At 36.6% G+C, this 43748-nt stretch carries 42 protein-coding genes; 28 read left to right on the top strand and 14 right to left on the bottom strand.

Features of this window, described 5'->3' with window-relative positions:
* Positions 1-91: 91 nt before the first annotated feature.
* Positions 92-790 (bottom strand): YjjG family noncanonical pyrimidine nucleotidase, encoded by a 699-nt coding sequence (locus ABID46_RS11900; protein WP_354510383.1) that lies wholly within the window; start codon positions 788-790, stop codon positions 92-94.
* Positions 791-920: 130 nt separating this feature from the next.
* On the opposite strand from ABID46_RS11900, the gene ABID46_RS11895 reads away from it, so the two are divergent.
* On the top strand, positions 921-1844 hold the full coding sequence (locus ABID46_RS11895; protein ID WP_354510381.1) for a PfkB family carbohydrate kinase: 924 nt from the start codon (positions 921-923) through the stop codon (positions 1842-1844).
* 50 nt (positions 1845-1894) lie between these two features.
* Here the strand turns inward: ABID46_RS11895 and ABID46_RS11890 are convergent, their stop codons facing one another.
* From ABID46_RS11890 to ABID46_RS11880, 3 genes are all read right to left on the bottom strand, one after another.
* Positions 1895-2776, bottom strand: coding sequence for a DMT family transporter (locus ABID46_RS11890; RefSeq protein WP_354510379.1), 882 nt, complete (start codon positions 2774-2776; stop codon positions 1895-1897).
* Between the two features lie 184 nt (positions 2777-2960).
* Positions 2961-3812: a lysylphosphatidylglycerol synthase transmembrane domain-containing protein gene (locus ABID46_RS11885; RefSeq protein WP_354510377.1), complete on the bottom strand. Its 852-nt coding sequence runs from the start codon at positions 3810-3812 to the stop codon at positions 2961-2963.
* Entirely contained in the window at positions 3784-4770 is a 987-nt protein-coding gene (locus tag ABID46_RS11880) for a glycosyltransferase family 2 protein (protein WP_354510375.1), read from the bottom strand. The genes ABID46_RS11885 and ABID46_RS11880 overlap by 29 nt, the downstream gene beginning before the upstream one ends.
* A 56-nt stretch (positions 4771-4826) precedes the next feature.
* Here ABID46_RS11880 and ABID46_RS11875 point away from each other — a divergent pair, with 56 nt between their 5' ends.
* The 5 genes from ABID46_RS11875 to ABID46_RS11855 all read left to right on the top strand — a co-directional run bounded on the left by ABID46_RS11875 (position 4827) and on the right by ABID46_RS11855 (position 8712).
* A complete protein-coding gene (locus ABID46_RS11875; RefSeq protein WP_354510373.1) occupies positions 4827-6413 on the top strand; it encodes an ArnT family glycosyltransferase in 1587 nt (528 codons plus the stop codon).
* On the top strand, positions 6410-7207 hold the full coding sequence (locus ABID46_RS11870) for an SDR family NAD(P)-dependent oxidoreductase (RefSeq protein ID WP_354510370.1): 798 nt from the start codon (positions 6410-6412) through the stop codon (positions 7205-7207). The genes ABID46_RS11875 and ABID46_RS11870 overlap by 4 nt, the downstream gene beginning before the upstream one ends.
* A gap of 1 nt (position 7208) precedes the next feature.
* Complete coding sequence (locus ABID46_RS11865; RefSeq protein ID WP_354510368.1) at positions 7209-7655, top strand: GNAT family N-acetyltransferase; 447 nt, start codon at positions 7209-7211, stop codon at positions 7653-7655.
* A gap of 111 nt (positions 7656-7766) precedes the next feature.
* Entirely contained in the window at positions 7767-8294 is a 528-nt protein-coding gene (locus tag ABID46_RS11860; protein ID WP_354510366.1) for an inorganic diphosphatase, read from the top strand.
* Between the two features lie 16 nt (positions 8295-8310).
* Positions 8311-8712, top strand: a complete 402-nt coding sequence (locus ABID46_RS11855) for a hypothetical protein (RefSeq protein ID WP_354510365.1) — start codon at positions 8311-8313, stop codon at positions 8710-8712.
* Between the two features lie 57 nt (positions 8713-8769).
* On the opposite strand, the gene ABID46_RS11850 is transcribed toward ABID46_RS11855, so the two are convergent.
* The gene (locus ABID46_RS11850) at positions 8770-9153 is read right to left on the bottom strand and encodes a DUF423 domain-containing protein (protein WP_354510364.1); all 384 of its coding nucleotides are present in this window, start codon (positions 9151-9153) and stop codon (positions 8770-8772) included.
* 118 nt (positions 9154-9271) lie between these two features.
* Here ABID46_RS11850 and ABID46_RS11845 point away from each other — a divergent pair, with 118 nt between their 5' ends.
* The 3 genes from ABID46_RS11845 to ABID46_RS11835 are packed head-to-tail and all read left to right on the top strand — an operon-like array spanning position 9272 to position 11761.
* Positions 9272-9517, top strand: coding sequence for a FeoA family protein (locus ABID46_RS11845; protein ID WP_354510362.1), 246 nt, complete (start codon positions 9272-9274; stop codon positions 9515-9517).
* Positions 9514-11592 carry a ferrous iron transport protein B gene (feoB, locus tag ABID46_RS11840; RefSeq protein ID WP_354510360.1) on the top strand — a complete coding sequence of 693 codons (2079 nt, stop codon included), beginning with the start codon at positions 9514-9516 and terminating at the stop codon, positions 11590-11592. Before ABID46_RS11845 ends, feoB begins: the two co-directional genes overlap by 4 nt.
* 7 nt (positions 11593-11599) lie before the next feature.
* Entirely contained in the window at positions 11600-11761 is a 162-nt protein-coding gene (locus ABID46_RS11835) for a FeoB-associated Cys-rich membrane protein (protein ID WP_354510358.1), read from the top strand.
* A 76-nt stretch (positions 11762-11837) separates the two neighbouring features.
* On the opposite strand, the gene ABID46_RS11830 is transcribed toward ABID46_RS11835, so the two are convergent.
* The 3 genes from ABID46_RS11830 to ABID46_RS11820 all read right to left on the bottom strand — a co-directional run bounded on the left by ABID46_RS11830 (position 11838) and on the right by ABID46_RS11820 (position 14548).
* Positions 11838-12752 carry a hypothetical protein gene (locus ABID46_RS11830; protein WP_354510356.1) on the bottom strand — a complete coding sequence of 305 codons (915 nt, stop codon included), beginning with the start codon at positions 12750-12752 and terminating at the stop codon, positions 11838-11840.
* A 71-nt stretch (positions 12753-12823) separates the two neighbouring features.
* The gene (gene deoC, locus ABID46_RS11825) at positions 12824-13567 is read right to left on the bottom strand and encodes a deoxyribose-phosphate aldolase (protein ID WP_354510354.1); all 744 of its coding nucleotides are present in this window, start codon (positions 13565-13567) and stop codon (positions 12824-12826) included.
* A 24-nt stretch (positions 13568-13591) separates the two neighbouring features.
* Positions 13592-14548 carry an endonuclease/exonuclease/phosphatase family protein gene (locus ABID46_RS11820; RefSeq protein ID WP_354510351.1) on the bottom strand — a complete coding sequence of 319 codons (957 nt, stop codon included), beginning with the start codon at positions 14546-14548 and terminating at the stop codon, positions 13592-13594.
* A 96-nt stretch (positions 14549-14644) separates the two neighbouring features.
* Here ABID46_RS11820 and ABID46_RS11815 point away from each other — a divergent pair, with 96 nt between their 5' ends.
* From ABID46_RS11815 to ABID46_RS11800, 4 genes are all read left to right on the top strand, one after another.
* A complete protein-coding gene (locus tag ABID46_RS11815) occupies positions 14645-15253 on the top strand; it encodes a trimeric intracellular cation channel family protein (RefSeq protein WP_354510349.1) in 609 nt (202 codons plus the stop codon).
* 2 nt (positions 15254-15255) lie between these two features.
* Positions 15256-16197 (top strand): formimidoylglutamase, encoded by a 942-nt coding sequence (hutG, locus tag ABID46_RS11810; RefSeq protein ID WP_354510347.1) that lies wholly within the window; start codon positions 15256-15258, stop codon positions 16195-16197.
* A 62-nt stretch (positions 16198-16259) separates the two neighbouring features.
* Positions 16260-16730 carry a hypothetical protein gene (locus ABID46_RS11805; protein ID WP_354510345.1) on the top strand — a complete coding sequence of 157 codons (471 nt, stop codon included), beginning with the start codon at positions 16260-16262 and terminating at the stop codon, positions 16728-16730.
* Positions 16727-17695, top strand: coding sequence for a type I phosphomannose isomerase catalytic subunit (locus ABID46_RS11800; protein WP_354510343.1), 969 nt, complete (start codon positions 16727-16729; stop codon positions 17693-17695). The genes ABID46_RS11805 and ABID46_RS11800 overlap by 4 nt, the downstream gene beginning before the upstream one ends.
* 1 nt (position 17696) lies before the next feature.
* On the opposite strand, the gene ABID46_RS11795 is transcribed toward ABID46_RS11800, so the two are convergent.
* The gene (locus tag ABID46_RS11795) at positions 17697-18932 is read right to left on the bottom strand and encodes a DUF6011 domain-containing protein (protein ID WP_354510341.1); all 1236 of its coding nucleotides are present in this window, start codon (positions 18930-18932) and stop codon (positions 17697-17699) included.
* Positions 18933-19128: 196 nt separating this feature from the next.
* On the opposite strand from ABID46_RS11795, the gene ABID46_RS11790 reads away from it, so the two are divergent.
* From ABID46_RS11790 to ABID46_RS11775, 4 genes are all read left to right on the top strand, one after another.
* Positions 19129-20043, top strand: coding sequence for a mevalonate kinase family protein (locus tag ABID46_RS11790; RefSeq protein ID WP_354510340.1), 915 nt, complete (start codon positions 19129-19131; stop codon positions 20041-20043).
* 4 nt (positions 20044-20047) lie between these two features.
* On the top strand, positions 20048-20314 hold the full coding sequence (locus ABID46_RS11785; RefSeq protein WP_354510338.1) for a GNAT family N-acetyltransferase: 267 nt from the start codon (positions 20048-20050) through the stop codon (positions 20312-20314).
* 11 nt (positions 20315-20325) lie between these two features.
* Positions 20326-21219, top strand: coding sequence for a geranylgeranylglycerol-phosphate geranylgeranyltransferase (locus tag ABID46_RS11780; protein WP_354510336.1), 894 nt, complete (start codon positions 20326-20328; stop codon positions 21217-21219).
* Between the two features lie 178 nt (positions 21220-21397).
* A complete protein-coding gene (locus ABID46_RS11775) occupies positions 21398-22231 on the top strand; it encodes a pseudouridine synthase (protein ID WP_354510334.1) in 834 nt (277 codons plus the stop codon).
* 45 nt (positions 22232-22276) lie between these two features.
* Here ABID46_RS11775 and ABID46_RS11770 read toward each other — a convergent pair whose 3' ends face one another.
* Both ABID46_RS11770 and argB read right to left on the bottom strand, forming a co-directional pair.
* Complete coding sequence (locus tag ABID46_RS11770) at positions 22277-23335, bottom strand: M20 family metallo-hydrolase (protein WP_354510332.1); 1059 nt, start codon at positions 23333-23335, stop codon at positions 22277-22279.
* Positions 23336-23339: 4 nt separating this feature from the next.
* Positions 23340-24107: an acetylglutamate kinase gene (argB, locus tag ABID46_RS11765; RefSeq protein ID WP_354510330.1), complete on the bottom strand. Its 768-nt coding sequence runs from the start codon at positions 24105-24107 to the stop codon at positions 23340-23342.
* 244 nt (positions 24108-24351) lie between these two features.
* Between argB and ABID46_RS11760 the strand changes: the two genes are divergently transcribed.
* From ABID46_RS11760 to ABID46_RS11715, 10 genes are all read left to right on the top strand, one after another.
* Positions 24352-25005 carry a GNAT family N-acetyltransferase gene (locus ABID46_RS11760; RefSeq protein ID WP_354510329.1) on the top strand — a complete coding sequence of 218 codons (654 nt, stop codon included), beginning with the start codon at positions 24352-24354 and terminating at the stop codon, positions 25003-25005.
* Between the two features lie 19 nt (positions 25006-25024).
* Positions 25025-25474 carry an arginine repressor gene (locus tag ABID46_RS11755; RefSeq protein ID WP_354510327.1) on the top strand — a complete coding sequence of 150 codons (450 nt, stop codon included), beginning with the start codon at positions 25025-25027 and terminating at the stop codon, positions 25472-25474.
* Complete coding sequence (argG, locus tag ABID46_RS11750; RefSeq protein WP_354510325.1) at positions 25471-26655, top strand: argininosuccinate synthase; 1185 nt, start codon at positions 25471-25473, stop codon at positions 26653-26655. The genes ABID46_RS11755 and argG overlap by 4 nt, the downstream gene beginning before the upstream one ends.
* Position 26656: 1 nt before the next feature.
* Complete coding sequence (gene argC / locus ABID46_RS11745; protein WP_354510324.1) at positions 26657-27628, top strand: N-acetyl-gamma-glutamyl-phosphate reductase; 972 nt, start codon at positions 26657-26659, stop codon at positions 27626-27628.
* A gap of 110 nt (positions 27629-27738) precedes the next feature.
* The gene (locus tag ABID46_RS11740) at positions 27739-28869 is read left to right on the top strand and encodes an aspartate aminotransferase family protein (protein ID WP_354510322.1); all 1131 of its coding nucleotides are present in this window, start codon (positions 27739-27741) and stop codon (positions 28867-28869) included.
* Between the two features lie 49 nt (positions 28870-28918).
* A complete protein-coding gene (carA, locus tag ABID46_RS11735) occupies positions 28919-30007 on the top strand; it encodes a glutamine-hydrolyzing carbamoyl-phosphate synthase small subunit (protein ID WP_354510321.1) in 1089 nt (362 codons plus the stop codon).
* Between the two features lie 65 nt (positions 30008-30072).
* Positions 30073-30333, top strand: coding sequence for a GxxExxY protein (locus ABID46_RS11730; protein ID WP_354510320.1), 261 nt, complete (start codon positions 30073-30075; stop codon positions 30331-30333).
* 73 nt (positions 30334-30406) lie between these two features.
* Positions 30407-33637 carry a carbamoyl-phosphate synthase (glutamine-hydrolyzing) large subunit gene (gene carB, locus ABID46_RS11725; protein WP_354510318.1) on the top strand — a complete coding sequence of 1077 codons (3231 nt, stop codon included), beginning with the start codon at positions 30407-30409 and terminating at the stop codon, positions 33635-33637.
* Positions 33638-33709: 72 nt separating this feature from the next.
* The gene (locus ABID46_RS11720) at positions 33710-34681 is read left to right on the top strand and encodes an N-acetylornithine carbamoyltransferase (protein WP_354510316.1); all 972 of its coding nucleotides are present in this window, start codon (positions 33710-33712) and stop codon (positions 34679-34681) included.
* 116 nt (positions 34682-34797) lie between these two features.
* Entirely contained in the window at positions 34798-35934 is a 1137-nt protein-coding gene (locus ABID46_RS11715; protein ID WP_354510314.1) for a WG repeat-containing protein, read from the top strand.
* A 63-nt stretch (positions 35935-35997) separates the two neighbouring features.
* Here ABID46_RS11715 and htpG read toward each other — a convergent pair whose 3' ends face one another.
* Positions 35998-37881, bottom strand: a complete 1884-nt coding sequence (gene htpG / locus ABID46_RS11710; protein ID WP_354510312.1) for a molecular chaperone HtpG — start codon at positions 37879-37881, stop codon at positions 35998-36000.
* Positions 37882-38375: 494 nt separating this feature from the next.
* Here htpG and ABID46_RS11705 point away from each other — a divergent pair, with 494 nt between their 5' ends.
* Entirely contained in the window at positions 38376-39104 is a 729-nt protein-coding gene (locus ABID46_RS11705) for a pirin family protein (RefSeq protein ID WP_354510310.1), read from the top strand.
* 67 nt (positions 39105-39171) lie between these two features.
* Here ABID46_RS11705 and ABID46_RS11700 read toward each other — a convergent pair whose 3' ends face one another.
* Both ABID46_RS11700 and polA read right to left on the bottom strand, forming a co-directional pair.
* Complete coding sequence (locus tag ABID46_RS11700; protein ID WP_354510309.1) at positions 39172-40515, bottom strand: hypothetical protein; 1344 nt, start codon at positions 40513-40515, stop codon at positions 39172-39174.
* Between the two features lie 133 nt (positions 40516-40648).
* Positions 40649-43453 (bottom strand): DNA polymerase I, encoded by a 2805-nt coding sequence (gene polA / locus ABID46_RS11695; protein ID WP_354510307.1) that lies wholly within the window; start codon positions 43451-43453, stop codon positions 40649-40651.
* Positions 43454-43748: the final 295 nt, after the last annotated feature.

The following is a 43748-nucleotide window of genomic DNA, read 5'->3' as shown; positions in this document are numbered from 1 at the left end:
CTTAATACTTAATACTTAATACTTAATACTTAATACTTAATACTTAATACTTAATACTTAATACTTAATACTTAATACTTAATACTTAATACTAAAGATACTCCTTCAATTCCACCAACTTCTCAATCACTGGAACTTCTTCGATCCACATATGATTTTCATTGAGCGGATTGAAGAAAATAGCATGCATACCCATACGCGTTGCGCCAATCATATCGGCGATCCAATCATCACCAATGTAAACCGACTCTTCTGCCTTTGCTTGGGCTTTGTCCAATGAGGTTTGAAAAGCTAGAGGTTCTGGTTTTGGTGCGCCCGCTCCTTCTGCCGTTGTAATGGTTTGGACGTAATCTTTTACAATGCTTCCGTTAATTTTGCTGTGTGTGACTTCCTCGAAACCATTGGAAAGAATGTGAAGGGTATATTTATCTTTTAGGTATTCCAAAACTTCTTCTGCTCCTTCTACGACATAATTGGAAGTGGTCACCTCATCGACGAAACGGCGTTCAAATTCCAATGCATGTTCAAAATTGGGCAATCCCATTTCCGCAAAAGCTTCTGGAAATCTTCTCGCACGTAGCTCATCTTTGGTTACTTTTCCATCTCTATAATCTGCCCATAATTGTTCGTTGCTTTCATAGTAAAACGGATAAAATTCTTTGAAGGTAAATCCATATTTTTCCTCTACTTGAAACTCTTCGTATAATTTCACCAATGTAATATTGGCATTTCGGCGATAATCCCAAAGGGTGTTGTCTAAATCAAAAAAGACGTGTTTGATATTTTCCATAAGTCCGCAAAGCTACCAAAAGTTTTGATGTCCCACTTACATCGTTTCGTTAGGAATTGGTTAAAATTTAACCGAGAAGCTTTGGGGCACAGATAAATCAAAAAAGGTATATTTGCACAAAATTTAACCTATGAGTTTATTAGTAGTTGGTACGGTCGCTTTCGATCAAATTGAAACGCCATTTGGAAAAACAGACAAAATCTTAGGAGGTGCTGCAACCTTTATTGGAATGGCTTCTTCAATGTTGGACGTGAAAACAGGTATCGTATCAGTTATTGGTGGAGACTTTCCACAAGAATATACGGACTTGATGTCATCAAAAGGTCTTGATTTAAGCGGAATCGAAACCAAACCAGAAGGGAAAACCTTTTATTGGTCTGGAAGATACCACAACGACATGAATTCTCGTGATACCTTGGTAACCGAATTAAACGTTTTGGAAAATTTCCAACCTATCGTTCCAGAAGGATGGAAAAGACCAGAAGTATTGATGTTAGGAAACTTGCATCCATTGGTTCAAAAATCGGTTTTAAATCAATTAGAAGAGCGTCCGAAATTGGTTATCCTAGACACGATGAATTTCTGGATGGATTTGACTTGGGACGAATTGATGGATGTTTTAAAAGATGTAGACGTTTTAACCATCAATGACGAAGAAGCGCGTCAAATGAGTAAAGAATATAGTTTGGTAAAAGCTGCGAAAAAGATTTTGCAAATGGGACCTCATACCCTGATCATCAAGAAAGGAGAACATGGAGCTTTATTGTTCCAAGGAAACCATGTATTCTTTGCTCCAGCATTGCCATTGGAAGATGTATTTGACCCAACGGGTGCTGGTGATACATTTGCTGGTGGATTCTCTGGATTCCTAGCAAAGACTCAAAACTATTCATTCGAAAACATGAAACGTGCAATTATCTACGGTAGTGCATTAGCATCGTTTACTGTAGAGAAATTTGGTACCGATCGTTTGGCTGAATTAACAGAAGAAGATCTACTTGATCGTTTGGATGTTTTCAAAAGCTTGACCAATTTTGATATTGAATTGGATTAATTCAATCCTATCTATAAAAAGACAATCCCACTTTTTCAAGTGGGATTTTTTTATGCTTTAGCTTTTGGTTTCATTTGAATCAGATACACTCCTGCAAGAATTAAAATTCCTCCAATTGCATGTATCCATGTCAATTTTTCACCATCCAAAATTCCCCAACCCACTGCCACAATAGGCATCAAATAGGTTACCACAGAGGCAAAAATAGCATTGGTTTGTTGAATTAATTTGTAGTACAAAATCATAGCACCTGCTGTCCCTACCAAACCTAAAATCGCCACATACCCCAAACCTTCTATTTGCTCAGGCGTAGCTTTAAATTCGGTTAGAAATCCCGTAAATCCTAAAATCAACAAAGAAGGTCCTAGCCAAATCGTAAAAACGACCGAACTCAATTTAAAAGATTGTATGCCATTTAAAAATCTCCCAACAATCAATCCACTGGTACCATATAAAGCAGTTGCCAAAACAATCAACATCGAATGAAACACGTCACTTTTTTGACCAGAACCATCGTCCATCATCAAAATGGCAGCTCCTACAAATCCTACAATAGCTCCCAAAATCTGCGACCATCTACTTTTGATTCCAAAAAAGATATAACCCAATATCAAAATGAAAATCGGAACCAAAGAATCCAAGATTCCCGCCATGGAACTGCTCACTTCTTGTTGAGCGATAGGAAATAAAAACATGGGAATGAAATTCCCACAACATCCGCCAATAATTACCCAAGGCAATAATTTTTTGGGTATGAATTTGAAATTTCGAATCCCAAAAAACACCAAAACAAGCCCTGCAATCGTCAAACGCAAAGCTCCAACCTGCATAGGTTCATAAACTTTGATACTTTGTTTAATTAGGATAAAAGAACTACCCCAAGTGAGGGATAAGATGACTAGTAAAAACCATTTATTGGACAGAAATTTCATGCTGCAAAAGTGAGAAAGATTTTGCTTACTGCACAAAAAAAAGTTGCCTCATTTAGCAGAGAAGCAACTTTTCAATAAAGGGTAGCAAAAAGCGAAAAACTAATCAAAACAATTATCCAATGTTTTGGATTTCACTTATAAGATGCAGAAAATTGAAAAGGTTGCGTGAAAATGAAAAATTATTTTATTTTTTTTTCATTTCGATGGGTTTGATCAAGAAAATAATTCCCAAAAATGAAACAAATGCAGTAATCATCGAGAATGCAAGCGCAATAATAGCCGAGCTGTCGGCTTGAAAATCAAAAAATTCTGCGCCATAAAAAAAGACAAATTCTCGTATTCCCAATCCCGCAAATGAAATAACTGACAAAACACTTGAAATTAAGAACATGAAAAAGTAGACGAAAGCATTTCCATCAATTTGAAAAGATTTCAAAATGAAAAAGATGGTCAATATTTGTAAAAGTTGAATCGTAATCGAATAAAGAAAACCAATGTAAACCCTTCTTTTGGAAATAGGCAACCACCGAATTAAGATTTGAAGAATCACCAAAGTACCCAAAAAAGCCAAAATAGCAGCACCTAAATTCCATCCATAGGAAAGTTGAGTCGGTAGAAAAAGAAATAAAATGCCCAAACAAAATCCAATCGCGATGATTCCCAGAAATCGTTCAACAAATACAATTCGTCCAACGCGCTTCAGAGATTTATTTTGGGCTTTGCTCAATGCAAAGGCTTTGTATGCATCACCACCCACTCCACCGGGCAAAAAGAAATTGTAAAACATACCCAATAAATACAACTGGGAATTGGTTTTAAAATTAATTCGAACACCGACTTTTCGGATGAATAAATTGAAACGAAAGACCGAAATGATTTGAGAAATCAGAAAGAGAATTAGGGCGAAGGCAAAATAGAATGGATTGGCTTTTTTCACAATCCAACCTATCTGTTGCCAATCGAGTTGACGAAAGACCAAAAAGATTAATCCTAAACTGACGGAAATTTTAATTGCCGTGATGAATTGTTTTTTCAATTTCGGTTTCACCGATGAATAGTTTTCTGATTTTGTACGGTCGTTTATGCTGCGATTCAAAATAGGTTCGCATCTGTAAATCTATGATAATTCCTGTGGTAAAGAACTGAATTCCCACAAAAAACAATAGAATTCCCAAAATAAGCAATGGTCGATTGCCAATATCTTGCCCCAAAGTAAACTTCACAACCATCAAATACAACAAAATCAATCCACCAATGCTAAAAGACAACATCCCGATATTTCCAAAAAGATGAATCGGTTTTTGCAAATATTTGCGTTGGAACAACAACAAAATCAAATCATTGATCACTTTGGTTGTTCTTCCCAAACCGTATTTAGATTTTCCAAATTGACGTTGGTGATGCTTTACTTTCACTTCCGTTACTTTCGCACCATTTAAAAACGCCAAAAGCGTGATGTATCGGTGCATTTCACCATAAAGATTCAAATCTTTGGCTGTTTCACGATTGAAAACTTTCAACGCACATCCGTGGTCTTGAATATCCAATTTCGTTGTTTTTCTGATGATCCAATTCGCAATTTTTGAAGGAAAGGTTCTCACCAAATTATCTTGGCGTTTTTGGCGAATACCCGTTACAACATCCCAATCTTCTGTCACCGCTTTGTTGTACATCATCAAAATATCATCGGGATCATTTTGCAAATCTCCATCCATCGTGATGATATAATCTCCCTTGGCATAATCAATTCCAGCTGCTAAAGCCAAACTTTGACCATAGTTTTTGTTTAATTCAACTAAAACAACATTTGGATTTTTCAGCTTTTTGATCTCATTTCTTGTTTGATCGGTCGAGCCATCGTCTACCAAAATAATTTCAAAGGTATTTCCTTGTAAAGCACCTTCAATACGACTAACCAAAAGAGGTACATTTTCTTCTTCGTTGTAAACAGGAACAACTACTGATAAGATTTGTGAGACGGGTTTTTGAATCATTTTTATTGCTTAATTTAGCCCAAGCCAAATTCAAAAGCGAAGATAAGATAAAATCTATGAGCACGTATTTTCCAAACGAAAAAATCTATTATTTCATCGTCTTACTACTGGCTTGCGTCTTATGTTTTGTCAATCTTGGCGGTCATCCTATTTATATTTTGGACGAAGCAAAAAATGCCGAAGCCGCGCGCGAAATGCTGTTGAATCAGGACTGGATTACGCCTACTTTCAATGGTGAATTGCGAACCGACAAACCTCCTTTGCATTATTGGTTCATGAAAGTTTCTTACGAAATTTTTGGCGTGAACGCCTTTAGTGCCCGATTTTTCTCTGCCGTTTTTGGGGTTTTGACCATCCTTACGACGTTTCATTATACCCGTAAGTTTATGGGATTGAAAATGGGCTTGATGGCAGCTTTTGTCTTTCTATCAGCCATTTTCTTTGTTCAGGAATTTCATCTTGCGGTTCCAGATCCTTATTTGATCTTTTTTGTGAGTTTCGGATTGTTTCAATTTTTCGATTTTTATCGATACCGTAAAAAACTTGCTTGGTTTCTATTTTATAGCTCATTGGGATTGGGAATTTTAGCCAAAGGACCTGTGGCAATTGCTTTACCCGGAATTAGTATATTCATCTTTTTATTGATGAACAAAGATTTCAATTGGAAATCAATTCTGGCCATTAATCCCTTTTTAGGTTTAATCCTTTCCTTTGCTATTGCCGCACCATGGTATTATTTGGTGCATCAAGCGACCAATGGTGCTTACACAGAAGGTTTCTTTTTTGAACATAATTTCCAACGATTTAGTGGTGAAATGGAAGGTCACGGCGGACTACCATTTGTCACTTGGGCTTTTGTTTTGCTTGGACTTCTTCCCTTTTCGTTTTTCATTATTCAGGGATTGGTTCAAGGTTGGAAAAAAAGAAAAACCGACGAATATCTCCTATTCTCTTGGGTAATCGCGGCCGTTTTCATCGTGTTTTTTAGCATTTCTCAAACGAAACTTCCCAATTATCCGATGCCAAGTTATCCGTTTATCGTGGTTTTGATCGGATTTTATTTGGCTCAACTTTTAGAAGGAAATCTTCCATTAAAAGGGTATAAAATCAGTCTTTGGGTATGGTTAGTCATCAGTATTTTGATGCCAATTGGCGGATTCATCGCTTTTACATTGGCTGAAAAACAATTGGAACCTGTCAGATTCGTCAGTCTTTCATTAATTGTTTTACCGATTGGAAGCATTTTGGCCATGATTTTTTTGAAACGAAACCAATTGAAACAAAGTCTTGCTTCCATAGGAATCAGTTCGATGATCATGACTATTCTGCTTTTTTCTTGGGTTTATCCCAATCTTTTAACCCAAAGTCCATTGGTGATGGCAAAAGGAATTCTGGACTCAAATTCAAAAACAATTGTTTACAAAGGATACGATCCCGCATTTTTGTTTAATTTCGAACGAAATTTACCCATCGCGGATACCAAAGAAGAGGTGTTGAAATTTCTGGCTGAAAATCCTACTGGAAATGTCATCACCAAAGAAAAATTTATTGAACAAGATTGGCAGGACTTCCCCATGGAAATTCAATTGAAACAAAAAGCCATTTTTGAAAATTATACCATCGTCATTTTTAAACCAAAATGAATAAAAAAGTAATCGTCATCACAGGAGCATCTTCGGGAATCGGAGAAACACTAGCCAATCATTTTGTCCAAAAAGGGCATCAAGTCTATGGTTTATCGAGATCCAAACAAGATCATACAAGCTATGAACATATTCCAACCGACGTAACCAACAAAGAAAATGTGTACCAATCCATCCAAAAAATCATCAACGAAGCAGGTCGAATTGATGTTTTGATCAACAATGCTGGTGTTGGGATGCTGGGCGCAATTGAAGATGTTGCCAAAGAAGATTTAGATAAATTGATCAACGTTAATATTTACGGTGTCATTTATACCATGCAAGCTGTTTTGCCTTTGATGCGAGGACAAAAATTTGGTCATATACTAAATGTTTCCTCTATTGCAAGCAATCATGGTTTGCCTTTTAGAGGATATTATTCAGCTTCCAAATCGGCTATTGATCGAATCACAGAATCGGTTCGATTGGAAAATCATAAATTGGGAATTGAAATATGCACTTTAAATTTCGGGGACATTAAAACGTCCATTGCTGAAAGTCGTATTCAAAGCACGGTTTCTTCTTTTTACAAATCGAAATACGAAAAATTGGTTCAAAACATCAATATGGAAGTCGACCATGGAACCGATCCCAAAGATTTGATTCCTATTATTGAGAAATTCATTCACAAGAAAAATTTGAAACCTCATTACAACATTGGGAAACCTATGCAAACTTTCTCTGTTACTTTGAAAAGAGTGATTGGACAAAGAATGTTTGAGAAATTATTGGCGAAATATTCAAAATTGGATTAGGATGAATCTCGTTTGGCATTTCAAGAAATTTGACGAACTGACTTCTCAGGAATTGTATAAAATTTTGCAATTACGCGTAGAAGTTTTTGTGGTGGAGCAAAGTTGTTTGTACAATGAATGCGATGGAAAGGATTTCAAATGCGATCATTTGTGGTGCGAACAAGACGGAAAAATCTTGGCTTATTGCCGAATCGTTCCTCCAGGAGTTTCCTATTCAGAACCTTCCATTGGTCGTGTAGTCAGTCATCCCAAATCTCGTCATATGAAATTGGGTTATGAATTGATGCGTCATTCCATCCAAATTATTCAGAATCATTTCCCAAATCAAAGCATACGCATAAGTGCGCAGTCTTATTTGAAAAAGTTTTACGAAAAGTTTGGATTTCAGCAAGTCTCAGAAGAATATTTAGAAGACAATCTACCTCATATGGAGATGCTAAAACCGTAAGATTCAATTCATTTTTCGATTATCTTTACATAGAATTTTAGAAAATACATGAATAAACTCCTTTACCTATTTAGTCTTTTACTTGTCACGATATCTTGTCAAGAAAACAACATGAAGTCACTACCTACGCTATCTGAGGATGGTTTTTACTATACGGTAGTTGAAATTCCAGCAGGAACAAACAAAAAATATGAATTCAATTCCGAATCCATGACCTTTGAAATTGACCAACGAAATGGACAAGATCGCATCATTTCTTTTTTACCTTATGTTGGGAATTATGGATTTATTCCCTCAACACTTTCAGACTCAACAAAAGGTGGTGATGGAGACCCTTTGGACATGATATTGTTGGGTGAATCGATAGCTCAAGGAACTTTGATCGAAACGATTCCAATAGCCACAGTAAAATTGTTGGACAACAAAGAAGAAGATTTCAAAATCATTTCGGTACCCGCCGATGAGAACTTAAATGTTTTAGGCGTAAAAACCTATGAAGAACTTCAGTCAAATCATCCTGGAGTTATTCAAATCATCGAAATTTGGCTTAAGAATTATGATTCTGACGAATTGGAAATTTCAGGTTGGTTAAATCAACAACAAACCCTTGACTATATTTCTGAAAATAAATTGAACTAAAATAAATTCCCTACATATGAAATCATTTCTATCATTTATTCTGATTGGATTTTATTGTGCATTACAAGCTCAATTAACCATAACCACCAATCTTCGTGAAGATGGCGTCTTCAACACCTCTACCCTAAAATGGGATATTGATAAAACGACTGAAGGTCTTACAGTATTCAATTTCAACAAAGATTTGACCAGTTTTCGTCATATTACTGGAAGCATTTCCTCCAATTATACCATAGATGATTGGACCTATGACGACAATGAAGTCTTATATGAAATGATTATCACCAGTGATGCTGGGAACGAATATGATTTTATGATTGATGGCACAAATGGTTTGGTCATCTTTTTCTATTATGATGAATATGGTGATTATAGAATGGTGAGACATCTTATTCAAGATTCGTATTTTGATAAATAGGAAACTAGTAGATATAAAAAATCCCTCTTTTGGAGGGATTTTTAGTATAAGTATATCTTAATTTCTTTTCAAAAAATAAAAGGCCAATAAAAACCAACCTACAATCATGAGCAATCCTCCTAAGGGTGTGATGGGACCTAACCATTTCAAATTAACACCCCAATGGTCAGCAAATGATAATAAGTAAATACTTGTAGAAAAAATAAATGTTCCTAAAATAATACTCCATGCCGCAGATTTTTCAAGGCTTGTTTGAAACTCCAAAAACAAACCAATGGCAATTAACAACAAGGCATGATACATCTGATATTTTACTCCAGTTTCAAAACTAATCAATTTTTCTGCCGGTAAGATTTTCTTGAATGCATGCGCTCCAAATGCTCCCAAAATCACAGCTAAACCACCGTATAAACTGCCTATTACCAAAACCAATTGTTTCATATTCTAAATTTTTTCTAAAGATACTCAAGATTTCAGAAATCCATAAACTGAATAAAATCACTCTATTTAGAATGAATTTAATTATCAGTATCTTTGCCGCTAATGGAATTAGGAAAAGATGGAAAAACAGACAATTTTCAGCTTAAAAATAGGTGAATCTGGGAGAATTTCAGGATTTGTATCGGAAGAAATTCCAACTAAATTATACGAATTAGGTATAATTCCTGGAAGTTTTATTACCGTAAAACATAGACTTCCTCTGGGTGGTCCTGTATGCATTCATCTCATGGATTCAAGTAATCTCATCGCATTAAGGGGCAGTGAAGCCAAATCTATCATCATTGAAAAGTTTTTAGGGGAATGAAAAAAATTGCATTAATTGGAAATCCCAATGTTGGGAAATCTTCATTATTCAATATTTTAACGGGTCTACGACAAAAAGTGGGAAATTACCCAGGGATGACCGTTGAAAAAAAATCAGGGATCATTGTTCACAAAGGAAAAAAATATGAAATCATTGACCTGCCAGGAACTTATGGGATTTATCCAAACTCGATTGATGAACAAGTCGTTTCCAATGTCTTAAATGACAAAAACCATTTGCAACATCCCGATTTGGCCGCTGTCGTTTCTGACGCTACCAATCTTAAAAGAGGAATCTTGCTTTACCAACAAATACGAGAAATGGGTATTCCAGCCATTTTCGTCGTAAATATGATTGATGAAGCAGAAGAACAAGGCATCAGCATAAACGTGCAGGAATTGGAAAAAGAACTCAACACAAAAGTTCTTCTTACCAATGCGCGAAATGAAGAAGGTATCGAACAATTAAAAGATGCTTTCTCTTTTCAACCTAATGAATTTGAAGCCAAATTTTTTATTCCAAAAGAATATTCAGCAGCCGTAAATCTTGCCAAAGCCGATTTGAACTATGAGAACTCTTATAAAGCTTGGCAAAGTTTAAGTCAAATCAATCCGAAATATTTAAACGAAAGAGAAACAGGAATTTTAGAAAATATCCGCAAAGAATTTCAAATCATTCCAAAACGACTTCAGGTCAAAGAGATTTTGAATCGCTACGAACAAATTGATGAAATTCTTTCAAAAGTTATCTTCAAAAAAGAAGCGACCAAAAAATCATGGACCGAAAAATTAGATGCTATTTTGATTCATCCAGTTTTGGGGTATCTCATCTTTTTCGGCGTTTTGATTTTGATATTCCAAGCAATTTTTGCGTGGTCTGGTCCATTTATGGATTTGATTGACAATGCCTTTTCTTGGTTGGCAGGTTCCGTAAGTTCTACTTTACCCGAAGGTCCAATCAATGGCCTATTAACAGATGGAATCATTTCAGGAATTGGAGGAATTGTGATCTTTGTTCCCCAAATTGTGATACTCTTCTTATTTATTTCCATCATGGAAGAATCGGGCTATATGAGCCGTGTAGTATACTTGATGGACCGTTGGCTAAAGCCATTTGGACTTAGTGGAAAAAGTGCCGTTCCTTTGATGTCAGGTGCAGCATGTGCTATTCCAGCTGTAATGTCTGCTCGAAACATCGAAAACAACAAGGAACGATTGATCACCATTTTGGTCACTCCTTTTATGACCTGTGCGGCACGTTTACCTATTTACGTTGTGATCATTGGCTTAATCATTCCAGAAACTAGTTTCTGGGGATTTAATCTACAAGGAATTGCCCTTTTTGCCATGTATCTTTTGGGAATTTTAGGCGCATTGGGAAGTGCTTGGATTTTGAAAAAAATCATCAAAACCAATTTCAAAAGTTATTTGATTTTGGAAATGCCAACTTATAAGATGCCTGTTTGGCGAAATGTATTGCAAACCGTTTGGGAAAAAGCAACCGGATTTTTAATCGGTGCAGGAAAAATTATCTTGGCCATGAGCATCATCCTTTGGGTTCTTGGAACCTTTGGAATGGGCGAAAAATTCAACAATGCGGAAGAAATTATTGCAAAGGAAAAACCTAACTTGACTGAAGAAGAATTTGCCAATGAAGTGACAGCTTATAAATTGGAATATTCCTTCTTAGGACATATTGGACAAGTAATCGAACCTGTCATCAAACCACTTGGTTACGATTGGAAAATGGGAATTGGTTTGATTTCCTCTTTTGCAGCTCGTGAAGTTTTTGTTGGAACCATGGCAACTGTTTACAGCATGGGCGACACAGAAGATGAACTATCCATCCGTGAACGTATGCGTAAAGAAATCAACGCCAATACCGGACAGCCTGCATATACCGTAGCTTCGGGTGTTTCCTTGTTACTTTTCTATGCTTTTGCTATGCAATGTATGGCGACAATTGCCATTGTACGAAAAGAAACGGGTTCATGGAAATGGACGCTGATTCAATTGGTTTTCATGACTGGAATTGCCTATATCGCAGCATTTATCGCTTATCAATTTTTAAAATAATAAGATTATGTTTTGGATCATTGCTCAATATCTATTCATCGGAATCGTTTTCATCATCGCGATGTGGTACATTTTTAATATGTTCAAGGATTCCTTTGGAAAGAAAAAAGGATCTAGCTGCGCCAAAGGTTGTGGGTGTGATGACACATCATCTCCTGAGAAGAAATAAGTAGAAAAATACACTGCATAAAAAAAGGATGTCTTTAACGAGACATCCTTTTTTCTTATTGTTTATACGGAATTGATTAAGGTACCAAGACTGGTACGTCAATCTCTCCATTGGTAATTTCAATTTCTTCTGTAGCAGCACCATTGACAAATTTAGTAATCGTTCCAGAGAAGTTTCCTTTCACTCTTCCACCAACATCTGCTGTAATTTGCGTAATATTCAAGGTTACAGGTAAATATTCGTCAGTTGTTGCATTGTAATTTGTATAGATATCATTTGGATTAGAAGAAGTTCCCAATTGAACTTGAATTACAAACTCATCTTCTTCATTATAGCTTCCAACTGCAATTCCACCTGGAACTGTAATCGATAAATTTTGAACTTGATCTACATTGAATCCAGAGATAACCGCCGCAGTTGCAACACCCGTTGCTTTTGCTCCTACGCTAAAATCAAATGGAGTATCGTTAAAGTTTGCCTTAAGAATACGATCCATAGATTCTGTAGGTTCAAATTGAATCATATAAAATTGTCCATCGGTCAAAATTTTGGTAGCACCCGAAACTGGATTGAAAATAGTTCCCTCAAACGTACCTGAAACGATTCCAACTGAATTATTGACTTGCGTAATGTTGATATTCAAAGGTAAAATTTCACCTGCTGCATCCAAATTGGTGTAAATACCATCTGCTCCAAAATTGATCGTTACTCGAGCGCCATCTATGTGACCGAATACTCCAGTTGATAAATTTTCTGGAATGGTAAGTGTAATATTTTTGCCACTCATGCTATTTCCATTGATGAAACTCTCATCTGCAGAACCAGCGTTGGTCACATAACTGAAATCTTCCAAAACTCCGTCTACGTTGACGCTGTAAGTTCCAGGTTCAATCACAGTCAAATACTCATCGCCAGGAGTAATTAGTTCACTATCGGAACAACTCCAAAGAATTCCAAACAAAAGGAATGAGAACAAAAAATATTTATTCATTTTTTAAATTTTGATAAAATTAGAGAAATAACTTTAAAAACAATAAACGAATTTACGTTAAATCTATTGCGTTAGTAAGTTCCGTTTGCATTTCCACCCGAAATAATTTGAAAAGCGGAAGAGGTACCAATTCTCTTTACGCCCAATTCAATCATTTTTTCGGCTTCTTCTTTGGTTCTAACTCCACCAGAAGCTTTCACCGAAAGTGCTCCTGCATTTTCCAACATTAATTTGATAACATGCTCATTGGCTCCATTTGGTTCGCCATTGGGTGTTTCAAAGAATCCTGTGGATGATTTGACAAAAATTTGACTCAAATCAAATTCCGCTAGTTTGGATTCTGCAATTTCACGAATCATTTTTGTGATCGCAACAATTTCCTCGTCGGTCAACGCTGCCGTTTCAATAATCCATTTCACGACTTTTCCTGCTTTCAATCCCAATCTTGAACAAAATTCGATTTCATCTCGAACTTTTTCCAAATTGCCATTTTTGAATGCCACATAATCTACCACAAAGTCCAAATCATCTGCACCATCTGCAATTGCACGTTGCGCTTCCGAAATTTTCTCATCGATTGTGTTTCGTCCTTCTGGAAATGAAATCACAGTTCCCAATTTAACCTTGGACTGATTTTCATCAAGCAACATGCGTAAGGATCGCACATAATCTGGACGAACCATTACGGCATAAATATCGTTTTCCATTGCTTCTTTCGCCAACTGATGAACTGTATTAAGTGTCTCAGAATCAGAAAGACCGCTCTGTTTTGGTGTTTTTAAATACGTTGAATCTAAGTAATCGCCTAACCCCATACTCTCAATTTTTGATTGGCAAAATTAATAATTTATAATCGCATATACAGGAAAATGATCACTATACCCTCCTAAATATTTCGTTCCTGCATACGTACGAAAGGGTGAACCTTTGAATCTTCTGTCCCATTCTTGCACAGAACGATCATTGTAAATATGAGCCGATTCAAATCGCACAGGGAATTCTTCTTCCATAAAAAATCCCTTCGAAACTATGATTTGATCAAACAAAATCCATCGACCTTCGTGTTTCAAGGAACCTATATTTCGTCCAAAATTCATCATCGGATTGTACAAATCACTAAAGTTTTCAGGAATTGAATTGATAGTATGCAAAATATTGGTCGCATCCATATCTTTTGGATTCCCATTCATATCTCCTAGCAAAATAATTTTGGAATGAGGATCTTCAAACAAAATTTCGTCAATTTTTTCACGAATTTCTTGCATGACGGTGTTGCGAAAATTTCGATTTACATCCAAATCTCTTCGAGAGGGCAAATGCGCAACCAAAACATGGATGGTTTGATGCCCTAATTTGAATTGAACATACAAAACATCTCGTGTATAATCTTCTGAAATTCCATCTTGGCGATAATACAAAGTTCGCAAAGGTTCTGAATGAATAGGATGCACGTATTCTCTTCGATACAAAATCGCAGTATCTACTCCCCTTTCGTCCAAAGAATCGAAATGGATAAAATCATAGTTGTAAGGCAACAAATGTTGAGATTGAACCAAATCTCGCAAAACATTGTCATTTTCGATTTCAGCTAAGCCAATAAAAATAGGAGGCTCACCAGTTTCAGTTTTTCCTATTTCACTAATCACACTACTAATTTTCCCAACTTTAATTTGGTAGCGTTGAGGCGTCCATTTTCGACTCCCAACAGGAGTGAACTCATTTTCAAGCTTTTCAGGATCATCTACTGTATCAAAAAAATTTTCCGTGTTATAAAATGCAATCGCTCCCTTCTTCATCCTTCTATAATAGGTTTTAAATATATAAAAATCCCATAATAAAATGTCGAATGAATTTCTTTAATTACTTTTACACAGTCAAAAATTGGGCTTTCTATGGCGATTCAATATATTTTTGAAATACTTGGAACGATTGTGTTTGCTATTTCTGGATCTTTGGCTGCTGGCGAAAAATCTACAGGTCAAGATTGGTTTGGCGTAACGTTTATCGCATTTATAACTTCCATTGGAGGTGGTAGTTTGCGTGATATGCTTTTGGGAAGTTATCCTTTGGTCTGGATCAATGATGTGAATTTCATTTATGCCATATTTTTTGGAATCCTTTTGATGCGACTTTTTTACACGTATTTGGATAAATACCGAAAACAATTGATGTTGTTTGACACCATGGGAATTGCACTTTTTACCATTTTGGGAACCGAAAAAACTTTGGAATTAGGTTTTCATCCGGTTATTGCAGCCATTATGGGAATGTTTACCGCAGTGATGGGTGGAGTTTTTAGAGATATGTTAACCAATTCCATTCCAGTTATTTTTCGAAAAGAAATTTATGCAACCGCTTGTTTAGCTGGAGCGATTTTATTTTTAATTTTATACCAATTCGATGTGCATAGAACCCTAAATTTCATCCTTTCGGGTTCGTTAATTATGGCCATTCGAGTTTTGGCTGTATATTATCATTGGTCGATTCCTAAATTTCGTTAACTATGATTGAATTACCAAAAGAATCCATTTGGACAGGTCGTTTTGATGATGAAGACGGCGAATTGGGCAAAAGATGGCATCAAGTAGTGGAATTGAAAAATTTCAATTCGCTTGAAATCGATTCTGACCCCAGCATTGCTTTATTGGGATTTTGCTCCGACGAAGGAGTGAAAAGAAACAAAGGAAGAGTTGGAGCGAAAAATGCACCCGATCTTATACGTAAAGCCCTTGCTAATTTACCGTATCACCAAAATACAACAACCAAAATTCAAGACTTTGGAAATGTAAAGTTGGAAGATGGAAATTTAGAAGAATCTAGAGAAGTTCAAGTTGAATTGGTTTCAGAACTAGTTCGTCACCATAAACTTCCTATCATTTTAGGAGGCGGACATGAAACAGCTTTGGGAAATTATTTAGGATTGGCCAAACAATACTTCAATATCGGAGTCATCAACATCGATGCGCATTTTGACATACGAATCCCAGTAGAAGGCAGTACTTCGGGAACTCCGTTTTTTGAAATGGCTCAATTCTGCCAAGAAAACGATCGTCCGTTCAATTACTTTTGCATCGGGATTCAACCTTTAGGGAACACCTCAGCTTTGTTTGAACGCGCCAAAGAATTAGGAATCACAACCATTCTTGCAGACGAAGTACAACGAAATTTAGAGCAATCCTTGAAACAACTTCAAGACTATATCGAAAAATTTGATTGCATCTATTTGAGTTTGGATCTAGACGTTTTGGATGGTGCTTTTGCTCCTGGCGTGAGTGCTCCTTGCGCAAATGGCTTAACTCCTATCCAAGTAAAAACGATTATTCAAACAATCATTCAATCCAAAAAGGTCAAAGTTTTTGATGTGGTGGAATTGAATCCAGAATATGACCAAGACAATAGAACCGCGAAATTGGCGGCACATTTAATAGGAGAATTTTTAGCATGAACAGATTCAAATTTCTAACAACTGTGGTTTTCCTATTTTTTGTCCAATTTAGTTTTGGACAAATGAAGATACAATTGGACTCTATCCATTGGAATTATCAAGTTCCTGAAGAATTCGAAATCAAACTAGAAAATTATATCGTAGATTTTTTAGGAGGTAAAAATCCTTTGTTGGAAGTTTACAAACCCGAAGAATCACATGTCAATTTCCTAAAGGTTAATTACCAAGAAAGTCATAATTTAAAAAGCTTAACCTTAGATATTTACGCCTTCACATTGGTAGAAGCCTATAAAAAAGGATACAATACCGAAGCCTTTTCGGCCGAAGTTCAATTGGAACGAAAAACCATTCAAAATCAAGATTATTATCTAATCCGTTCGCAGATTCTGCATAAAGAATCCAATTATCAATACGTTTCTGACGTATATTTGGCAGAAATTTTGGAAAAGGAATTTATGGTTACCATCACCTATGACAATGATGAAGACAAACAAAAATTAGAAGATTCCTTTTTCAATTCTTATTTTTCATGATGAAATTGTATCCATTAAAATTCAAACCCATTCCCCAATATCGAATTTGGGGCGGAAACGAACTCAATGAAGTTCTTTCTGAGGATTTGCGTATGGATAAATTAGGTGAAATTTGGAGCATTTCTTGTCTAGATGGATTTGTTAGCGAAGTGGAAAATGGTCCTTTAAAAGGCCAAAACTTAAAAGATCTAATTCTCAAGTACAAAGGAGAATTAATGGGTAATAAAGTTTGGGCGAAATTCCAATCCGAATTTCCCCTTTTAATCAAATTCATTGATGCTGCTGAACCCTTATCGGTACAAGTTCACCCCAATGATGAGTTGGCAAAAAAACGCCATAATTCCTTTGGAAAAACCGAAATGTGGTACATTATAGAAGCCAAAGAGGATGCTGAATTGATCATCGGATTTCAAGATGAAATGACACCAGAATCCTATCAAAATCATCTCGAAAACGAAACTTTGGAAAAGGTCATGAACAAAGTTTCTGTCGAAAAAGGTGACGTCCTCTACTTACCTTCTGGACGTGTTCATGCCATTGGTGCGGGTGTTATTTTAGCCGAAATACAACAAGCATCTGACATCACCTATCGTATTTACGATTACAACCGTATTGACAAAGACGGAAAAAAACGTGAATTGCATACTGAACTGGCTTTGGACGCAATTGATTTCCATCCCATCGAAAAAATAAAAACAGACTATACTTTATCCAATAATCAGCTGGAAAACCTCTTGGAAACACCTTATTTTGAATCTAAAATATATTCAGGCGACCAAGAAATAGCAGTTTCCAGCAATGAAGAAATGAAAATCTTGATTTGCACAGAAGGTCAACTTAAACTTCAAACCGAATTTGGCGGAATTGAATTAAAAAAATTCGAATCAGCCCTAATTCCTGCTTCTGTCAAAGAATTTAAAATCATTTCTTCTCATGCAACAGTATTAGAAGTCAAAGTACCGTGATTTAATTATTTCTAAAATGGTCACAAACTGGTCCTATCCCTCTTTGTAGAGAAGCAGGATTCGTAAGTGCACGACCACAAACTCCACATTCGCCCGTTTCTAAGCCGTAATTTAAAATTAGTTTTTCTAATTCATTTTCATCTTTATTTATTTCTTTAAACAAAAGAAGTGTTGGAATTATATTTTTAGCATCTTCAGAAGGTAGAACTTTTCCCGTTCTATCAATCATCATTATAACTTTCTTAGTTTCTTTGTCCTTAACTTCCAAAACACTATTATCTATTTTCCCTTTTTTGGTAAAGAATGAAACAATAAGTTTTGCCTTTCCTTTGCCTAGTGATAATCTTAATGTGGGAAAATCATTTAAATTTCTTCTTTTTTCAAACTCGCTAAAAATTCTATCAGCATTCATGGCTCCAAAGGGCAAAGGTGGCAACGTCATTATAAATTTAACCACTTCCATACCTTGTTCTATGATGAGGTTATTAATTGCTTGATGCGCCTCAAAAATTTCCTTCTGACTTATGCTATTTGGATCTGTGAAAAATTTCTTGCTTAGTTTTCTTAAATAACTTTCTTCTACCCCACCACATATTGAGAAAACTTGAAAATCAGTTAACTTTGATTTTATTTCCTCATTATTATTTTTAAAACTTCTTTCCATCTGGTTTTCGATAAAATCTGGCTTATTAATTTTTTCGATTATATTATTGGCTTCATTATTAAATATGTTTTTTTGAGAAAAGTGTTTTATGGATATAACCTCTTTATCTTGTGGTAATAATCTTGCACTTAATTCAACAAGGCTTGCAAGAGTAATTGTATTACTTGGAGGAAACAGTTTTCTTGCGTCTGCATCTATTTTACTCTTTGCCTCTTTATAGTTTATGGGATTCAACTCGGAAAGAGTATCGTATTGTAATTCTTTATACGCTTTACGCATTAGATTGACAACTTTTTCCAGAGAATTACTTTTAGGGTTATTTGGGTCTATCTTCACTGAGAAACCATTAACTTCAACAGTATAAGATGTTTTTATATAAGAGACTCCGGTTTTAAGTTTATTAAATGTAAATAATCCAGCATTATGAATTTCTCTGACAATTTGATCTCCTGAATTATTTGTAAAATAAAATTTACAACTTTTTTTCGCTTCCCTCTTCACAAGTATTTTTTGCATTTCCATTAAACTCTCAAGATTTGACAGCGGATTTTCATTGTGTATTTTATCTTTCATGGTTTTCAAAGTTTGTAGTCCAAAACGAGTTTTATAATTTTAACTGTAAAATCTAAAAATATATAATTAAAGAATATAATCAGAAGATTTACTCTAATTCTTTCAGAAAAAACTTCGAAGATAACGGCACAGAATTTGCCTTTAACATATCATTGACAATCAAATAATTCATATATTTGCAACGTAATTTAACCTGATGAGAAACCCTTTGTTTTACGCGAAAATTCTTCTTTTTGGAGAATATGGAATCATAGAAGATTCCAAAGGATTGACCATTCCTTACAACACCTACAAAGGTTCGTTGAAATTTGATCAAAAAGCAGAAGGAAAAGTTTCCAATGAAAGCATCGATCGATTTGCTGAATACTTAGAAAAGAATTTTTCTGAAGACTTCGACATTTCTTTGTTAAATGAAGACATTGAGAAAGGGATGTATTTCGACTCAACCATCCCACAAGGATATGGAGTCGGGAGCTCAGGTGCTTTGGTCGCAGCGATTTACGATCGTTACGCCCTCAACAAAATTGACACCTCAGAAGGAATTACCAAAGAATCCATCGGGAAATTAAAAGAAACTTTCTCCAAAATGGAATCCTTTTTCCATGGAAAAAGTTCAGGAATTGACCCTTTGATTTGTTACTTAAACTTACCCTTGTTGATCAATTCCAAAACCGATATTTCAACCGTAGGTTTACCCGAACAAAAAGAAGGCAAAGGAGCTATATTTTTAGTCAATTCAGGTGCACCTGGAGAAACCGCTCCCATGGTTCAGATCTTTTTTGACAAATTGAAACATGAAGGATTCCGTAAAACCTTGAAAGAAGAGTTTATCAAATATAACAACGCTTGTATCGATGCATTTGTCAAAGGTGATGTCAATCCATTGTTTGCCAATTTGAAAAAATTATCGACTTGGGCTTTCTTGCATTTCAAACCGATGATTCCACAAAGATTATTAGACGCTTGGCAATACGGCATTCAAACCAATTCTTATTATTTGAAGTTATGTGGATCTGGTGGTGGCGGCTACATTCTAGGCTTTACCAAAGACTACGAAAACGCTAAATTGCATTTAAAAGATTTTGACACCGAAGTAATCTATAAATTCTAACGACATGGAACGTTTCACATTTGAAGAAGACGCATCGGGAGGTACATTTTATCTTTTTCAAGATGAAACAAAAATCGGCGAAATAACCTTCCGCAAAAGAAGAGAAGACGCTATTTCTATCAACCATACCTACGTTCAAAAAGAATTTGAAGGAAATGGTTTTGGAAAAAAATTGGTTGATAAAGTGATGGAATATGCAGATGAAAATAATTTAAGTCTTTCTGCGACTTGTTGGTTTGCCGACAAAGTCATCCAATCCTATACAAAATGACCCCTTTGAGCTTGAGAAAGCTTTTTGTCAAAACACTGGCGCTGTTTACAGTCATCAGAGGTTACAACATTGCCCTTCTCATTTTAGCTCAATACATGGCGAGTCTTTTCATTTTCAACGAAGGAAAGTCCCATTTACAAATCCTACTTGATCCCAACCTTAGTTTCATTATTCTTGCCTCAACCCTAAGTGCAGCCGCAGGATATATCATCAACAACTTTTACGATCTAGAGAAAGATGCCATCCATCGGCCATTGCAAAATTACATTGAACGCTTCATCTCCCAAAACTTCAAACTCAACACCTATTTAGCACTCAATATTTTCGCTTTAGGGATTGCACTGATGGTAAGCTGGCGCGTAGCAATATTTTTTGCCATCTATCAATTTCTCGCTTGGTTTTATTCCCATAAAATCAACAAAATCGTTTGGCTCAACAATCTTTATGCCGTTACACTAAAAATATTTCCATTTTTCGCACTATTCCTTTACTATGGCAATCTATCGCATATTATTTTTTTCCATGCAGGGTTTTTGCTTTTACTCTTATTAATCACCGACATCATCAAAGACCTTACTTCCACAACCGCAGATACCATTTACAATTACAGCACCTTACCTGTCATGTATGGCGATAAAAAAACCAAACAAATCCTGAGCGTATTGATGATTTCTTGCGGAATTTGGTCGATTTTCATGTGGACCGACTCGCATACAGGTTACATGAAATACTATTTTTTATTGAGTGCAATACTCAATTTCCTTCTCATTTTCCCGCTTTGGAACTCACATTCCAAGACCACTTACAAAATAATCCACTTGATTTTCAAACTTTTAATTGCATTTGGCATCTTCAATATGGTCTTCATTGACATAAATCCCTTAGATTTGCAAAAAATAATATAAAGTCACCCTGAGCTTGTCGAAGGGTGGGCGCGTTCTATTTTTGACTAAATCGTCAAAAATAGACCAGGCTGTCGGCACTCGCTTCTCGTAAAGTTTCAAAAAACTTAACGAGAGAGCTCAAACAAAGCCTTCATCCTTCGCGCAAACCAAGTATCAAAACAAACAACACTCATTGAAAATGAAAAAAAGACAGGAAAGGCGAGATGCTTCCCCTAACAAGCCATCGGGAAACAAAAAACCAAGTTTTAAAAAACCAGGTGCACCCTTCAAACCACGCATGAAAAAAGCACCGGTTGACGATGGAACCATCCGTTTGAACAAATACATTTCCAACGCGGGAATTTGTTCAAGACGTGAAGCCGACGAATTGATTAAATCTGGATTGGCCGAAGTAAACGGAACCGTCATTACCGAAATGGGCTACAAAGTTCAACCAGGTGATGTCGTTAAATTTGATGGAAACGTAATTTCTGCAGAGAAAAACGTTTACATCCTTTTAAACAAACCAAAAGGTTTTATCACCACCACCAAAGATGAGAAAGATCGCAAAACCGTGATGGACTTAATTGCCAACGCAACGACTGCGCGTGTTTTCCCAGTGGGCCGTTTGGATAGAGCCACAACCGGATTATTATTGTTTACTAACGACGGATATTTAGCGAAAAAATTGACCCACCCAAGTCATTCAGTTCGTAAAATTTACCATGTTGTTTTGGACAAAAAATTAACACATGCTGATTTAGACGAAATCAAAAAAGGAATTCGTTTGATTCCAGAAGGAGTAGCAGAAGTAGATAACATTTCCTTCATCGAAGGGAAACCTAAAAACGAAGTTGGAATTGAAATCCACATTGGTTGGAACCGAGTTGTTAGGAGAATCTTTGAAAAACTTGGATACAAAGTAGAAAGTTTGGATCGCGTATCGTTTGGTGGATTGACCAAGAAAAATATCAAAAGAGGCGATTGGAGAAAGCTTGACGAAAAAGAAGTCGCATTTTTGAAAATGCTTTAATTTATCAACCTTGTCAAGGTTTCAAACCCTTGACAAGGTTCTTTTTTAAAAATGAAATCCTTCCAATAAATCAATATAGCGATCTATACCTTCCTTTATTTCACTTAAGTAAATATATTCGTCGGGCGTATGTGATCGCGCCGAATCTCCAGGACCTATCTTGACTGTATCAAAAGGCATCATCGCCATATCTGACAAAGTCGGCGAACCATAAGTTTTACAACCCAAGGAAATTCCTTTTTGCACAATCGGATGCTTGATATCTATATGAGAAGAATTCAAACGCAAAGACCTTGGATTCACTTCACAATTCACCTTTTCTTGAATCAAAGAAACAATTTCCTCATTCGAGTACATTTCATTCACACGAACATCCACCACAAACTTACAAGAATCGGGGACTACATTGTGTTGTTTTCCTGCTTCGATTTGGGTAACCGTCATTTTCACAGGCCCCAACATATCGGAAACTTTTTCAAACTGATAGGTTCGAAACCATTCCAAATCTTGCATTGCTTCATAGATCGCATTGACGCCTTCATTTCGTGCGGCATGACCTGTTTTGCCTTTGGCTTCACATTCCAAAACGACCAATCCTCTTTCCGCAATGGCCATATCCATTTGAGTAGGTTCGCCCACAATTCCCAAATCAATTTTAGGCAAAAGAGGCAAAATACTTCCCACATTTTTTTGTCCAGAATTTTCCTCTTCTGCTGTGATGGCAACAAGTAAATTATACTCCAACGGTTGATCCAATAAATACGCATAAGTCGCCAACAAACTCACTGCCGAAGCGCCCGCATCATTACTTCCCAACCCAATTAGTTTATCCTCAACAAGGGTTGCCTTCAACGGATCATAGGTCCAAGTTCGTCCAAATTTCACCGTATCATGATGGGAATTCAATAAAATCGTTTTCTTGTCGGGATCGAAATCTTCTCTGATGCTCCACACATTGTTGTCTTGTCGAAATACTTTCGCTTGATGTTTTTCTAAAAAGTCAGAAATTAACTGTGCGGTTTGCTCTTCTTCACCCGAAAAGGATTGAGTTTCGATGAGTTGTTTCAACAATTCAATAGCTTGTTCTTTTATTTTTTCTTTCATCTTTCTAACTAATCCTTGTTCCTATATCCGAATTCACATGTGATGCGTGTTTAATCTGTACCGACTTCACACCAGATTTGATAACGTTAAATGCATTGTCCAATTTGGGTATCATTCCATCGGATACAATTTGGTTTGCTTTCAATTCTTGATAAGAATTCCAATCGATTTCAGAAATTAAAGAAGATTCATCTTCCACATCTTTCATCACTCCCAATTTATCAAAACAAAAAATTAATTCCACTTCAAAATGCCTCGATAAAGCAACCGCCAAAGTCGAAGAAATGGTGTCAGCATTCGTATTTAACAATTGTCCATTTTCATCGTACGTAATTGCACAAACTACTGGTGTCAATCCATTTCTCAACAACATTTCAAAAAACTCAGCATTCACAGATTCAGAATTCAAATCGCCTACAAATCCATAATCTATTGTTTTCACCGGACGTTTTATTCCTCGAATCGCATTTCCATCAGGTCCCGAAATACCAACCGCATTGACTTTGTTGACTTGCAAATTGGCAACAATCGTTTTATTGGTTACACCTGCATAAAATCCCGTTACAACTTCCAATGTTTCTAAATCAGTAATTCTTCTACCTTCGATCATTTTGGGTTCAATTCCCATTCGTTTCAATTGTTCATTGGCTCCTCTTCCACCTCCATGAACCAAAATTTTTGGTCCTTCTACTTGTGAAAAATCCTGGAGAAATTGTTTCAAAGAAAGTTCGTCATCAATAATTCCACCACCAATCTTAATGATTTTCAACATTTTATGGATTTTTTAAAATTTTTATACGTTTTTTAACGATATGCAAATTTAATTAATTTAACTTTGCACCTCAGTAAATAACTGAATGTTGATTAATGCAAAAAATAGCAAATTTTTCTCGTCTGAGAGGCCACAGCCACTCGGACTTTAGTCTATTTTACCCTTTTTTAAGGTTATTGGTTCTTCCAATTATTGCCTGTTTTCCACTCTTTTTTATTAATCAACTAAATTTCCAAAATTCATAATGCACGTTAGAACAGCCACTGCAAAGGATGTACAATTTTCACACTTACTTTGTGAATGGTATGAGGAATCAGCCAAACAACGTAAGACAGGAATTGCAAAAAGAGATCCTCTATACATCGAAAAGAAAATGAAAGAAGAGAATGCGGTCATCGCATTTGATGAAAAAGGAGAATTAGCTGGTTTTAGTTATATCGAAACTTACGAAGACGAAAAATTCGTTGTGAATTCTGGCTTAATCGTTCGTCCCAACATGCGCACATCAGGTTTAGGTAGAGAAATTAAACATGCCATCTTCCGATTATCAAGAATTAAATTTCCAAATTCCAAAATATTTAGCATCACAACAAGTTTGCCTGTGATGAAAATGAATTATAATCTAGGATACAAACCGGTTACATTTTCAGAATTGACCCAAAGTGATCAGTTTTGGAAAGGATGTCAAGGTTGTAAAAACTATGACATTTTAATGGAGAATGAGCGTAAGATGTGTTTGTGTACGGGATTGGTCTACGACAACCTTTCCGATCAATTTTCCCAACCCAAGGAAAATCGGATTCAGCTCGAATTACAATCTTTGAGAGAAGTTCAACCGATGAATAAATATTCATCTTTATTAAATTTTTTTACAAAAAAAATACAGAAAAAGGGGTAGTTTTGCATAAATATTCATTATGAGCGAAAAATTATACAGACAAGGCGTTATAAAAGAAATCATTTCAAAAAATGAAATTAATAGTCAAGAAGACCTCATCAAACTTTTAACGAAGGAAGATATCTCTATTACCCAAGCTACTTTGTCTCGTGACTTTCGCGAACTAAAAATATCCAAAATCCCTAATTCAAAAGGTGAATACATTTACCAATTAACCGAAAATGAATCCCAGGATTTTTCAAGTGCCATGGACACAATTGCATTTTCAGGTAATCTGGCCGTATTGAAAACACAACCCGGATTTGCAACTCGAATCGCATTGGAAATCGACCAAACACCCCATTCTGACATAATGGGAACCATCGCCGGAGATGATACAATCTTCATTGCTTTGAAAGAAAATCACAACCAAGAATCCATCATAGAATTTACACATAAAATTATACCCAATATCAAAGTCCAATCATGAAGAAAAAAGCAGTTCTTGCCTACAGTGGCGGTTTAGACACGTCGTATTGTTTAGTAAATTTAACCCGAGAACAAGACTTCGAAGTCCATACCGTCATAGTCAACACCGGCGGATTTAGCCCTGAAGAAATCATAGAAATTGAAAAAAGAGCGTACGAATTAGGCTCTTCACACCACGAAACCATCGACATTACCCAAAAGTATTTTTACGATTGTCTTCGTTATTTAATTTTCGGAAACGTTCTCAAAAACAACACCTATCCACTTTCTGTAAGCGCGGAACGTATGTTTCAATCGATTGCAATTGCGGAATATGCCAAACAAGTGGATGCGGAATACATCGTTCACGGATCAACCGGAGCCGGAAATGACCAAATCCGATTTGATACTGCATTTGCTGTAATCGCTCCAAAAGCGCAAATCATCACACCAATTCGTGACGAACGATTAACACGTCAAGAAGAAGTCGATTATTTGGTTTCGCAAGGAATTCAATACAGTTGGGAAAAAGCGAAATATTCGATCAACGTAGGAATTTGGGGAACTTCAGTTGGAGGAGTTGAAACCTTAACTTCTCACCAAACCTTACCGGAAGAAGCTTATCCGACTCAACTTTCCCAAACGGAACCCACCACTGTGGAAATTGGTTTCACCAAAGGAATTCCAACCAGTTTAAATGGAATCGAAATGAATCCTATTGATTTAATTCAGGAACTCAATAAAATCGGCGGAAGTTATGCAATCGGACGCGACACACACGTTGGTGATACGATTTTGGGAATCAAAGGACGCGTCGGATTTGAAGCGCCAGCAGCAACCATGATCATCAAAGCACATCATTTGTTGGAAAAACATACGTTGACGAGATGGCAATTGTTGCACAAAGATTCCTTGGCAAATTGGTATGGAACTTTGTTGCACGAAGCACAATATTTAGATCCTGTGATGCGTGACATCGAAGCTTTCTTGGAATCTTCACAAAATCACGTTACTGGAAAAGTAATTTTGACTTTACATCCGTATCGATTTGACTTAATCGGTATTGAATCACCATATGATATGATGCAATCCAAAGTCGCTACCTACGGCGAAGATATGGACGCTTGGGATGGTCGCGATGCGCGCGGATTCATCAAGATTTTCGGAAATCAATTGAAAATATATCACTCTTTCGAAAACTAATATGGAACAAAAAATAAAAGTTTGCATCGTCGGTGGCGCCGGATATACAGCGGGTGAATTGCTTCGAATTTTGATCCATCATCCAATGGTTGAAATTACTTCTATTTACAGTACGTCCAATGCTGGAAATCCTATTTCGAAAGTTCACGATGATTTGATCGGCGAAACGGATTTAGTTTTCTCAAATGAAATTGATGCCAACGCAGATGTGATTTTCTTGTGTTTAGGTCACGGAAAATCAGCCGAATTTTTAGAAAATAATTCATTCAATTCCAATACAAAAATCATTGATTTGAGCAATGATTTCCGTGTACAACCTCTGCATACATTTGATAACAGAGAATTTGTCTATGGTTTACCAGAAGTCAATCGCGAACAAATAAAATCCGCTCAAAACATTGCCAATCCGGGTTGTTTTGCCACAGCGATTCAATTGGCACTTTTGCCTTTAGCCGAAAAAGAGTTGATTCAAAATGACATTCACGTGAATGCGATTACGGGTTCAACGGGCGCAGGACAAAGCCTTTCGCCTTCTACGCACTTTAGTTGGCGAAACAACAACGTTTCGTTTTACAAAGAATTTTCGCATCAACACGAAGCAGAAATCATTCAAACCCTGAACAGCAAGCAAGGATTTTATTTCTTGCCGACAAGAGGAGATTTTACAAGAGGAATTTTGGCAGGAGTTTATGTCAAAACGAATTTGCAAGAATCAGAATTGAAAGAAATCTATCAAGCATTTTACAAAAATCATCCGTTTACGCATATTTCTGACGAACCAATCGCCTTGAAACAAGTTGTCAATACCAACAAATGTTTGCTTCACATTCAAAAACAAAAAGATGTGGTTTTGATTACGAGCATCATCGACAATTTAACCAAAGGCGCTTCGGGACAAGCCGTTCAAAATATGAATTTGATGTTTGGCTTCGAGGAAACTTTGGGATTGAATCTGAAACCAAATGCTTTTTAATTAATAATGATAAAAAGATTCTTCACTTCGCTTCGCTACTTTCAGAATGACAAGGTTGTCATTTCGAATGAGGTAACGAAATGAGAAATCTAAAAAATACAATAGAAATAATGAAACTATTCGACGTATATCCACTTAACAACATAACACCGGTGAAAGCCAAAGATTGTATTCTTTGGGATGAAAACGGAACCGAATATTTAGACTTTTATGGTGGTCACGCAGTGATTTCCATCGGGCATTCGCATCCGCATTATGTGAAAGCCATTCAAGAACAAATTCAAAAAATTGGCTTTTATTCGAACTCCGTTCAAAATCCGATTCAAGAACAATTAGCCGAAAACTTAACGCGCATTTCAGGTTACAACGACTACAAATTATTCTTGTGTAACTCAGGCGCTGAAGCCAACGAAAATGCGCTAAAACTTGCTTCGTTTCATACCGGAAAAGATCATATCATCGCTTTCAAAGGTGCTTTTCATGGAAGAACTTCCGGAGCGGTTGCTTTGACCGATAATCCAAAAATTGTTGCGCCATTCAATGCAAAGCATTCCGTTTCGTTTGTCGAATATGATTTGGAAGAAATTCAAAAAATCATCCACGAAAAGGAAGTGGCTGCGGTTATTTACGAACCCATCCAAGGCGTTGGTGGAATTATTTTACCAACCGATGAATTCGTTCAAAAACTTCGCGAAATCTGTACGGCAAACAATGTGGTTTTGATTGCTGACGAAGTTCAATCTGGATACGGAAGAACGGGAAAATTCTTTGCGCACCAACATTCCAACATCCAAGCGGACATCATCACGATAGCAAAAGGAATGGGCAATGGATTACCAATTGGTGGAATTTTAATTTCGCCTGAATTCCAAGCTTCACACGGTTTATTGGGCACGACTTTCGGAGGAAATCACTTGGCTTGCGCCGCTGCAAACGCCGTTTTAGAAGTGATTGAACAAGAAAATTTAATTCAAAAAGCAGATGAAATGGGTTATTACATTTCGCGTGCTTTGAATCGCTACCAACGTATCAAAGAAATTCGTGGACGTGGCTTAATGATCGGAATTGAATTTGAATTTCCAGTAGATGAACTACGAAAAAATTTGTTGCACAAACACCGAATTTTTGTAGGAAACGCAAAGTCAAACATCATACGATTATTGCCTCCATTGACGATGAACAAAGCATTTGCCGATAAATTCTTGCAAGCTTTAGAAGAAGAAATAGTTTCACATTCGTAAGTTAAATTTAGCAGTGATCATTCAAAACGCACCACACATAACACACAAAATGAAAAAAGTAAAATTAATCTTCCAAGACGGAGTTGAAATCGAAGGAAACTCGTTCGGAGCCTATACTTCCGCAGCTGGTGAAGTTGTATTCAACACAGCGATGGTTGGCTATCCGGAAAGCTTAACGGATCCTTCCTACAAAGGACAAATAATGGTGATGACCTTTCCGATTGTAGGAAATTACGGTGTTCCCAATGAAAAAGAAATCATCGACGAAATCGAAGCATTCGTAGAATCCAATAAAATTCAAGTTACTGGATTGGTTGTTTCCTATTACTCAGATGAATTCAGCCACTGGAACGGATTTGAAAATTTAGACCAATGGTTAAAACAACATAATATACCTGGTATTTACGGAGTTGATACGCGAATGATCACCAAAAAATTACGTGAACAAGGTTCAACTTTAGGGAAAATTCAAGCCGATGAAACCATCGAATTTTACGATCCCAACGAAGATAATTTGGTCGATCAAGTTTCCACTAAAGAAGTAAAACGCTACAACGAAGGTGCAGAAACCAAAATCGTTTTGATCGATTGCGGTGTAAAAAACAACATCATCCGTTGTTTTACCAAACGCGGCGTGGAAGTGATTCGAGTGCCTTGGGATTATGATTACTCGAAATTAGATTACGATGGATTGTTCATTTCCAACGGACCTGGTGATCCAGTAAAATGCGATGTAACCATTCAAAACATCCAAAAATCTTTGCAAGAAGACAAACCTATTTTTGGAATTTGTTTAGGAAACCAATTGGTCGGATTAGCAGCTGGAGCAGAAACGTTCAAGTTAAAATACGGTCATCGTTCGCACAATCAACCGGTCCAAATGACGGGAACAAAAAAGTGTTTCATCACTTCTCAAAACCACGGATTTGCCTTGGATGACAGTAAACTTCCAGCAGGTTGGGAAACATTTTTCACGAACTTAAACGATGGAACTTGTGAAGGAATTCGTCACAAAGAAAAACCATTTTTCACGGTTCAATTTCACCCAGAAGCAATGGGCGGTCCTGTTGACACCGAATTCTTATTTGATGAATTCATCAAGGAAGTTAAGAAATATAAAACTCAAGTAATCGCATAAGAATTTAACCGCAAAGAAAAAAAGAACTCGCAAAGAACGCTGAGAACAACTTTATCTTTAAACCAATGGAAAACGAAATTGCAACCAAAATCATCGAATCCTCCATAAATGTTCATACCATATTGGGTCCAGGATTGTTAGAAAGTGCCTACAAAGAATGTTTGTATTACGAAATGGTTCAAAATGGCTTATATGTGGCAAAAGAAAAACCAATGCTCTTGATTTTTAAAGATGTAAAATTAGACGAATTCAAATTAGGCTTACTAATGAATTTCAACACATTTCGAATTAAAGATGGTATAAAAAGAGTTGTAAATAACTTATAATTTCTCTGTGCTCTTTGCCTAATCTCAGCGACCTCAGCGGTCAAAATAATAATTAAAAAACAAATCACACAAAATGATTTCAGCAATAAAAAAAGTATTAGTTCTTGGATCGGGCGCACTGAAAATCGGTGAAGCGGGCGAATTTGATTATTCAGGTTCACAAGCGTTGAAAGCCTTAAAAGAAGAAGGAATTCAAACCGTTTTAATCAATCCAAACATTGCAACGGTTCAAACTTCCGAAAACATTGCAGACGAAGTTTATTTCTTACCGGTCACGCCCTATTTTGTGGAAAAAGTAATCCAAAAAGAAAAACCGGACGGTGTTTTGGTAGCTTTTGGAGGACAAACGGCATTGAATTGTGCGGTAGAATTAAACAAAAATAAAATCTTCGACAAATACAATGTTCGCGTTTTGGGAACACCGATTTCCGTCATCGAAGCTACCGAAGACCGTGATATTTTCATCGAAAAATTAAACCAAATCGATGTCAAAACGGCTCGTAGTGAAGCGGTCGAAACCATCGAAGATGCCTTGCGTGCTGGAAATGAAATCGGTTTCCCACTGATCGTTCGCGCTGCCTATGCATTAGGTGGTTTGGGTTCTGGCTTTGCCAACAACGAACAAGAATTACGTGAATTGGCCGAAAAAGCCTTTAATTATTCTTCTCAAATTTTGGTCGAAGAATCGCTGAAAGGCTGGAAAGAAGTCGAATACGAAGTCGTTCGTGATGCCGAGGACAACTGCATCACGGTTTGTAATATGGAGAATTTTGATCCGATTGGAATCCACACGGGTGAATCAATTGTGGTCGCACCTTCTCAAACCTTGACCAATTCCGAATACCATAAATTAAGAGAAATCGCCATCCGAACCATTCGTCATTTAGGCGTCGTGGGTGAATGCAACATTCAATATGCGCTCAATCCCAACAACGAAGAATACCGTGTGATTGAGGTAAATGCACGTTTGTCGCGCTCCTCGGCGCTTGCATCCAAAGCAACCGGTTATCCATTGGCTTTTGTTGCTGCGAAATTGGCTTTGGGTTATAATCTTTACGAACTCAAAAATAGCGTTACCCAAACGACTTCTGCGATGTTTGAACCGGCGCTTGATTATTGTGTGGTGAAATTGCCTCGTTGGGATTTGAACAAATTCTATGGCGTTCGCAGAAACATCGGTTCTGCAATGAAATCCGTGGGTGAAGTGATGGCGGTCGGTCGTTCGTTTGAAGAAGCCATCCAAAAAGGAATCCGAATGTTGGACATCGGTCACCGAGGTTTTGTGGCGAATAATTTCACGATTCCGGAAGGTGATGAATTGGATACGTGGTTGTCTGAACCGAATGATGAACGTTTGTATGCTTTGACGGAAGCATTTAAAGCGGGCTATTCAATCGAACAAATTCACGAATTGACCAAAATCGATTTGTGGTTCTTGCAACGATTGGAAAACATTTACAAAACTTCGGTTGAATTGGAAGAACTAATTCGATTCGAACAATTGGATCCAAATTTATTAGCAAAAGCAAAAAAATTAGGTTTCTCGGATCAACAAATTGGTGTTTTAATCAAAGGTTCACAAAGTGTTCATCGAAGCGAATTAACCGTTCGTGCTTTGCGTAAAAACTACGGAATTTTTCCTGTCATTAAACAAATCGATACACTTGCGGCAGAGTTTCCAGCGCAAACGAATTATTTATATTTGACTTATCACGGAACCGAAAACGACTTACAACCGGAAACCGAAAAATCCGTTTGTATTTTAGGTTCGGGCGTTTACCGAATTGGTTCTTCGGTTGAATTTGATTGGTGTGGCGTAAACGCTGCACAAACCGCTTCCAAAGAAGGTTATAAAACCATTATCATCAACTATAATCCGGAAACAGTTTCAACGGATTACGATATTTCGGATCGATTGTATTTTGAAGAATTATCTTTTGAACGCGTGATGGATATCTTGGAATTTGAAAAACCAAGTGGAACAATTTTATCGACGGGCGGACAAATTCCGAACAATTTAGCGATGAAATTATACGATGAAAACATGCCGATTCTGGGAACTTCACCACTTCGAATTGACGATGCCGAAAACCGACATAAATTCTCTGCGATTTTGGATGAATTGGGCATCGATCAACCAAGATGGAAAGAACTTTCTTCCCTTCAAGCCGTTCACGAATTTGTCAACGAAGTTGGATTCCCAGTTTTGATTCGTCCTTCGTATGTTTTGTCTGGCGCTGCGATGAACGTCGTTTCCAACAAAGAAGAATTGGATGCTTTCTTGCAATTAGCAAAAGAAGTTTCGCCAGATTATCCGATTGTCGTTTCGGAATTCGTGCAAGGCGCCAAAGAAATCGAATTGGATGCGGTGGTGAAAAATGGTGAGATTGTGGATTATGCGATTTCTGAACACGTGGAATTTGCGGGGGTTCACTCAGGCGATGCAACGATGTATTATCCGCCACAAAAAGTGTACATCGAAACGATTCGTCAGATGCGAAAAGTTGCTGAAAAAATTGCGAAACGATTTGAAATTTCGGGTCCGATGAACATTCAGTTTTTGTCCAAAAACAATGCAGTTCGCGTGATTGAATGCAACATCAGAGCTTCGCGTTCCTTCCCATTTGTATCAAAAGTTTCGGGTAATAATTTAATCGAAAAAGCAACCAAAGTTTTGTTGGGATTAGATGTTGAAAAAGGCCATTCGGAAATCGTGTATGATTTGGATTATGTGGGCGTAAAAGCCTCACAATTCTCTTTCACACGTTTGGCTGGAGCCGATCCTGTTTTATCGGTCGATATGTCTTCGACGGGCGAAGTTGGATGTATCGGAACGACTGCGGAAGAAGCTTTGTTGAAATCAATGCTTTCGGTTGGTTATAAAATTCCAGAAAAAACTGTTTTGATTTCGGGTGGACCGATTGAATCCAAAGTTGCTTTATTAAGTGCAGCAAAACAATTAATCCAAAAAGGACACAAAATCTATGCAACCGAAGGAACGCATAAATTCTTCACCGAAAACGATGTGTATTCGACTTTGGTTTATTGGCCAAGTGACGAAAAAGAACCGAATGTTTTGTCGTATTTACAGAACAAAAAAATCGATATGGTGATCAATATTCCGAAGAATTTAACCAAAGCCGAATTGGACAACGATTACAAAATTCGTCGTACAGCAGTCGATTTCAACATTCCATTGGTGACCAATGCGCGATTGGCAAGTGCGTTCATCAATGCATTTACGAATTTGACTTTGGAAGATTTGGAAATTAAATCTTGGAACGAATACCGAACTAAAAAATAATCTCATCAACCTTGTCAAGGATATTTTCACACCGATGATAAACCTTGACAAGGTTCTAAATACAAACACATAATGAAAAATTTCATTTCGTTTAAGGACGTAAAAAATTATACAGAATTACTAAATACGGCATTGGAAATCAAAGCCAATCCCTTTGGGCAACAAGAAGTAGGCAAGAACAAAACCATTGGATTGTTGTTCTTTAACCCAAGTCTACGCACACGATTAAGTAGCGTAAAAGCTACTTACAATTTAGGTGCGAATTGTTGGGTTTTGAACGCTGGAGCAGATTCTTGGACCTTGGAAATGGCCGATGGAACTGTGATGAATGGCGATACGCAAGAACACATCAAAGAAGCAATTGGCGTGATGAGTGCGTATTGCGATATTTTGGGCGTGCGAACTTTCCCGAAATTGGAAGATCGTGACGAAGATTACAACGAAGTAATGTTCAACAAAGTAAAAGAACTTTCGTCGGTTCCTGTTGTGAGCTTGGAAAGTGCAACTTTGCATCCGTTGCAATCCTTTGCCGACTTAATTACGGTAGCGGAATATTCGGGTTACAAACCGAATCAAACTTTTGATAAAAAGGTTAAAGTTGTGATGACCTGGGCACCTCATCCGAGACGTTTGCCTCAAGCCGTTCCGAATTCGTTTGCGCAATGGTTTTCCAAAATCGATTGGGTTGATTTTACAGTAGTTCAGCCGAAAGGTTATGAATTAAACTCAGCATTTACAGAAGGCGCAAAAATTGCATACGATCAAGAAGAAGCGTTCAAAGATGCGGATTTCATCTATGCAAAAAACTGGTCAAGTTTTGAAGATTATGGACAAATCATACCGCAAGAAAAGGATTGGCAAGTCACGATGGACAAAATGAAATTGACCAACAACGGAAAATTTATGCATTGTTTACCCGTTCGTCGAAATGTGGTGGTTTCGGATGAAGTGTTGGATTCTGAACATTCGATTGTAATTCCAGAAGCAACCAATCGAATTTATTCAGCTCAAACGGTATTTCACGAGATTTTGAAGAATTTGTAATGCATCTCAAATAATAAATCAAATGGAAGTCAAATCGGCTTCCATTTTTTATTTCACAAATTGAATACCCTAAAAAATGTATATTTGATAGTAACTTCAACCTAATACATTTTAATGTGAAACCATTTTTTGCTTTTTTCATCCTATTGGTTAGTTCGTTATTATTACATTCTTGCGGCACGTATCAATTCAATCGAACCAAAGAATTTTCTAAATTCGAACATTCATTCTCAGAAATCGATGGAGAATATTATGGCTATTCTATTCCGACTAAAAAACAAGAAAATCCCTATAATGCTACTTTGTTATTCAACCTTGGAATTGAATCTGATTTTTTCACTATCAAATACTTAGGCGACAATAAAGTAAAAATTGAATATACTGATTTAACTAATGAAGGCTATATTCAAAAAGAATTAATTTTGGAAGGAAAACTTAAAAAACGATTTTTTGAAGTCTATTTCAATAAGAAACAATTAATAATTCCTGTTTTATTCAGCACCATTCAAATTGATCGAATACGTATTGGAAAAGATGAAAATGGAAATTTAGTCTTAATGAATTTTTATGAAAGAAGTGGAAATCTTTTCATTCTTAGTGATTCAAAAACTTGGGAAACGCCTTATATTTTCATAAAATCAAACCAATATTTACAACCTCGACCTTATTTCTCAAACGGAAAATGGGGTTATAAAGATTCCCAAGAAAATATCGTAATTGAACCCAAATACGAATTCACCAAAACGTTTTACGACCAAACTGCCATTGTGAAAAATAATGGAAAATTAGGGTTAGTTAATTTCGAAGGATTAGAAGTTAGCGAACCTACCTATGATGAATTAACATTAACTTTCACCAACGAAAACGCCGCTTATTATTTAGCCAAAACCAACGATAAAATTGGCATCATAAACACTTCGGGCGAAATAACAGTTCCTGTGATTTACGATGAGTTCAGATATGGTTTTAACAATTCTTTCAGCACGGTTTTAAATGACAAATATGGTTATGCAAACATCGATGGCGTTATAATTCCAGCAATCTATGCAGAAAAATTTTATTTTAATCACGAAACAGGTTTCGCAAAAGTAGAACGAGATGGTTACTACTATTTTGTAGATAAAGAAGGTTATGAATATGAAGCAAAAACCGAAAAGAAATTTGAAGTTTTCAGCTTCATTCCAACTCCAGTTTTAGTTCCTGATTTAACTAAAAAAAGAAAAATTAAATTCGAAGAGCAATTCATCGAATAACAAAAAACGCTGTCCAATTGAATTGGACAGCGTTTTTCATTCACTAAATAATGTGTACAAAGTTTATTTCAAACTCTCAAAACTACGTTTGATAAAATCGGTTAATTCTTTACCGGTCAATAAGTTTTGAGATAATTTCGCTAAGTCCAATGCTTGATTGATCAAGACTTTTTTCTCTTCTTCTGGTTTGTTCAAAATTTCGTTTGCCAAATCAGAATTTGCATTCACCACCAAATTGTACATTTCTGGGAAATTACCCATTCCGAACATTCCGCCACCACCTGTTTGCTGCATTTCTTTCATACGACGCATAAATTCCGGTTGTGTAATCATAAACGGCGCATCGGTCAAACTCAAATCTTCCAATTGAACGGTGTAGGTTTTGGAATCGATGGTTTCCGAAATTTCCTTTTTCAAGGTTTCTTTTTGTTCGTCCGATAAACGCGCTACAATTGGCTCGTCTTTTTTGATCAAATTATTGATGTGATCCGCATCAACACGCGCAAAGGTTACTTTTTCTTTTGAATATTCTAATTTCTGAATAAAATGCGGCGCAATCGGGGAATCTAGCAACAAGACTTCGTAACCTTTTTCTTTTGCTGATTGTATGTAGGAATCTTGTTGGTTTTTATCCGTAGCGTACAATACGACAAAATTTCCGTCTTTATCCGTTTGGATTTCTTTGAATTTCTCGTTGAATTCTTCCCAAGTGAAATAGGTTTCGTCCACATTTGGGAACAACATAAATTTGTCTGCTTTCTCCGCAAATTTTTCTTCCGAAACAACTCCGTATTCCAAAACCACTTTGATATCGTTCCATTTTTTCTCGAATTCTTCACGATCTTCTTTCAACAAAGAATTCATCTTATCGGCCACTTTTCTTGTGATGTATTGCGAAATTTTCTTCACCGCACCATCGGCTTGTAAATACGAACGCGATACGTTCAACGGAATATCTGGCGAGTCAATAACTCCACGCAACAACATCAAGAAATCTGGCACAATTCCTTTTACCTCATCGGTAACGTACACTTGATTTTGGTACAATTGGATTTTGTCTTTGTCGATATTAATGTTGTTTCCTAAACGTGGGAAAAACAAAATTCCGGTTAAGTTAAACGGATAATCCACGTTCAAATGAATCCAGAAAAGCGGTTCTTCGAACTGAGTTGGATACAATTCACGGTAGAAATTTAAGTAATCCTCTTTGGTCAATTCTGTTGGATTTTTGGTCCAAGCTGGAGTTGGATTGTTGATGATGTTATCCACTTCGATTGTTTCCGGCTTTGCGTCTTCTGCCGCATCTTCAGGCAATGGAAGGGTTTCTGTTTTCGTTCCAAATTTAATTGGAATTGGCATGAATTTGTTGTATTTGTTCAACAATTCACGGATTCTAAATTCTTCCAAAAACTCTCTTGAATCCTCTGAAATATGCAAGATGATTTCCGTTCCACGTTCGGTTTTATCATGCGCTTCTAAGGTAAATTCTGGGCTTCCATCACAAGTCCATTTCGCCGCAGGCTCATCTTTGTAGGATTTCGTGATGATTTCGACTTTGTCAGCCACCATAAATGCCGAATAAAAACCTAAACCGAAATGACCGATAATTCCCGATTCTTTCGCTGAATCTTGGTATTTATTTAGGAATTCTTCAGCACCTGAAAAGGCTACTTGATTGATGTATTTTTCCACTTCTTCCGCTGTCATCCCAATTCCTTGGTCAATGATGTGAAGTGTGTTGTTTTCTTTGTTGATTTTGACTTCGATTTTCGGATTGCCGTATTCAACTTTGGCTTCACCGATGTTGGTCAAATGTTTTAATTTCAAGGTTGCGTCTGTTGCGTTTGAAATCAATTCGCGTAAAAAGATTTCGTGGTCGCTATATAAGAACTTCTTAATTAAGGGGAAAATATTTTCCACCGATACATTAATACTTCCTTTTGTCATTTTATTTCGATTTTAATTGAATTGCTTTAGACAAAATAAATACCAAGAGAAGTCACGCTGACAAAATGTCGGAATTCTTTTTTAACCAGTAAGGTCCTAAAAATTATAAAGAAAAATAAGATCTAAATATTTTTGACTTAAAAACTTAACCATCTATATTTTCTTAATGGTTCATTTGAATTATTTAGGATTGATATTTTTAAACCATTAAGGCATTAAGAATAATAAAGAAAATAAGATCAAAAATAATTTTGAATCAACAACTTAACCTCCTTAATTTCTTAAGGTTTCATTTGTTAAAAATTCTAATTTAAGTAAGTTTAGGGACTTTAATTTACGATATTTAGGTCACTTAAAAAACTTAATTTCTTAATGTTTCAATTAATTGTTCATAATAATTAAGCACTCTAAACCCTTTCCGAACATATCCTAAATCAATGCCTAAGCACTGGTTTTTGCCGAACTTTGTAGGAAGAAAAATATAAGAGACTATTATGAAAACGATTTTTCACCCAGCCAACAGTCGAGGACACGCCAACCACGGATGGTTAGATTCTCATCATACCTTTAGTTTTGCCGGATACCAAGATCCAAACCGAATGAGTTTTGGGGTTTTGCGTGTATTGAACGACGATATAGTAAAAGGTGGAATGGGCTTCGGCGCTCATCCGCATCGTGATATGGAAATTATTTCGATTCCTTTCGAAGGAGCTTTGGAACACCAAGATTCAACCGGAGTAAAAGGTGTCATTCAAAAAGGAGAAATTCAAGTGATGAGTGCTGGAACGGGTGTTCAACACAGCGAATACAACCACAACAAAGACCAAGATGTGAAATTCTTGCAGATTTGGGTTTTCCCAAGAGAAGTGGGTGTTGCACCAAGAGCCGAACAAACGAGTATTCAAGACGGAGAAAAAAGAAACGATTTCCAACAAATCGTATCGCCTAACCCAAATGAAGAAGGTGTATGGATTCACCAAGATGCTTGGTTTCATTTAGCGAAATTTGACAAAGGATTTTCCAAAGAATATTCCTTAAAAAAAGAAGGAAATGGTGTCTATGTATTTGTCCTAAATGGATCAGCGAAAATTGGCGATCAAGTTTTGGATAGTCGAGATGGTTTTGGAATTTGGGACACGAATTCGTTTACACTTGAAGCAACCGAAAACGCAGAAATTTTATTGATGGAAGTTCCGATGGAATTACCAGACTATTTGAAATAATTTTTCATTTTTTAGGGTAAAAAAAGCCTTGTCAAGAATTTGCTTTGACAAGGCTTTTACTTTTCGATTAATATTTTAGATGTTCAAATAAATATTTAATCCAAGTAATCAAACTATCATCTTCCTCATCTAATTCCATAAAGATCGGAAATCTCATACCATAATTCCCAACCGGTTTAAATTCTTCCGATTCATCATCATATTGATAATATTCAACACCTATATCTTTCATCATGGGAAATTTGGTGAAGGGATCTGCTTTATTTGCTTCTGGCTTTTGAAAATAAAGAATAGAACTTGCAGGAATTTTTACCAAATAACCGTTTTCCGAATTTTTACCATCCGATTTTATTTGATTTCTTTTATAAGTCAAATAAAAATGAGTGTTGGAAAGAACACCACCATTTATAAGCGTATATTTATTGGAAGTTCCTTCATAAGATTCCCAAAATGTATCGGTAGTAACATGGTCAAAAAATTGATCTAATTTCCCTGGATGTTCCTCATTTTCCTTTTTGAGAGCCAAAAGGTAATCTTTCATTTCTTGGAAACTATTTTCCCTGATATTTAAAAAATAAACATTCACATAATTTACTCCTGATTTTTCTAAATCGTCTTTGGTGGTATAATCTGACCGAAAACCTGTGTGAGCATAAAATTTCACTCGTGCAATTCCCAATGGTGAATCTTTATGTGTTCCTAAATCGATAACCTCTTTTATGTCTTTAGGTGAGAAAGTAAACGAATAATAAGTTGGCAATTTCCCATCTTCTTTCTTACTCAGTACATAGGAAATTTTGACTCCTAAACTTTTGTCTAAACTAATCTCATGTTTTTGAACAACAATGGGAATTTCACCCGATTCATAAAAGAAGAAATTTCCTTCTGCGATTTTCATTTTCGAATTGATTTTTTTAATCAAATCATTCGCTTTGGTTGTACCATTATAAAAGGAATTTGATTGATTGGGTTGTAAAAAATTATACTGATCAGTCGCTTCTTCATCAGCGGGTTCCCAAACATAAAATGCACCCACGGGATCTGACAATTCCCTTAATTTTATTTGTGTAACCACATCGCCCAACTGAACCTCATACGCATGGTATTCCGTGTTGGAATAGGAAATCAAAGTATTTCCATTGTACATAAAATTCATAATTGAAATAGGTTCAGATTGAGATGGTTGATAGAAGAAAAAGTTCTTATCATTCTGAAAAACCATTTTCTTCCCTTGCATTTCAGCAGGAACACTGAACATTTGTCCATCGGCCTCAATTCGACGAATTTTCCAGGTTTTATTTTCCGAAATTAATTGGGCCATTTCGGATGTTGTTGGATTTTGTGCATCAACAGGAGTTAAACATAATACACCCAAAAGGAATAGTAGTATGAATTTAACTGCATTAGTCATATAATAAGATTTAGATGCCCAAATTATTCTAATTTACAAATCAATAAAATACCTATTTTGAGGTATTTTTTAAAATCAGAAAAGCCTTGAGAGATTGAACTTTCAAGGCTTTCATTTTTTTCTAGCTATGTTCTTAATGCGCTTCCAACCAATTATCGCCTACGCCAATTTCCACTTCTAAAGGAACATTTAAATTGACAGCATTTTCCATTGTTTCTTTGATGATTGGTTTCAAGCGATCGACTTCATTTCTTGGCACATCAAAAACCAATTCATCGTGAACTTGCAACAACATTTTGGCTTGGAAATCTTGTTTCAAAATAGCTTGTAAACGAATCATCGCAATTTTGATAATATCGGCTGCGCTTCCTTGAATCGGCGCATTGACTGAATTTCGCTCGGCGTGTCCACGAACTACTGCGTTTCGGGAATTGATGTCTTTCAAATAACGACGACGACCCAAAATCGTTTCCACATACCCTTGTTCGCGTGCTACTTGAATTTGACTTTCAATGTATTGTTTCAAAACCGGATAGGTTTCATAATAGGCATCGATCAATTGTTTGGATTCCGAACGAGAAAGTCCTGTTTGTTCGCTCAAACCAAAAGCCGAAACCCCATAAATGATTCCGAAATTGACGGTTTTGGCGTGACTACGTTGTTCGCGCGTCACTTCATCCAAAGCGACATTAAACACTTTCGCTGCTGTTGCTTTGTGAATGTCTTCGCCTTTTTGGAAAGATTCCAACATCATCGGATCTTTGGATAATTCCGCAATGATTCGAAGTTCAATTTGCGAATAATCGGCTGAAACCAAGACGTGATTTTCATCTCTTGCTACAAAAGCTTTTCGGATTTCGCGACCTTGCTCCGAACGAATCGGAATGTTTTGCAAATTCGGATTCACCGACGTTAAACGACCTGTTGCCGCAACGGTTTGACTAAAGGTCGTATGCACTCTTCCTGTTTCGGGACGAACTTCCTTTGGCAAGGCATCAACATACGTCGATTTTAATTTTTGCAATTGACGGTACTCCAAAATATCATTGATCACCGGATGTTTATCACGCATTTTGGATAAAATTTCTTCTCCCGTTGCATATTGGCCTGTTGCGGTTTTTTTCGCTTTGGGATCCAATTTCAAATGGTCAAATAAAATTTCACCCAATTGTTTCGGCGAATTCAAATTGAACTCCACACCTGCATCTTCAAATATTTTCTTTTCGAATTTCAGAATATCAGCCGTGATTTTTTCAGATTGTTTCGCCAAAGCATCGGTATCCAATCGGATTCCTTCAATTTCCATTTCCGAAAGAACTTGCATCAACGGCATTTCCAAATCTTCCATCAATTTTTGCGCATTTACTGCGGGTAACTGCGGAGCGAAAAATTCTTTCAATTGCAAAGTAACATCAGCATCTTCCACCGCATATTCCTTTTGTTTTTCCAATTCGACTTGGTTGAATTGTAATTGATTTTTTCCTTTTTTTCCAATTAAAGATTCAATCGAAATGGGCTGATAATGCAAATAGGTTTCAGAAAGAACGTCCATATTATGACGCATGTCGGGATTGAGCAAATAATGCGCAATCATCGTGTCAAACGACTTTCCTTTGGGCTGAATGCCGTATTTATGTAAAACTTTGTAATCGTATTTTAAGTTGTGTCCGATTTTTAAAACCGATTCGGATTCAAAAAATGGTCTAAATTCCTCTATCAAAGCTTTTGCTTCGTCGAAATTTTCAGGGAAGGAAATGTAATATCCTTTTCCGGCTTCGAAACTAAAAGAAATCCCGACCAATTCAGCGGTTAAAGCATCCAATCCCGTCGTTTCCGTATCAAAACAAACTTCATTTTGTTTCAATAATTTGTCAAGCAATAACTTTCTTCCCATCGCTCCTTCTACCAATTGGTACAAATGATCGTAGGAATTGATATCGCGGAAAGTTGTCGGTGCTTCCACTAATTCGCCTTCGGTTTCATCTCCAAACAAAGAAGCTTGAATGGATTTTTCTGAAACGGTTTGTGGTTTTTGTTCGGTCGAAACTCCGACATTAAACGTTCGATAGAAATTATCCAACATCTGACGGAATTCGAGTTCGGTGAACAATTCTTTCACGCGTTCCACATCAGGTGCACACATTTCCAAATCTTCTTCGTCAAATTCTACGGGTGCATCGGTGAAAATGGTCGCTAACTTTTTGGACAAAAGACCTAATTCTTTGTTGGCTTCGATGTTTTCTTTGAGTTTTCCTTTGAGTTCGTGCGTATTCGCCAAAAGATTTTCCAGTGTTCCATATTCTTTCAAGAATTTCTTGGCGGTTTTCTCTCCGACTCCTGGCAATCCAGGAATGTTATCGACGCTATCGCCCATCATCCCTAGATAATCAATGACTTGCATCGGATCATCGATTTCGAATTTTTCTTTGACTTCTTCGACGCCCCAAATCTCGATTCCTTTTCCAAATGCAGGCGGACGATACATTTTGATTTTGTCTGAAACCAATTGCGCAAAATCTTTATCGGGCGTGACCATATAGGTCGTATATCCTTCTTTTTCGGCTTTTTTCGCCAAAGTCCCGATGACATCATCGGCTTCGTATCCTTCTGCAAAAAGTACCGGAATGCACATTGCACGTAAGATTTCTTGGATATAAGGAACTCCTAAACGAATGGCTTCGGGCGTTTCTTCTCGGTTGGCTTTGTAAGCGGCGAAATCAACGGTTCGAACGGTGGCTTCTCCGACATCAAAAACGACCGCCAAATGGGTGGGTTTTTCACGTTTGATTACATCTAGCAAGGAATTGGTGAATCCCATAATGGCCGATGTATTGAATCCTTTGGAATTGATGCGCGGATTCTTGATAAAGGCGTAATATCCACGGAAAATCAACGCATAAGCGTCCAATAAAAATAATCGTTTGTCTTCTGAACTCATAGGTTGTAAAGGTAGGGAATCTGGGGGATTTTTGAATTGAGATTTGAGAATTCTGATTTTGGAATTCTGATTTTGGCTTTTATAATTTATAAAGAAAAGTTGCGCAAAGGAATATTTGATTTACGAATTACGATATACGATTTTAGAGTTCTGATTTTAGATTTGGAGATTGTTGATTGATACGACTTCTCCGAAGTCGGAATGGTATTTACTATATTGTTTACAGCTATTGGACCTCTCCGAGGTCCAGATTTAGCATTTTATAATTTATAACGCAAAGTTGCGCAAAGGAATA

Origin of the sequence: Moheibacter stercoris, assembly GCF_040545805.1 — a bacterium.
In the GTDB taxonomy this organism is placed as follows: Bacteria; Bacteroidota; Bacteroidia; order Flavobacteriales; family Weeksellaceae; genus Moheibacter; species Moheibacter stercoris.
This window is presented reverse-complemented; position numbering and strand designations above follow the sequence as displayed.

Coding starts and splice junctions, on each gene's coding strand:
- ABID46_RS11760 (WP_354510329.1), top strand. CDS start 24,352: ATGCACGTTAGAACAGCCACTGCAAAGGATGTACAATTTTCACACTTA.
- deoC (WP_354510354.1), bottom strand. CDS start 13,567: ATGGGGTTAGGCGATTACTTAGATTCAACGTATTTAAAAACACCAAAA.
- ABID46_RS11740 (WP_354510322.1), top strand. CDS start 27,739: ATGAAACTATTCGACGTATATCCACTTAACAACATAACACCGGTGAAA.
- ABID46_RS11700 (WP_354510309.1), bottom strand. CDS start 40,515: ATGACTAATGCAGTTAAATTCATACTACTATTCCTTTTGGGTGTATTA.
- ABID46_RS11785 (WP_354510338.1), top strand. CDS start 20,048: ATGGAACGTTTCACATTTGAAGAAGACGCATCGGGAGGTACATTTTAT.
- ABID46_RS11720 (WP_354510316.1), top strand. CDS start 33,710: ATGAAAAATTTCATTTCGTTTAAGGACGTAAAAAATTATACAGAATTA.
- carB (WP_354510318.1), top strand. CDS start 30,407: ATGATTTCAGCAATAAAAAAAGTATTAGTTCTTGGATCGGGCGCACTG.
- carA (WP_354510321.1), top strand. CDS start 28,919: ATGAAAAAAGTAAAATTAATCTTCCAAGACGGAGTTGAAATCGAAGGA.
- ABID46_RS11815 (WP_354510349.1), top strand. CDS start 14,645: ATGGCGATTCAATATATTTTTGAAATACTTGGAACGATTGTGTTTGCT.
- ABID46_RS11855 (WP_354510365.1), top strand. CDS start 8,311: ATGAAATCATTTCTATCATTTATTCTGATTGGATTTTATTGTGCATTA.
- ABID46_RS11865 (WP_354510368.1), top strand. CDS start 7,209: ATGAATCTCGTTTGGCATTTCAAGAAATTTGACGAACTGACTTCTCAG.
- ABID46_RS11850 (WP_354510364.1), bottom strand. CDS start 9,153: ATGAAACAATTGGTTTTGGTAATAGGCAGTTTATACGGTGGTTTAGCT.
- ABID46_RS11845 (WP_354510362.1), top strand. CDS start 9,272: ATGGAAAAACAGACAATTTTCAGCTTAAAAATAGGTGAATCTGGGAGA.
- hutG (WP_354510347.1), top strand. CDS start 15,256: ATGATTGAATTACCAAAAGAATCCATTTGGACAGGTCGTTTTGATGAT.
- ABID46_RS11805 (WP_354510345.1), top strand. CDS start 16,260: ATGAAGATACAATTGGACTCTATCCATTGGAATTATCAAGTTCCTGAA.
- argB (WP_354510330.1), bottom strand. CDS start 24,107: ATGTTGAAAATCATTAAGATTGGTGGTGGAATTATTGATGACGAACTT.
- ABID46_RS11890 (WP_354510379.1), bottom strand. CDS start 2,776: ATGAAATTTCTGTCCAATAAATGGTTTTTACTAGTCATCTTATCCCTC.
- ABID46_RS11800 (WP_354510343.1), top strand. CDS start 16,727: ATGATGAAATTGTATCCATTAAAATTCAAACCCATTCCCCAATATCGA.
- argC (WP_354510324.1), top strand. CDS start 26,657: ATGGAACAAAAAATAAAAGTTTGCATCGTCGGTGGCGCCGGATATACA.
- polA (WP_354510307.1), bottom strand. CDS start 43,453: ATGAGTTCAGAAGACAAACGATTATTTTTATTGGACGCTTATGCGTTG.
- htpG (WP_354510312.1), bottom strand. CDS start 37,881: ATGACAAAAGGAAGTATTAATGTATCGGTGGAAAATATTTTCCCCTTA.
- ABID46_RS11790 (WP_354510340.1), top strand. CDS start 19,129: ATGAGAAACCCTTTGTTTTACGCGAAAATTCTTCTTTTTGGAGAATAT.
- ABID46_RS11860 (WP_354510366.1), top strand. CDS start 7,767: ATGAAGTCACTACCTACGCTATCTGAGGATGGTTTTTACTATACGGTA.
- argG (WP_354510325.1), top strand. CDS start 25,471: ATGAAGAAAAAAGCAGTTCTTGCCTACAGTGGCGGTTTAGACACGTCG.
- ABID46_RS11795 (WP_354510341.1), bottom strand. CDS start 18,932: ATGAAAGATAAAATACACAATGAAAATCCGCTGTCAAATCTTGAGAGT.
- ABID46_RS11770 (WP_354510332.1), bottom strand. CDS start 23,335: ATGAAAGAAAAAATAAAAGAACAAGCTATTGAATTGTTGAAACAACTC.
- ABID46_RS11895 (WP_354510381.1), top strand. CDS start 921: ATGAGTTTATTAGTAGTTGGTACGGTCGCTTTCGATCAAATTGAAACG.
- ABID46_RS11880 (WP_354510375.1), bottom strand. CDS start 4,770: ATGATTCAAAAACCCGTCTCACAAATCTTATCAGTAGTTGTTCCTGTT.
- ABID46_RS11820 (WP_354510351.1), bottom strand. CDS start 14,548: ATGAAGAAGGGAGCGATTGCATTTTATAACACGGAAAATTTTTTTGAT.
- ABID46_RS11730 (WP_354510320.1), top strand. CDS start 30,073: ATGGAAAACGAAATTGCAACCAAAATCATCGAATCCTCCATAAATGTT.
- ABID46_RS11870 (WP_354510370.1), top strand. CDS start 6,410: ATGAATAAAAAAGTAATCGTCATCACAGGAGCATCTTCGGGAATCGGA.
- ABID46_RS11835 (WP_354510358.1), top strand. CDS start 11,600: ATGTTTTGGATCATTGCTCAATATCTATTCATCGGAATCGTTTTCATC.
- ABID46_RS11775 (WP_354510334.1), top strand. CDS start 21,398: ATGAAAAAAAGACAGGAAAGGCGAGATGCTTCCCCTAACAAGCCATCG.
- ABID46_RS11830 (WP_354510356.1), bottom strand. CDS start 12,752: ATGAATAAATATTTTTTGTTCTCATTCCTTTTGTTTGGAATTCTTTGG.
- ABID46_RS11875 (WP_354510373.1), top strand. CDS start 4,827: ATGAGCACGTATTTTCCAAACGAAAAAATCTATTATTTCATCGTCTTA.
- ABID46_RS11900 (WP_354510383.1), bottom strand. CDS start 790: ATGGAAAATATCAAACACGTCTTTTTTGATTTAGACAACACCCTTTGG.
- feoB (WP_354510360.1), top strand. CDS start 9,514: ATGAAAAAAATTGCATTAATTGGAAATCCCAATGTTGGGAAATCTTCA.
- ABID46_RS11755 (WP_354510327.1), top strand. CDS start 25,025: ATGAGCGAAAAATTATACAGACAAGGCGTTATAAAAGAAATCATTTCA.
- ABID46_RS11705 (WP_354510310.1), top strand. CDS start 38,376: ATGAAAACGATTTTTCACCCAGCCAACAGTCGAGGACACGCCAACCAC.